Annotated in this window: 51 protein-coding genes, 2 pseudogenes and 1 riboswitch (1 of these 54 running past the window's edge); of the genes and pseudogenes, 23 read left to right on the top strand and 30 right to left on the bottom strand. The window is 55.8% G+C overall.

The features are described 5' to 3' along the window. From IAE27_RS23140 to rhaB, 6 genes are all read right to left on the bottom strand, one after another. Positions 1-919, bottom strand: partial view of an ABC transporter permease gene (locus IAE27_RS23140; RefSeq protein WP_115240104.1) — the 5' portion only. 86 nt of this gene lie to the left of the window's left edge; 919 of the gene's 1,005 nt are visible here — the first part of the coding sequence; its start codon is at positions 917-919; the stop codon falls past the left edge of the window. Continuing rightward, positions 919-2,430, bottom strand: coding sequence for a sugar ABC transporter ATP-binding protein (locus IAE27_RS23135; RefSeq protein ID WP_016809651.1), 1,512 nt, complete (start codon positions 2,428-2,430; stop codon positions 919-921). The genes IAE27_RS23140 and IAE27_RS23135 overlap by 1 nt, the downstream gene beginning before the upstream one ends. 137 nt (positions 2,431-2,567) lie before the next feature. After that, positions 2,568-3,554, bottom strand: a complete 987-nt coding sequence (gene rhaS, locus IAE27_RS23130) for a rhamnose ABC transporter substrate-binding protein (RefSeq protein ID WP_049128778.1) — start codon at positions 3,552-3,554, stop codon at positions 2,568-2,570. A gap of 81 nt (positions 3,555-3,635) precedes the next feature. Further along, on the bottom strand, positions 3,636-4,466 hold the full coding sequence (rhaD, locus tag IAE27_RS23125) for a rhamnulose-1-phosphate aldolase (protein ID WP_004116843.1): 831 nt from the start codon (positions 4,464-4,466) through the stop codon (positions 3,636-3,638). Positions 4,467-4,601: 135 nt separating this feature from the next. Beyond that, positions 4,602-5,861 (bottom strand): L-rhamnose isomerase, encoded by a 1,260-nt coding sequence (rhaA, locus tag IAE27_RS23120; RefSeq protein ID WP_004107479.1) that lies wholly within the window; start codon positions 5,859-5,861, stop codon positions 4,602-4,604. Further along, a complete protein-coding gene (rhaB, locus tag IAE27_RS23115; protein ID WP_200092882.1) occupies positions 5,858-7,324 on the bottom strand; it encodes a rhamnulokinase in 1,467 nt (488 codons plus the stop codon). The genes rhaA and rhaB overlap by 4 nt, the downstream gene beginning before the upstream one ends. 311 nt (positions 7,325-7,635) lie before the next feature. Here rhaB and rhaS (IAE27_RS23110) point away from each other — a divergent pair, with 311 nt between their 5' ends. Together rhaS (IAE27_RS23110) and rhaR are read left to right on the top strand one after the other, a co-directional pair. Further along, positions 7,636-8,472, top strand: a complete 837-nt coding sequence (gene rhaS / locus IAE27_RS23110) for an HTH-type transcriptional activator RhaS (protein ID WP_004107487.1) — start codon at positions 7,636-7,638, stop codon at positions 8,470-8,472. A gap of 73 nt (positions 8,473-8,545) precedes the next feature. Next, a complete protein-coding gene (gene rhaR, locus IAE27_RS23105; protein ID WP_004107490.1) occupies positions 8,546-9,394 on the top strand; it encodes an HTH-type transcriptional activator RhaR in 849 nt (282 codons plus the stop codon). A 5-nt stretch (positions 9,395-9,399) separates the two neighbouring features. Here rhaR and rhaT read toward each other — a convergent pair whose 3' ends face one another. Further along, positions 9,400-10,434, bottom strand: coding sequence for an L-rhamnose/proton symporter RhaT (gene rhaT, locus IAE27_RS23100; protein ID WP_004116853.1), 1,035 nt, complete (start codon positions 10,432-10,434; stop codon positions 9,400-9,402). A 291-nt stretch (positions 10,435-10,725) separates the two neighbouring features. Here rhaT and sodA point away from each other — a divergent pair, with 291 nt between their 5' ends. Then, positions 10,726-11,346, top strand: coding sequence for a superoxide dismutase [Mn] (sodA, locus tag IAE27_RS23095; protein ID WP_004107495.1), 621 nt, complete (start codon positions 10,726-10,728; stop codon positions 11,344-11,346). 71 nt (positions 11,347-11,417) lie between these two features. After that, positions 11,418-12,092, top strand: a complete 675-nt coding sequence (yiiM, locus tag IAE27_RS23090) for a 6-hydroxyaminopurine reductase (protein ID WP_004107502.1) — start codon at positions 11,418-11,420, stop codon at positions 12,090-12,092. 92 nt (positions 12,093-12,184) lie between these two features. On the opposite strand, the gene cpxA is transcribed toward yiiM, so the two are convergent. Continuing rightward, complete coding sequence (gene cpxA / locus IAE27_RS23085; protein WP_004107505.1) at positions 12,185-13,558, bottom strand: envelope stress sensor histidine kinase CpxA; 1,374 nt, start codon at positions 13,556-13,558, stop codon at positions 12,185-12,187. After that, positions 13,555-14,253, bottom strand: a complete 699-nt coding sequence (gene cpxR / locus IAE27_RS23080; protein ID WP_004107514.1) for an envelope stress response regulator transcription factor CpxR — start codon at positions 14,251-14,253, stop codon at positions 13,555-13,557. The genes cpxA and cpxR overlap by 4 nt, the downstream gene beginning before the upstream one ends. A gap of 149 nt (positions 14,254-14,402) precedes the next feature. On the opposite strand from cpxR, the gene cpxP reads away from it, so the two are divergent. The 3 genes from cpxP (at position 14,403) to pfkA (ending at position 17,117) form a co-directional block, all read left to right on the top strand. Next, entirely contained in the window at positions 14,403-14,906 is a 504-nt protein-coding gene (gene cpxP, locus IAE27_RS23075) for a cell-envelope stress modulator CpxP (RefSeq protein WP_004107516.1), read from the top strand. A gap of 149 nt (positions 14,907-15,055) precedes the next feature. Further along, positions 15,056-15,952, top strand: a complete 897-nt coding sequence (gene fieF / locus IAE27_RS23070; RefSeq protein ID WP_004107519.1) for a CDF family cation-efflux transporter FieF — start codon at positions 15,056-15,058, stop codon at positions 15,950-15,952. Positions 15,953-16,154: 202 nt separating this feature from the next. Next, on the top strand, positions 16,155-17,117 hold the full coding sequence (pfkA, locus tag IAE27_RS23065) for a 6-phosphofructokinase (protein ID WP_004107521.1): 963 nt from the start codon (positions 16,155-16,157) through the stop codon (positions 17,115-17,117). 61 nt (positions 17,118-17,178) lie between these two features. Here pfkA and rraA read toward each other — a convergent pair whose 3' ends face one another. The 7 genes from rraA to priA form a co-directional block, all read right to left on the bottom strand. Further along, complete coding sequence (gene rraA / locus IAE27_RS23060) at positions 17,179-17,664, bottom strand: ribonuclease E activity regulator RraA (protein WP_004107523.1); 486 nt, start codon at positions 17,662-17,664, stop codon at positions 17,179-17,181. Between the two features lie 92 nt (positions 17,665-17,756). Then, positions 17,757-18,683 carry a 1,4-dihydroxy-2-naphthoate polyprenyltransferase gene (menA, locus tag IAE27_RS23055; RefSeq protein ID WP_004107525.1) on the bottom strand — a complete coding sequence of 309 codons (927 nt, stop codon included), beginning with the start codon at positions 18,681-18,683 and terminating at the stop codon, positions 17,757-17,759. A 204-nt stretch (positions 18,684-18,887) separates the two neighbouring features. After that, positions 18,888-20,222, bottom strand: a complete 1,335-nt coding sequence (gene hslU, locus IAE27_RS23050) for an HslU--HslV peptidase ATPase subunit (RefSeq protein ID WP_004107529.1) — start codon at positions 20,220-20,222, stop codon at positions 18,888-18,890. Positions 20,223-20,231: 9 nt separating this feature from the next. Beyond that, positions 20,232-20,762: an ATP-dependent protease subunit HslV gene (gene hslV / locus IAE27_RS23045; RefSeq protein WP_004107530.1), complete on the bottom strand. Its 531-nt coding sequence runs from the start codon at positions 20,760-20,762 to the stop codon at positions 20,232-20,234. 91 nt (positions 20,763-20,853) lie between these two features. Next, the gene (ftsN, locus tag IAE27_RS23040; protein WP_071530263.1) at positions 20,854-21,822 is read right to left on the bottom strand and encodes a cell division protein FtsN; all 969 of its coding nucleotides are present in this window, start codon (positions 21,820-21,822) and stop codon (positions 20,854-20,856) included. A 91-nt stretch (positions 21,823-21,913) separates the two neighbouring features. Continuing rightward, positions 21,914-22,942 carry a DNA-binding transcriptional regulator CytR gene (gene cytR, locus IAE27_RS23035; protein WP_004107539.1) on the bottom strand — a complete coding sequence of 343 codons (1,029 nt, stop codon included), beginning with the start codon at positions 22,940-22,942 and terminating at the stop codon, positions 21,914-21,916. 150 nt (positions 22,943-23,092) lie between these two features. Then, positions 23,093-25,288 carry a primosomal protein N' gene (gene priA / locus IAE27_RS23030; RefSeq protein ID WP_004107541.1) on the bottom strand — a complete coding sequence of 732 codons (2,196 nt, stop codon included), beginning with the start codon at positions 25,286-25,288 and terminating at the stop codon, positions 23,093-23,095. Between the two features lie 230 nt (positions 25,289-25,518). Between priA and rpmE the strand changes: the two genes are divergently transcribed. Further along, on the top strand, positions 25,519-25,734 hold the full coding sequence (gene rpmE, locus IAE27_RS23025; RefSeq protein ID WP_004107543.1) for a 50S ribosomal protein L31: 216 nt from the start codon (positions 25,519-25,521) through the stop codon (positions 25,732-25,734). Positions 25,735-25,777: 43 nt separating this feature from the next. On the opposite strand, the gene IAE27_RS23020 is transcribed toward rpmE, so the two are convergent. The 3 genes and pseudogenes from IAE27_RS23020 to metJ form a co-directional block, all read right to left on the bottom strand. Next, positions 25,778-26,443 carry a TIGR02117 family protein gene (locus IAE27_RS23020; protein ID WP_154022743.1) on the bottom strand — a complete coding sequence of 222 codons (666 nt, stop codon included), beginning with the start codon at positions 26,441-26,443 and terminating at the stop codon, positions 25,778-25,780. A 6-nt stretch (positions 26,444-26,449) separates the two neighbouring features. Continuing rightward, a pseudogene (locus tag IAE27_RS23015) lies at positions 26,450-26,838 on the bottom strand (YiiX/YebB-like N1pC/P60 family cysteine hydrolase). A 64-nt stretch (positions 26,839-26,902) separates the two neighbouring features. Continuing rightward, entirely contained in the window at positions 26,903-27,220 is a 318-nt protein-coding gene (metJ, locus tag IAE27_RS23010) for a met regulon transcriptional regulator MetJ (protein ID WP_004107547.1), read from the bottom strand. 265 nt (positions 27,221-27,485) lie between these two features. Here metJ and metB point away from each other — a divergent pair, with 265 nt between their 5' ends. Both metB and IAE27_RS23000 read left to right on the top strand, forming a co-directional pair. After that, the gene (gene metB, locus IAE27_RS23005; RefSeq protein WP_004107548.1) at positions 27,486-28,646 is read left to right on the top strand and encodes a cystathionine gamma-synthase; all 1,161 of its coding nucleotides are present in this window, start codon (positions 27,486-27,488) and stop codon (positions 28,644-28,646) included. 2 nt (positions 28,647-28,648) lie between these two features. Beyond that, entirely contained in the window at positions 28,649-31,081 is a 2,433-nt protein-coding gene (locus tag IAE27_RS23000; RefSeq protein WP_154022744.1) for a bifunctional aspartate kinase/homoserine dehydrogenase II, read from the top strand. Here the strand turns inward: IAE27_RS23000 and IAE27_RS22995 are convergent. Next, positions 31,056-32,192: a hypothetical protein gene (locus IAE27_RS22995; RefSeq protein ID WP_053064499.1), complete on the bottom strand. Its 1,137-nt coding sequence runs from the start codon at positions 32,190-32,192 to the stop codon at positions 31,056-31,058. The two genes, IAE27_RS23000 and IAE27_RS22995, sit on opposite strands and share 26 nt — an antisense overlap. A gap of 22 nt (positions 32,193-32,214) precedes the next feature. On the opposite strand from IAE27_RS22995, the pseudogene IAE27_RS22990 reads away from it, so the two are divergent. Next, positions 32,215-32,751, top strand: a pseudogene (locus tag IAE27_RS22990) (5'-nucleotidase C-terminal domain-containing protein); the annotation flags it as partial. Between the two features lie 5 nt (positions 32,752-32,756). Here the strand turns inward: IAE27_RS22990 and IAE27_RS22985 are convergent. After that, entirely contained in the window at positions 32,757-33,158 is a 402-nt protein-coding gene (locus IAE27_RS22985) for a carboxymuconolactone decarboxylase family protein (RefSeq protein ID WP_004107552.1), read from the bottom strand. 91 nt (positions 33,159-33,249) lie between these two features. Here IAE27_RS22985 and IAE27_RS22980 point away from each other — a divergent pair, with 91 nt between their 5' ends. The 3 genes from IAE27_RS22980 to IAE27_RS22970 all read left to right on the top strand — a co-directional run bounded on the left by IAE27_RS22980 (position 33,250) and on the right by IAE27_RS22970 (position 36,250). Further along, entirely contained in the window at positions 33,250-34,155 is a 906-nt protein-coding gene (locus IAE27_RS22980; protein WP_032729198.1) for a LysR family transcriptional regulator, read from the top strand. Positions 34,156-34,321: 166 nt separating this feature from the next. Continuing rightward, a complete protein-coding gene (metF, locus tag IAE27_RS22975; protein ID WP_017145150.1) occupies positions 34,322-35,209 on the top strand; it encodes a methylenetetrahydrofolate reductase in 888 nt (295 codons plus the stop codon). Positions 35,210-35,353: 144 nt separating this feature from the next. Further along, positions 35,354-36,250: a DMT family transporter gene (locus tag IAE27_RS22970; protein ID WP_004107555.1), complete on the top strand. Its 897-nt coding sequence runs from the start codon at positions 35,354-35,356 to the stop codon at positions 36,248-36,250. A 30-nt stretch (positions 36,251-36,280) separates the two neighbouring features. Here IAE27_RS22970 and IAE27_RS22965 read toward each other — a convergent pair whose 3' ends face one another. From IAE27_RS22965 to IAE27_RS22945, 5 genes are all read right to left on the bottom strand, one after another. Then, positions 36,281-37,048, bottom strand: a complete 768-nt coding sequence (locus IAE27_RS22965) for a DeoR/GlpR family DNA-binding transcription regulator (protein WP_016809662.1) — start codon at positions 37,046-37,048, stop codon at positions 36,281-36,283. 128 nt (positions 37,049-37,176) lie between these two features. Then, the gene (gene gldA, locus IAE27_RS22960) at positions 37,177-38,280 is read right to left on the bottom strand and encodes a bifunctional L-1,2-propanediol dehydrogenase/glycerol dehydrogenase (protein ID WP_004107557.1); all 1,104 of its coding nucleotides are present in this window, start codon (positions 38,278-38,280) and stop codon (positions 37,177-37,179) included. Positions 38,281-38,336: 56 nt separating this feature from the next. Further along, the gene (gene fsa / locus IAE27_RS22955; protein ID WP_004107558.1) at positions 38,337-38,999 is read right to left on the bottom strand and encodes a fructose-6-phosphate aldolase; all 663 of its coding nucleotides are present in this window, start codon (positions 38,997-38,999) and stop codon (positions 38,337-38,339) included. A 204-nt stretch (positions 39,000-39,203) separates the two neighbouring features. Beyond that, positions 39,204-40,067, bottom strand: coding sequence for a helix-turn-helix transcriptional regulator (locus tag IAE27_RS22950; protein ID WP_004107559.1), 864 nt, complete (start codon positions 40,065-40,067; stop codon positions 39,204-39,206). A 302-nt stretch (positions 40,068-40,369) separates the two neighbouring features. Next, a complete protein-coding gene (locus tag IAE27_RS22945) occupies positions 40,370-40,777 on the bottom strand; it encodes a DUF1090 domain-containing protein (protein WP_064344082.1) in 408 nt (135 codons plus the stop codon). Between the two features lie 593 nt (positions 40,778-41,370). Here IAE27_RS22945 and zinT point away from each other — a divergent pair. Then, positions 41,371-42,018 carry a metal-binding protein ZinT gene (gene zinT, locus IAE27_RS22940; protein WP_016809664.1) on the top strand — a complete coding sequence of 216 codons (648 nt, stop codon included), beginning with the start codon at positions 41,371-41,373 and terminating at the stop codon, positions 42,016-42,018. A 97-nt stretch (positions 42,019-42,115) separates the two neighbouring features. Here the strand turns inward: zinT and ppc are convergent, their stop codons facing one another. Beyond that, positions 42,116-44,767, bottom strand: a complete 2,652-nt coding sequence (ppc, locus tag IAE27_RS22935) for a phosphoenolpyruvate carboxylase (RefSeq protein WP_004107564.1) — start codon at positions 44,765-44,767, stop codon at positions 42,116-42,118. Between the two features lie 254 nt (positions 44,768-45,021). Then, complete coding sequence (gene argE, locus IAE27_RS22930) at positions 45,022-46,173, bottom strand: acetylornithine deacetylase (RefSeq protein ID WP_154022746.1); 1,152 nt, start codon at positions 46,171-46,173, stop codon at positions 45,022-45,024. Positions 46,174-46,357: 184 nt separating this feature from the next. Between argE and argC the strand changes: the two genes are divergently transcribed. The 4 genes from argC (at position 46,358) to oxyR (ending at position 50,781) form a co-directional block, all read left to right on the top strand. Further along, the gene (gene argC, locus IAE27_RS22925) at positions 46,358-47,362 is read left to right on the top strand and encodes an N-acetyl-gamma-glutamyl-phosphate reductase (RefSeq protein WP_004116918.1); all 1,005 of its coding nucleotides are present in this window, start codon (positions 46,358-46,360) and stop codon (positions 47,360-47,362) included. Positions 47,363-47,368: 6 nt separating this feature from the next. After that, entirely contained in the window at positions 47,369-48,145 is a 777-nt protein-coding gene (gene argB / locus IAE27_RS22920) for an acetylglutamate kinase (protein ID WP_094298910.1), read from the top strand. A 77-nt stretch (positions 48,146-48,222) separates the two neighbouring features. Beyond that, positions 48,223-49,596 carry an argininosuccinate lyase gene (argH, locus tag IAE27_RS22915; RefSeq protein ID WP_004116920.1) on the top strand — a complete coding sequence of 458 codons (1,374 nt, stop codon included), beginning with the start codon at positions 48,223-48,225 and terminating at the stop codon, positions 49,594-49,596. Between the two features lie 267 nt (positions 49,597-49,863). Then, positions 49,864-50,781: a DNA-binding transcriptional regulator OxyR gene (gene oxyR, locus IAE27_RS22910; RefSeq protein WP_004107578.1), complete on the top strand. Its 918-nt coding sequence runs from the start codon at positions 49,864-49,866 to the stop codon at positions 50,779-50,781. Here oxyR and sthA read toward each other — a convergent pair. Next, positions 50,764-52,164 (bottom strand): Si-specific NAD(P)(+) transhydrogenase, encoded by a 1,401-nt coding sequence (gene sthA, locus IAE27_RS22905; protein WP_004116922.1) that lies wholly within the window; start codon positions 52,162-52,164, stop codon positions 50,764-50,766. The genes oxyR and sthA overlap by 18 nt on opposite strands. A gap of 196 nt (positions 52,165-52,360) precedes the next feature. Between sthA and fabR the strand changes: the two genes are divergently transcribed. Then, a complete protein-coding gene (fabR, locus tag IAE27_RS22900; RefSeq protein ID WP_004107582.1) occupies positions 52,361-52,996 on the top strand; it encodes an HTH-type transcriptional repressor FabR in 636 nt (211 codons plus the stop codon). A gap of 15 nt (positions 52,997-53,011) precedes the next feature. Continuing rightward, positions 53,012-53,371: a YijD family membrane protein gene (locus IAE27_RS22895; RefSeq protein ID WP_004107583.1), complete on the top strand. Its 360-nt coding sequence runs from the start codon at positions 53,012-53,014 to the stop codon at positions 53,369-53,371. Between the two features lie 46 nt (positions 53,372-53,417). Here the strand turns inward: IAE27_RS22895 and trmA are convergent, their stop codons facing one another. Continuing rightward, complete coding sequence (gene trmA, locus IAE27_RS22890; protein WP_154022747.1) at positions 53,418-54,518, bottom strand: tRNA (uridine(54)-C5)-methyltransferase TrmA; 1,101 nt, start codon at positions 54,516-54,518, stop codon at positions 53,418-53,420. Positions 54,519-54,634: 116 nt separating this feature from the next. After that, positions 54,635-54,817: riboswitch (cobalamin riboswitch) on the top strand. Between the two features lie 65 nt (positions 54,818-54,882). On the opposite strand from trmA, the gene btuB reads away from it, so the two are divergent. Beyond that, positions 54,883-56,739 carry a TonB-dependent vitamin B12 receptor BtuB gene (gene btuB, locus IAE27_RS22885; RefSeq protein ID WP_154022748.1) on the top strand — a complete coding sequence of 619 codons (1,857 nt, stop codon included), beginning with the start codon at positions 54,883-54,885 and terminating at the stop codon, positions 56,737-56,739. Next, positions 56,684-57,538 (top strand): glutamate racemase, encoded by an 855-nt coding sequence (murI, locus tag IAE27_RS22880; protein WP_004107591.1) that lies wholly within the window; start codon positions 56,684-56,686, stop codon positions 57,536-57,538. Before btuB ends, murI begins: the two co-directional genes overlap by 56 nt. Positions 57,539-57,671: the final 133 nt, after the last annotated feature.

Genomic DNA, 57,671 nt, shown 5'->3' with positions numbered 1-57,671 from the left:
GCAGCACCGCAATGACGATCACCGCGCCGGAAATGGCCATTTGCCAGAACGGCGAAATACCGATCACCGGTAGCGCGTTATTAATCACTCCAAGGAACAGCGCCCCGCACAGGCAGCCGAGCACGCGACCGGTTCCGCCCATGGTGCTGATGCCGCCGATGACGCAGGCGGCGACCACCTGCAGTTCAAAACCGTTGGCGACATCGACATAGGCGACAGCGAAACGTGAGATCCACAAATAGCCGCAGAACCCGGCCAGCGCGCCGGAGAGGCAGAAGCTGACAAACTGCATCTTCCCGGCGTTAATCCCGGTGTAGTACGCCGCCGTCGCGTTGCCGCCCGCGGTGTACAAGGCCCGGCCGGTGCGGCTGTAGCGCAGGAAATAGCCTACCAGCAGCAGCGCGGCGATGGCGCACCAGCTCAGCAGCGGCATTCCCAGCAGCGAGGCGCGCGGCAGGCCGAGAAAATCGGCGCTCATCTGGTGCGAGTTAACCCAGCTACCCTCGGAAAGCAGAAAGATAATCCCGCGATAAATACTCATGGTGCCCAGCGTGACCACGATGGCCGGAATACCCAGCCGCCAGACCAGCAGGCCGTTAATCATCCCCATCAGCAGACCAAGCAGGGTTGCCAGCGCCAGCAGCGCCGTCACCGGGATACCCGGATAGTGGGCGTTGAGCAGAGCGACGATCATTCCGGTCAGCGCCAGATTGGCGGCCATCGACAGATCGATGCCTTTGGTGAGCAGCACCATCATCTGCCCGAGGGCGAGGATGATCAGAATGGCGGTGTCGTTAAACATCTCCACCAGATTGCCCGGCGAAATGAACGACGGCGCCCGGCTGCCGATAGCGCCGATCATCAAAATGATCACCGCCGCCAGCAGCGCTTCGCGGTGTTTAAGCAGCTGTTTGCCCATTACGCTGCCTCCTGATTCACGCCGCTGGCGGCGCTGACGATGGTTTCCGCCGTCGCTTCACCGGCGCGATACTCGGCCACCATCAGCCCCTCGTGCATCACGATAATCCGGTCGGCCATACCCATTACTTCCGGCAGCTCCGAAGAGACCATAATGACCGCCAACCCCTGGCTGACCAGTTCGGACATAAACTGGTGCACCGCCGCTTTGGAACCGATATCGATGCCTTTGGTCGGTTCGTCGAGGATAATCACCTCGGGATGGGTCGCCAGCCATTTGCCGATCACCACTTTTTGCTGATTGCCGCCGGAAAGGGTTTCCACCGCCTGCCGCCAGCTAAAGGCTTTGACCTGTAAGCGCGAAGCGTACTCATCCGCCAGCCGCCATTCGCGGGCGTCGTTCAGTACGCCGTTGGGGTTGAGTTTGCTGAGCTGCGGCAGGCTGATGTTCTGGGCGATCGGCAGGGCGATAATCGCCCCTTGCTTCTGCCGCTCTTCCGGCACGCAGACGATACCAGCGTTGATGGCGTCGGCCGGCTGGCGAAAGCGCATCGCTTTGCCCTTCAGTACGATGTTGCCGGAGGAGGGGGTCGAGACCCCGGAGAGCGCCTGCATCAGCTCGGTGCGCCCGGCACCCACCAGGCCGTAAAAGCCAAGAATCTCCCCTTTGCGCAGGCTGAAATTGATATGGGCAAACTCGGTGGGGTGACAGAGGTCTTGCACCTCCAGCACCGTTTCCCCTGGGGTACAGTCAACTTTCGGGTAGGTTTGGGTAATCGCGCGGCCCACCATCATCGCCACCATCCGCTCTTCGGTGATGTCGTTTATCGCTCCGGAGCTGACGTAAACGCCGTCGCGCAGAATGGTGTAGTAGTCCGCCAGCTCGAAAATCTCATCAAACTTATGCGAGATAAAAAGAATCGCTTTGCCGTCCTGCTTCAGGCGCTCAACGATTTGATAAAACTCCAGAATTTCATGCTGTGAGAGCGCGGCGGTCGGCTCATCGAGGATCACCACCTGGGCTTCAAAGGAGAGCGCCCGGGCGATGGCCACCATATGGCGCTGGGCGATGCTGAGGGTTTTCAACGTCGCGCGCGGGTCAATCTGCACCTCCAGGCGGGTGAGAATCTCGCTGGCTTTGCGGTACATGGCGGGCCAGTCGAGCCTCTTCAGCAGGCCGCGATGCAGATACTGGCCGACGAAAATATTTTCAGTGACCGACAGCTCGTCGAACAGCACGGTTTCCTGATGAATGGCGGTGATCCCGACCTTGTGCGCTGACTCCGGGGTCGGCAGCTGGATAGGGATCGCTTTATAGAGAATCTCGCCCTCTTCGGGCTGATAAATACCGGTCATCACTTTGACCAGCGTGGATTTGCCCGCGCCGTTTTCGCCGATTAAGGCGGTGACTTTGCCGGGCCAGAGATCGAGCTGTACGTTCTCAAGTGCGCGCACACCGGGGAAAACCTTGGTGATGCCCTTAAGCGACAGCAGTGGGGTGGATGCTGACATGATAGTTCTCCGTAAAATCACCCTAACCCTCTCCCCAAAGGGGCGAGGGAACCGCTCAGGGCTCTCTGCCAACATTGCGCAGAGGGCCTGGCTTTCTCACTCTCCCTTCGGGAGCGGGCCGGGGTGAGGAAGCAGGGTTAGAAAATCTTCGAGAACTTATCGATATTGCTCGCATCGTAGACGAACGGTTCGGCCATCGCGCCGCTACCGTCGGCGTCGAGCTTCACTTTGCCCAGCTTGCCCATATTGGCTTCGGTTTTGGTCGCCGTGCCTTTAACTAAATCGTCGGCCAGATACGTGGCGGCATAGCCAAGGTCGATCGGATTCCAGATAGCAAAGCTTTTGCTGGCGCCGGACTTAATCGCCCCCGCCATTTCCGATGGCAACCCCAGGCCAGTCACGTAGACCTTGCCGATTTTGCCCTGATCTTTCACCGCCTGCGCGGCGGCAACGATCCCCACCGACGAAGGCGAAACAATTACTTTCAGGTCAGGATATGACTTCAGCAGGCCCACCGCTTCGCGGTAGCTTTTATCCGACAGATCGTCACCGTAGGCGACGGTCACCAGATTGACGGACGGATACTGCGGCAGCACCTTTTTCATCTCCTCAATCCAGATGTTCTGGTTGGTGGAGGTTGGGGTAGCGCTTAAAATCGCCACCTCGCCTTTTTCCACGTTCAGCGCCTTCAGCGCATCGGCGGCGAGCTTAACGTTGGTTTCGCCAATCAAGGCGTTATTGGACGGATTAAGATGGATCTGGCGTCCCGCCGGCGCGACGCCGGAGTCCCAGGAGACCACCTTAATGCCGCGCTGCATCGCTTTCTTCAGCACCGGCACCACGGCATCGGGATCGTTAGCGGAAATGGCGATCGCATCCACCCCTTGGGCGATCAAACCATTCAGCACTTCGATCTGTGCTTCGGCGGTGGTGGTGGTCGGGCCGGTATAGATCACTTTGACATCGCCTAACTCTTTGGCCGCTTCCTGCGCGCCGACGTTCGCTGCTTCGAAGAATCCATTTCCCAATGATTTCGCCACGAGGGCGATTTTGACTTCGGCTAAAGCGGAACCGGACAACGCCAGGATGGCGACGGTGAGGATCAAGCTTGTCTTTGTTTTCATTGCTTTTACTCCACAAGAGTCAGTTTGGTAGGGTTTGCAGGTGATGTTTCGCCCCGTCTCGGTGAGCGGGGCGCGATGTTGTTATTGATAAAGGTCTAACGCGGACTGCATCGGTTGAACGTTGAAGCGTTTGCCAAGAGCGACCAGCTCTTCGCGGGTGATGGTTTGTTTCATCCCGCCCATTGAATAGACTTTCACCAGCACCTCAGCGGATTTCTCGGCGGTATCGATCAGGCCGAAGGTTTCATCCAGATTGGGGCCGCTGCCGAAAACGCCGTGGAACGGCCACAGCACCAGCGAGTGTTTCTGCATCGCCTCAGCGGTGGCCTTGCCGATTTCGTCGGTGCCCGGCACCATCCACGGCAGAATGCCGACGCCGTCCGGGAAGACCACCAGGCATTCGGTGCTGCCTTCCCAGAGCTTACGGGTGAACAGATCGCTGTTGTTCTCCAGCACGTAGGTCAGGGCAATCAGGTTAGTGGCGTGGCAGTGCATGATCACCCGGTCTTTGCCGTTGGTCAGGCGGATGCGCTCGCTGTGCGACAGGAAGTGCGCCGGTAGCTCGGATGTCGGTACCGCATCGTTGGTCAGACCCCAAAGAATATGGTATCCCGCGCCGTCGCTGTCGACTTTCACCACGCCGAGGTTAGCCGCCGGGTCGAGCTGGACGTTACGGAAGAATTTACCGGAACCGGTGACGATAAACGGCTGGTTGGCCAGCGTTGGCATCGGCTGGCTCAGGGCGATATAGCGCGGTTTAGCGTGGAAATCCGCCGCGTAGGGTTCAATATCCGCTTCGTCGAGGCGCAGCGTCAGGTTGCCGCCGTTGCGCTCGTCCCAGCCTTTCAGCCAGGCGTCGGAAGTGGCTTTAATCATGCCCTGGACGAACCAGGCGTCGATAATGGTCTGCATAGTCTTGTCTTTCCTGTTGATTCGGCGCGGGGTTGGCCCCTCGCCCTGAATATGTGTGAGCCCCCGGATTGCGCCGTAAATGGCTTATCCGGGCTACCGGTTCGTAGCCCGGCTGCGTCCGGGGAAGTCCAGGCATTACCCGCGCTGGCTCAGAACCGCATTTTCATAAGCGCGTACGTTATCCAGCCACTGGCTGCCTGCCGGCGTATCGTGACGCTGACAGTACATTTCCCAGATGGCCTGCCACGGCAGGCACTTCTGCTCTTCCAGCAGCGCCAGACGGGCGGTGTAATCGCCGTCGAGCTCCAGCTGACGCAGCTGCTCGGTTGGTTCCAGCAGAGCGCGCAGCAGCGCTTTCTTCATATTGCGGGTACCAATCACCCACGCCGCGATGCGGTTGATCGAGGCGTCGAAGAAATCGAGACCGATATGCACGCGGTCGAACAGATCGTGGCGGATGATTTCGCTGGCGATGGCCTGGGTTTCATCATCCAGCAGCACCACGTGGTCGCTGTCCCAGCGTACCGGACGGCTTACGTGCAGCAGCAGACGCGGGATATAGAGCATGGCGGCGGAAATCTTATCGGAGATGACCTCCGTCGGATGGAAGTGGCCAGCATCCAGGCACAGGGCAGTCTGGCGGCTGGTGGCGTAGCCCATATAGAACTCATTGGAACCGACGGTGTAGCTTTCCGCGCCGATACCGAACAGTTTGCTCTCTACGGCGTCAATATGGTGCGCCGGGTCCAGCTTCTCGCTGATCACTTCATCAAGCGCGTTCAGCAGGCGCTGGCGCGGCGCGAAGCGGTCAACGGTAATATCCTTCATGCCGTCCGGGATCCAGATATTCATCACCGACGGCGTGCCCAGCTGTTCGCCGAAGTAAGCGGAAATGCGGCGGCTGGCCTTGCAGTGATCGATCCAGAACTGGCGGATTTCATCGTTGGCGTGCGACAGCGTAAAGCCGTCAGCGCTCAGCGGATGCGAGAAGCAGGAGGGGTTAAAATCCAGCCCCAGCTTGTTGGCTTTCGCCCACTCAACCCAGTTTTTAAAGTGCTCTGGCTTAATTTCATTACGCGCTACCGGCGCGTCGGATTCCAGATAGAGGGCGTGCAGGTTCAGGCGTTTTGGCCCGGGGATCAGGCTCAACGCCTGCTCAAGGTCGGCGCGCAGCTCGCTGGCGTTACGCGCTTTCCCCGGGTAGTTGCCGGTGGCCTGAATACCGCCGGTCAGGCTTCCTTCCGGGTTTTCGAAACCGACGACGTCGTCGCCTTGCCAGCAGTGCATGGAAACGGGCAGGCGGTCCAGCTGGCGCAAGGCCTCCTCGACATCCACGCCGACGCTGGCGTAGCGCTGTTTGGCAATTTCCCAGGCTTGTTCAAGTTGAGTGGTCATGCGCAAAGCTCCTTGGTCTGTTGTGGCTGAAACTGCGCGCTAAAGCGGGCAATTTCACTTTCATGATTGGGGGTAAAGGTGGTGAGGGCGTAGTTTTGCCGCACGACCTGACGGTATTCATCGACGTTGTGCAGCTCGTCCAGGGTCATCAGCTGAATGCCGATATTGCCCAGGGTGGAGGCCTCAACCGGGCCAGCGACCACGGTGATACCGCAGGCGTCGGCGCAAAGCTGATTGAGCAGTTCGTTCTGGCAGCCGCCGCCGACAATATGCAGCTGGCTGAACGGCTGACCGCGCAGCGCCGCCAGTTCGTTAAGCACCCGAGCGTAGAGCAGCGCCAGGCTGTCGAAAATGCAGCGGGCCAGCTCGGCGTCGCCGGCAGGAACCGGCTGCCCGGATTCGCGGCAGGCGGCCTGGATTTCCGCGCTCATGTTGTCCGGGTTGATAAAGCGGTCATCGTTACAGTCGATAACGCAGCGGCAGGCCGGAAGCGCAGCGGTGCGTGCGATCAGCGCCGGCAGGTCGCTGACGTTTTGCTCCTTGAGCACCCGCTGCAGCAGCCAAAGACCCATAATATTTTTCAGTACCCGATAGCGGCCTTCGGCCCCGCCTTCGTTGGTGATATTGGCCTTTAGCGCCGCATCGCTGGTGCAGGGGGTTTTGCTTTCAAAGCCCATCAGCGACCAGGTGCCGGAAGAGAGATACGCGGCGTTTTTGCTGGCCAGCGGCGAGGCGATAACCGCGCTGGCGGTATCGTGACTGGCGACGGCGACCACCGGGATGTTATTGCCCTGCGGACATATCCAGTGGCCGATAACGTTGCCGGGGTGCGTCGGCGTACCGAACCATTCGCGCGGCGCGCCGCTCCAGTTCAGCAGCTCTTCATCCCAGTTATCGCTGTTAATGTTGACCAGCTGCGTGGTGGTGGCGTTGGTGTACTCCCAGTTCATGTTGCCGGTCAGGCGGAAGCTAAAGTAGTCCGGGATCAGCAGCGCATGCGCGGCCTGGCTGACCAGTTCCGGCTGTTGTTCAACCAGCGCGCGGAGCTGGTAAAGGGTGTTAAACGGCAGAAACTGAATGCCGCTGCGGCGGTAGATCTCCGCCCGGCCCAGCTGCTCTTCGGCATGGCGCATCAGCCCCTGGGTACGAGAATCGCGATAGGAAACTGGCAGGCCGACGCGCTGGCCCGCTTTATCCAGCAGGACATAATCCACGCCCCAGGTATCGATGCCGATGCTGTCGATCAGGATGCCCTGTTCGCAGACCTTCTCCAGACCGTGGCGAATTTCCCCTTCCAGGCTATCGAGATCCCAGCAGTCGAAACCATCTACCTTCTGCAGGCTATTGGTAAAACGGTGAATTTCATGCAGCGCCAGCGTTTGCTGCCCGGGTTGATAACCGGCGAGCATCACCCGCCCGCTGGAGGCGCCTAAATCAACGGCGACACAATGACGAAAACTCATGGGAAGATCCTTGTGAAAATCATTGCATGCAGTCTAAAAAAGTCGCCTCAGGCTCACCTTCTTGTTACTGACAGGGAAAATTGGCCGCTGGCAAGAAAGCAAAGGTGACCGTGAGAGAGGTCACAGTTTCGTTTTATCTGCGCTGGATGGAGGGATGTGATGTTGTCCGCAGTTCCCGATCTTTCCCGCCATTTCTTGAAAAAGCGGCAGGCTTTACGAATTTTGCGGTCAAAAATTGAAGGCCGGATCGCCGCCCCTTAATTACTATTTGCTCCACTGATTGATAACTTTTCTCATTTCGAGGAGCGGCTATGACTATGTTGCACAGTGTGGATTTCTTTAAGTCCGGCGTTTCAGCTGTCGCCATTGAGCCGCGGCTCCCGCAATCCGCTTTTCCTGAGCATCATCATGATTTTCATGAGATTGTTATTGTGGAGCACGGCACCGGGATTCACGTTTTCAACGGCCAGCCCTATACCATCAGTGGCGGATCGGTGTGCTTTATCCGCGATCACGATCGTCATCTCTACGAGCACACGGATAATTTATGCCTGACTAATGTGCTCTATCGCGCGCCGGACGCATTTCGCTTTTTGTCCGGCCTGAACGAACTGTTGCCGCAGGAGCAGGAGGGGAACTATCTCTCACACTGGCGGGTGAATCAGAATGCATTGCAGCAGGTGCGGCAGATTGTGGAGCAGATGGAGAACGTTGGCGCGGATGCGGATATGCACGCCATCGCCAGCCGCGAGATTTTATTTATGCAGCTGCTGGTGCACCTGCGTAAAAGCAGCCTCGCTGAAGGTGCAGCCAACAATGACGCGCGGCTCAACCATTTAATGGCCTGGCTGGAAGATCATTTTGCTGAAGATATCTGCTGGGAAGAGGTGGCGGCGCGGTTTTCGCTCTCCTTGCGAACTCTGCATCGTCAGTTAAAACAGCAAACCGGACTGACGCCGCAGCGCTACCTGAATCGGGTGCGGTTGATGAAAGCGCGCCATCTGCTGCGCCACAGCGATGACAGCGTGACCGATATCGCCTATCGCTGCGGATTCGGCGACAGTAACCACTTTTCGACGCTTTTTCGCCGTGAATTTGACTGGTCTCCACGCGATATTCGCCAGGGGCGCGACGCCATTCTTCAGTAACGGGAGAGCAGTCAACGTTTTAGCAGACATAAACGCGAATAATGAAACGTTATTTATGTTCGGAGTTGATGTCGTGGCAGGTCAGCTGATTCTTCGCAAAGATGAATTTTTTGCCTCCCCCGCTCAGGCGGTGGCGGTAGCGGATCGCTATCCGCAAAACGTCTTCGCCGAGCACACCCATGAGTTCTGCGAACTGGTGCTGGTGTGGCGGGGAAACGGCCTGCACGTTCTTAACGATCGCCCGTGGCGCATTACCCGCGGCGATCTGTTCTATATCCGCGCGGAAGATAAGCACTCCTACGCCTCGGTAAACGATCTTGTCCTGCAAAACGTCATTTATTGCCCGGATCGGCTGCGGCTTAACTTTGACTGGGCGGCGCACATTCCGGGTCTGTTCGGCACTCCGTGGGTTCCGCACTGGCGAATTGGCAGCAGCGGCATGGCCCAGGTCAGACAGGTGATTACCCAGCTGGAGCATGAGAGCTGTCGTAGCGATGCGCAGGCCAATAATATGGCCGAACTGCTGTTTGCGCAGCTGGTGCTTATTCTTCAGCGCTATCGCTACGCCACTGATAATCTGGCGGCAACTCAAAGCGAAGCGCTGCTCGATAAGCTGCTCACCGAGCTGGCGGGCAGCCTCAATCGTCCCTTCTTTCTTGACCGTTTTTGCGAGCGGGAAGGGTGCAGCGAGCGCGCGCTGCGCCAGCAGTTTCGTCAGCAGACGGGGATGACTATCAACCACTACCTGCGCCAGCTGCGTATTTGCCACGCGCAGTATCTGCTGCAGCATACCGAACGGCTGATTGGCGAAGTGGCGATGCAGTGCGGGTTTGAAGACAGTAACTACTTTTCGGTGGTGTTTAACCGCGAGATAGGCATGACGCCGGGGCAGTGGCGGCAGCGCAGTCGCGCCGCCGCCTGACGACGCTAGTTCGCCATTCCCAGACCGACGATATTGGCGGCGATGATAATCACCACGCAGCCGAGGCTGAGGACGCCCACCGGACGACGACCGGCGTTGTTCCACTCTTTGAGGATCAGGCCTACCAGCCCGCCGCACAGCACATAGAAGCTCATATGCAGCATCCAGCTCATGTAGTCGTACTGCGCCGGGATGCTGGCGTGGCCCCAGGCGTAGAAGAAGAACTGGAGATACCACATCAGGCCGCCTAACGCGGAAAGCAGGATATTGCTGATGATGAGCGGTTTTGCCAGCGAGAAGTCGGCTTTTATCGACAGATTTTTCACTTTTGCCAGACGGATAAAGCAGAAGCCGAGGTTAACCAGCGCGCCGCCACCCATGATCACCACATAGCTTGGCAGCGCGGTGTAAAGCGGGTCGACGCCGAGCGCGGCGGCGGCTTCGTGCATCGGCTTGGCGGCGTTCATAGCGAACGACATACCTGCGGAGAAGATGCCGCACATCACCGCCAGCAGCAGGCCCTTTTTCAGATTGAAGTCTTCGGCCTTGATGCCCATTTTGCGTTCTTTCAACTGGCCTGCGCGGGTGACGATGCCCACGCCAATCACCGCGACCAGCACGCCGAGCAGCGTCATCTGGCCGCCTTTAGTGTTAATGAGAACATCAAACTGACCATTGAGAATCGGGGTCATGAGCGTACCGACAATCAACGTAATACCAATGGCGATGCCGATCCCCATCGACATGCCGAGATAGCGCATCGTCAGGCCGTAGTTAATATTACCGATGCCCCACATGGCGCCGAACAGGAAAACGGGCAGAAGCGTGGAGGCGTTAAAAGAAGCGTAATAGGCCCAGAAGTCGGGCAGCAGCATGGCGCTGATGGCCCAGGGGAGGATCAGCCAGGAGACGATCCCGCCGATTGACCACATTGTTTCCCAGGACCAATGTTTAACTTTCTTGAACGGGGCATAGAAACAGGCTGCACTGGCTGCACCTATCAAATGCCAAAAAATACCCATCGTAATCGCGTGATTCATTGATTTTATCCTCATCTATTTTTTATCGGATAAATCTTCTTCCGACCCGATGAGTGTAAAAATCGGTCAGTTTTTCCGCCTTTAAGCTGTTGCCACCAGAAGGCGGAACCTGGCAACCAAAAACTTAATTAGTTGTTCTGTATCACAAAACTACATCTATTCCCCCTTGTTATAACCTTATTAAAAATACGGCATTGATAAGCGTTTTCAATATCATTTAATTAACTATAATGAACCAACTGCTTACGCGGCATTAACACTTTCCGCCGCTCGACAATAATGGAGATGATTATGAGTTATACACTGCCTGCCCTGCCGTACGCTTATGACGCCCTGGAACCGCATTTTGACAAGCAGACGATGGAAATCCATCACACTAAACACCACCAGACCTACGTTAATAATGCCAACGCAGCGCTGGAAAGCCTGCCTGAATTCGCGAACCTGTCCGCAGAAGAGCTGATTACCAAACTGGATCAGCTGCCGGCAGACAAAAAAACCGTGCTGCGTAACAACGCCGGCGGCCACGCTAACCACAGCCTGTTCTGGAAAGGCCTGAAAACCGGTACCACCCTGCAGGGCGACCTGAAAGCGGCTATCGAGCGTGATTTCGGTTCCGTTGACAACTTTAAAGCGGAATTTGAAAAAGCGGCTGCTACCCGTTTCGGCTCCGGCTGGGCGTGGCTGGTGCTGAAAGGCGACAAGCTGGCGGTGGTTTCTACCGCTAACCAGGACTCCCCGCTGATGGGCGAAGCAATCTCCGGCGCTTCCGGCTTCCCGATTCTGGGCCTGGACGTATGGGAACACGCTTACTACCTGAAATTCCAGAACCGTCGTCCGGACTACATTAAAGCGTTCTGGGACGTGGTGAACTGGGACGAAGCCGCAGCGCGTTTTGCCGCCAAAAAATAAGGTTGCATTGTGCTGAGCGAGAAGCGAGTCTGATGACTCGCTTTTTTTATATCCGCAGCAAAGGAGCAGCGATGCACTATCCGGTGAATGTCTTTGTGGGCAAGGTGAGGGATTACGACGGCAGCCGTCCAAGCGCCATCGGTAAAATTCAGATCGACGGTGAACTGACCCTCGGCGATTTGGGGCTGGAGGGCGATGAGCAGGCGGAGAAGAAAATTCACGGCGGGCCGGACCGCGCGCTGTGCCACTATCCCCGTGAACACTATGCCCACTGGGCCCGTGAACTTCCGCAGCAGGCGGATCTTTTCTGCGCCCCGGCGTTTGGCGAAAATCTCTCGACCGAAGGGCTGACGGAAAAAAATGTTTATATTGGCGATATCTTCCGCTGGGGAGAGGCGCTGATTCAGGTGACGCAGCCGCGATCGCCGTGCTTCAAGCTTAACTACCATTTTGCCGTCAGCGACATGGCGCAGCTTATGCAGAATAGCGGCAAAACCGGCTGGCTGTATCGGGTAGTGGCGGGCGGACGAGTGTCCGGCGATGCGCCGCTGGCGCTGGTTTCCCGCCTCAGCGACGTTAGCGTTCACGAGGCGGGAGCTATTGCCTGGCAAATGCCGTTCGATGACGAGCAGTATCACCGCCTGCTATCGGCGGCGGGGCTGTCGGTAAGCTGGAGCCGTACCATGCAGAAACGGCGCCTGAGCGGGAAGATCGAAAATAATTCGCGGAGATTGTGGGGGAAATAGCGCTTCCGTGCGCGTTCCCGGATGGCGGCGCGTTGCGCCTTATCCGGGCTACCCGTTTCGAACCCGGCCTGGCGAAGCGCAGGCCGGGAGAATCAGGTACGCTTGTACAACGGCAGCCACAGGGTTAAGCGCAAGCCGCCCAGCGGGCTGTCGTCGGCTTTCACCCAACCGCGATGCTGCTGGATTGCCGCTTCGACAATCGCCAGCCCCAGCCCGGTACCGCCAGACTCGCGATCGCGCGCCTCATCGGTACGGTAGAACGGACGGAAAATCTGCTCGCGATCCTCCGGACTTACGCCCGGGCCGTCATCATCGACGTTAACCGTGATGCCATCTTTATCCACCGAGAAGCTTACCGAAATTTTGGTATGCGAGTAGCGCAGCGCGTTACGCACGATATTCTCCAGCGCGCTTTCCAGCGCATTGGGGTTACCGTACAGCGGCCAGGGCCCCGGCGGATACTCGACGGTGAACGATTTCCCCATCTGTTCGGCTTCAAAGGCGGCGTTATCCAGCACCTCGCCCCACAGCTGGTTGGCTTTCACCGTCTCGCTGACCAGCGCGGTTTTCGCCTGATTGCGCGACATCACCAGCAGGTCGTTGATCATGCTATCCAGCCGGTGCGCTTCCATCTCAATCCGCTCCAGCTCTTTGCTTTCCCCGCTGCGGCGGCGCAGCAATGCGGTGCCTAACTGCAGGCGGGTCAGCGGCGTGCGCAGTTCGTGCGAGATATCGGACAGCAGACGATGCTGGCTGGACATCATGCGCTCCAGCGCGGTCACCATCTGGTTAAAACTGGTCCCGGCGGCTAAAAACTCCTGCGGACCGGCTTCCAGCTCCGGATGCTGACGCAGGTTGCCCTGGGCGACTTCATCGGCGGCATTTTTGAGCTTACGCGCGGGTTTCGCCAGGCTCCACGCCAGCCATAGCAGCAGCGGGGCGCTGACTAACATCGTGACGATGAGCAGCAACAAAGGCCGGTCGAACAGCAGATTGATGAAGTCTGATTGTGAGGTATTAGCAGGGCGAATCAGATAGAGCTGGTAGTTATCTTCTCCATCCCTGACGGAAAAAGGCCCGACCATTTCCAGACGACCATAGCGTTTTTTCTGCGGATGGTCGGCGTTATCCGCCTGGCCGATAAAGTTGCGGATAATCTGCATTTCGTTGCGTTCCGCGCCGATGACGCGACCCTCGCTGGTGACCAGCAGCAAACGCTGGCCCGGCGGAGCCCACTTATCGATAGCGCGAAACAGACGACGCCACCACATCAGGTCGTTCGGCGGATCGTTCGCCAGTTCGGCCTCGACGTGCTGTTCAATCATGATGCCCTGACGTTGCTCGCTCTCCAGCAGCTCGGTCATCTGGCGCGAGTCCAGCTTGGGCAGCATCAGAACCAGCATCAACACCAGCGCCAGCGTGAGCCAGAAAATAGCGAAGATGCGTGCGGTTAAACTTCCAATCATGAAGCCGATACCATCAGATAGCCGCGTCCGCGCAGCGTTTTAAACCACGGATGGCCGTCCTTGCGCTCCGGCAGCTTACGCCGCAGGTTGGAGATGTGCATATCGATTGCGCGGTCGAATGGCGTCAGGCGTTTACCTAATACTTCCTGGCTAAGATGTTCACGCGATACCACCTGGCCAAGATGCTGCGCCAGAAGATAGAGCAGGGTGAACTCGGTGCCGGTCAGTTCCAGGGTCACGCCATCGAAGCTGGCTTCCTGGCGACCGGGGTTAAGGCTTAGCGCATCCACTTCCAGCGTCGGTGAACCGGCTTCGGTTGTCTGCTGCTGCTCGCTCCAGTGCGATCGGCGCAGAATAGCGCGTATACGCGCTACCAGCTCACGATCGTTGAACGGCTTAGGCAGATAATCGTCCGCGCCCAGCTCGAGGCCGAGAACGCGATCCAGCTCGCTCCCGCGGGCCGTTAGCATGATAACCGGGGTCTGGTGCGTCTGACGCAACTCTTTGAGTGTATCGATACCGTTTTTCTTCGGCATCATCACATCAAGCAAAAGTAAATCGATGCTGTCGTCCAGAAGGGCCAGCGCCTGTTCCCCGTCATGGGCTACGAGCACATTAAAACCTTCCATATCGAGCAGCTCTTTTAACAGGGAGGTGAGCTCCCGGTCATCATCTACTAACAGGATTTTATTCATTGTTTAAATACCTCCGAGGCAGAAATTACGTCATCAAGGCTCGCTAATCCATGACTTTACGTTGTTTTACACCCCCTGACGCATGTTTGCAGCCTGCATCGTAAACTCTCTATCGTTGAATCGCGACACAAACGTTTTGGGAGTATGTGATGCGCAATGTTATCGCTGCCGTCATGGCCTCAACGCTGGCGCTAAGTGCATATAGCCAAGCCGCTGAAGTCGTCACCAGCGTTAACTGGCTCCCCGGAGACGAAGGGGTCCAGCGCAGCAGCCAGAGCCATATGTTTGACGGCATAAGTTTAACTGAACACCAACGGCAACAGTTGCGAGATCTTATGCAGCGGGCACGCCACGAAAGGCCACCCGTTAATGTTAGCGAAATGGAGACAATGCATCGCCTTGTCACCGCAGAAAATTTTGATGAAAACGCTGTACGCGCTCAGGCAGATAAGATGGCGCAGGAACAGGTTGCCCGCCAGGTTGAAATGGCAAAAGTTCGCAACCAGATGTACCACCTGTTAACGCCAGAGCAGCAAGCGGTTTTAAACGCTAAGCACCAGCAACGAATGAACCAGTTGCGTGAGGTTGCAAGGATGCAAAAAGGCTCAGCGATGATGCTTTCGAGTAGTAGCAATACCCTGCAACCCCAGTAACAACCCTGTTTTCCTTGCCATAGACACCATCCCTGTCTTCCCCCACATGATGTGGGGGTTTTTTTTGCCTGTTATTCAGCCTCTTCCCGGCTCCCCGTCGCGGTAAATTATCGGGTTATACTAAGCGCATCGCGAAGTAAGGAGCGTTTATGAATCAATCCTATGGGCAGCTGGTGAGTCGCGCGGCGATTGCGGCGACGGTGATGGCCTCTGCGTTACTTTTAATTAAGATTTTTGCGTGGTGGTATACCGGCTCAGTGAGTATTCTGGCGGCGCTGGTTGATTCGCTGGTGGATATCGCCGCCTCGTTAACCAACCTGCTGGTGGTGCGTTATTCGCTACAACCCGCCGATGAAGAACATACCTTTGGTCACGGCAAGGCGGAATCGCTGGCCGCGCTGGCGCAAAGCATGTTTATTTCCGGATCGGCACTGTTTCTGTTCTTGACGGGTATTCAGCATCTCGTGCGGCCTGAGCCGATGAACGCGGCGGGTGTCGGGATGGTAGTGACGCTGGTTGCGCTGATAAGCACGCTGGTGCTGGTGACCTTTCAGCGCTGGGTAGTGAGAAAAACGCAAAGTCAGGCGGTGCGGGCGGATATGCTTCATTATCAGTCTGATGTTATGATGAACGGCGCAATTCTGGTGGCGCTGGCCCTCTCATGGTACGGCTGGCATCGTGCTGATGCGCTGTTTGCATTAGGTATAGGCGTCTATATTTTATATAGCGCGCTGCGCATGGGTTATGACGCCGTTCAGTCGTTATTAGACCGCGCGTTACCTGATGAGGAACGCCAGGAAATTATCAATATCGTGACCGCATGGCCAGGCGTCAGCGGGGCGCACGATCTACGTACGCGGCAGTCAGGGCCGACTCGCTTTATTCAGATTCATTTGGAAATGGAAGATAATCTCCCGCTGGTTCAGGCACATGTGATTGCCGATCAGGTGGAGCAGGCGCTGTTGCTCCGATTCCCGGGTTCCGATGTGATTATCCACCAGGACCCCTGTTCGGTGGTGCCGTTAGCGCAGCAGGGTGTTTTATGATTTTTAAGTTGTTATCTGTAAACTCGATGTAAAAATGTGGGGCGGATCGGCATTATTTGTATAAATTACCGCCATTTGGTCTGACCTGAATCAATTCAGCCAGAAGCGTTTGATATACTATTGCAATTATCGTTGTGCACTCCTGGTGAGGGGCGCTTCAGGCAACAGGATTATTTTTTGCTTCCTAAGTTCAGAGGTAGTCATGATTAAGAAAATCGGTGTGTTGACAAGTGGCGGTGATGCCCCGGGCATGAACGCAGCAATTCGCGGCGTTGTGCGCGCGGCATTAACGGAAGGTCTGGAAGTTTTTGGAATCTATGACGGTTACCTCGGCCTGTATGAAGATCGCATGGTTCAGCTCGACCGCTACAGCGTTTCCGATATGATCAACCGCGGCGGCACCTTCCTGGGTTCGGCGCGTTTTCCAGAATTCCGCGAAGAACATATTCGCGCCGTCGCGATTGAAAATATGAGAAAGCGCGGCCTCGATGCGCTGGTAGTCATCGGCGGTGACGGTTCTTATATGGGCGCCGTACGCCTGACTGAGATGGGCTTCCCTTGCATCGGTCTGCCGGGCACCATCGACAACGATATTAAAGGCACCGACTACACCATCGGTTTCTTTACCGCTCTGAGCACCGTGGTTGAGGCTATTGACCGTCTGCGTGATACTTCTTCCTCTCACCAGCGTATTTCCGTTGTTGAAGTGATGGGCCGTTACTGCGGCGACCTGACCCTGGCGGCAGCCATCTCCGGCGGCTGCGAATTCATCATGGTTCCTGAGGTTGAGTACACTCGCGACGATCTGGTTGCTGAAATCAAGGCGGGTATCGCGAAAGGCAAAAAACACGCGATTGTGGCGATCACCGAGCATATGTGCGACGTCGACGAACTGGCTCACTATATTGAGAAAGAGACCGGCCGTGAAACTCGCGCAACCGTACTGGGCCACATTCAGCGCGGCGGCTCCCCGGTTCCTTATGACCGTATTCTGGCATCCCGCATGGGCGCGTACGCGATTGACCTGCTGCTGCAGGGATTCGGCGGCCGTTGCGTCGGTATTCAGAACGAGAAGCTGGTTCACCACGACATCATCGACGCTATCGAAAACATGAAGCGTCCGTTTAAAAGCGACTGGCTGGATTGCGCTAAGAAGCTGTACTAAGCTCAGACGCAAAACAAAAAGGCCTTCTCAGAGAGAAGGCCTTTTTTATGGGCGGGACACGCTACTCGATATCCAGAGCATCCTCCGAAAGGATGATCCCGGTGTTATCGGCGTAGAGATGGTCGCCGGAAAAGAAGGTGACGCCGCCGAAGTTGACGCGAACGTCGCTTTCGCCGATGCCTTCCCCTGCGGCGCCAACGGGAATGGCGGCCAGCGCCTGGATACCGATATCCAGATCTTCCAGGTCGTCAACCTGACGCACTGCGCCATAGACGACCAGCCCCTCCCACTCGTTTTGTACGGCCAGACGCGCCAGGTCAGCGTCAATCAATGCGCGCCGAACGGAACCACCACCGTCAACTAACAGGACATGGCCACGACCGTTCTGTTCGAGCATATCGTAGAGCAACCCGTTATCCTCGAAACATTTTACCGTGATGATTTGTCCACCAAACGACGAGCGCCCCCCAAAGTTGGAGAACAGAGGTTCCACGACGTTGACATCTTCCTGGTAGATGTCACAAAGCTCGGAAGTATCGTATTTCATAGGCTTAACGTTCAGTTGCTGCGAGAATTTTCAGTATATCTCGTGAATCGTGCTGTTGGCAAAATCATCAATTGTTAATTGATATTTGTCAGTTAAGCCGCGAGTCGGCTGCAAATAATCCCGATAACAAACAGCAGGTTGGTTAACAGGGCGCCTTTTACGGTTCTTTCCAGCATTGGGCGCATGGCGACCGGATCGCGCTCGCGCATGACATAACGCGCCTGCTTAACCAGCAGCGGGGTGGCCAGCAGGAACAGCCAGCCCCACGGATTATGCAGTGAGATCAGATTAAACAGCGCCAGGCATAGCAGCGCGCCAAGCAGCAGGCAGGCATGATAGCGACGAGCGTTAACCGGCCCGAGGCGTACCGCAAGGGTGTTTTTACCGTTTTCACGATCGCTGTCGATATCACGCAGATTGTTAATATTCAGCACCGCCGTCGCCAGCAAACCGCAGGCCGTGGCGGGTAAGAAAATGACCGCTTCCACGCTGTGCGCCTGAAGATACCAGCTTCCCACGACGCTCAGCCAGCCGAAGAAAATCAGCACTGAAATGTCGCCAAGGCCGATGTAGCCGTAAGGACGGGTGCCGACGGTATAGGTAATTGCAGCAACGATTGAGAGTCCGCCAAGCACCATAAAACCGATAAAATCGGCCATGGTTTGCCAGGCCAGGAATAGCAGCGCCAGGCCAGAAAGGCAAATCAGCGCTACGGTGAGTATCAACGCGCGTTTCATCTGCGCCTGGGTAATTGCCCCTTTCTGCATGCCGCGCAGGGGGCCGATACGGTCGGGCTTATCGCTGCCTTTTACCGCGTCGCCATAATCATTGGCCAGATTGGAGAGGATTTGCAGTAAACCGGCGGTAATGATTGCCAGCAGGGCAACCCAGGGATCGAAACTTCCCTGATGCCAGGCCAGAGCGGAGCCGACAATAATGGCGGCAAAGGCCAGAGGCAACGTTTTGGGGCGCAGGCTTTCCAGCCAGGCCTGAGTGCGAGTGATAGCGTGTTCGGTCATAAGTCCCGGCCAATAAAAAATGGGGCTCTACCCTTGATACGTCAAGCTGCAGGTGCGTTGGCTACGCTCATTCAACCCAGCCATGTACTCAGGTACACTGCCGGGAAAAATGAGGGCACTCAGCCAAAGGCCGCCTTGCGACAACTCGAATTATTTAGGGTATCTATAGCCCCATCTATAGTGATGAAAATATATTGAACCGGATTATAAGATAAAACGACTCAGATCTTCATCTGCCACCAGAACATCCAGATGCTTACCGACATATTCCGCATCAATGGTGACGGTTTGGCCATTCATTTCGCTGGCATCGTAGGAGATATCTTCGATCAGACGCTCCAGGACGGTATGCAGGCGACGCGCGCCGATGTTCTCGGTGGTTTCGTTGACCTGCCAGGCAGCCTGCGCGATACGCTTGATGCCGTCATCCGTGAATTCGATATTGACGCCTTCGGTGGCCATCAGCGCTTTATACTGTACGGTGATGGACGCGTTCGGCTCGGTCAGAATACGTTCGAAGTCGTGGGTGGTCAGCGCTTTCAGCTCAACGCGAATCGGCAGACGACCCTGTAGTTCAGGAATCAGGTCGGATGGGCTGGCTACCTGGAACGCGCCGGAGGCGATAAACAGGATGTGATCGGTTTTCACCATGCCGTGCTTGGTGGAAACGGTGCAGCCTTCAACCAGCGGCAGCAGATCGCGCTGTACGCCTTCACGAGAGACATCAGGACCGGACGAGTTGCCGCCGCGCTTACAAATTTTGTCGATCTCATCGATAAACACGATACCGTGCTGTTCAACGGCGTCGATGGCATCCTGCTTCAGCTCTTCCGGATTGACCAGCTTAGCCGCTTCTTCTTCGATCAGCAGCTTCATCGCGTCTTTGATTTTCAGCTTACGCGGCTTTTGCTTCTGTCCGCCCAGGTTCTGGAACATCGACTGCAGCTGGCTGGTCATCTCTTCCATGCCCGGAGGGGACATGATTTCTACGCCCATCGGCGCGGCGGCGAGGTCGATCTCAATCTCTTTGTCGTCGAGCTGCCCTTCGCGCAGTTTTTTACGGAAAGACTGGCGCGCGGCGGAGGGTTCCTGAGGCTGTTCAGCCTGGCCCCAGTTGTTTTTCGCCGGTGGGATCAGCACGTCGAGGATGCGCTCTTCCGCCAGCTCTTCGGCACGGTAGCGGTTTTTATCGATGGACTGCATGCGTACCATTTTGATCGCCGCATCGGTCAGATCGCGGATAATCGAGTCCACTTCCTTACCAACATAGCCCACTTCGGTGAATTTAGTTGCTTCCACCTTGATGAACGGCGCGTTGGCGAGCTTTGCCAGACGACGGGCGATTTCTGTTTTACCGACGCCGGTCGGACCGATCATCAGAATGTTTTTTGGCGTGACTTCGTGACGCAGCTCTTCGTTGAGCTGCATACGACGCCAGCGGTTACGCAGAGCGATGGCGACGGAGCGCTTGGCTGCGTCCTGGCCGATAATGTGTTTGTCCAGTTCGCTGACAATTTCGCGTGGGGTCATTTCAGACATGGGAGATCCTTACGCTTTAGACGGTAATTCTTCGATGGTATGGAAGTGGTTGGTATAAATGCAGATATCACCTGCAATATTCAACGCTTTCTCTGCGATATCGCGTGCGCCCATATCGGTATTTTCCAGCAGGGCGCGAGCCGCGGCCTGGGCGTAAGGACCGCCGGAGCCGATAGCAATCAAATCATTTTCTGGCTGCACCACGTCACCGTTACCGGTGATGATGAGGGATGCGTTTTCGTCAGCCACGGCCAGCAAGGCTTCCAGCTTGCGCAGCATGCGGTCTGTACGCCAGTCTTTCGCCAGCTCAACGGCGGCTTTCACCAGATGGCCCTGATGCATTTCCAGCTTACGTTCAAACAGTTCGAACAGCGTGAAGGCGTCAGCGGTGCCGCCCGCAAAGCCGGCGATCACTTTGTCGTTGTACAGGCGGCGCACTTTTTTCACGTTGCCTTTCATTACGGTGTTGCCCAGCGTAGCCTGGCCATCACCGGCAATAACGACATGGCCATTACGGCGAACACTTACAATTGTAGTCACGAGCAGACCCCTTGGTTGCAAAAGCGGAATAGGGGCCCCGCGGTTTACGCGGGGCAGAATGCAATTATAGATGGGGGGGTTTTTAAGGGTTTCAACCCCTGGCGGCGAGACGAATGCAGTTTGCGTGTCCGGCCATCTTCAGCCGTTCAATCATATTGCTGGCGTTTTCTTTGCCCTTCAGCGGCCCAATCACTACGCGGTTCCAGCCGTTATTGGTGGTGATATGCGAGGCGAAGCCTTCAAACGCCAGCTGCGCGCGAACGGTCTCCGCCTGCTCTGCGCCTTTAAAGGACCCGCACTGGATCATCCAGCTGCGATCGTCTTTTTTCTCCGCGGTAGCGGTTTTAGGCGCTTCTTCAACGCGGGTTACCGGCGCGGCGGCCTGCGTTTTTGGCTGGGCGGTGCTGGTATGCGCCGGCGTTTGCAGCAGATCCTGATACGGCTGCTGATTCGATGCCGTTTGCTTCGGCTGCTGCTGTACCGGTTTGGCCTGCTCGACGGCCCGAGGCTGCGTACGCGGTTGCTGTACCTGCGTCTGGGCCTGCGCTAACTGCTGTTGCTGCACCTGCTGTTGCGCTAAACGCTGACGCTGTAGGGTTTGCTGGCGTTGCGCCGGGGTTTGTTCATTCCACGGCACCTCGGTCAGCTGCGTAGGCTGCTGACGCATATCGGCCTGCATTTGCGCTAACAGCTGGCGCTGCTCGTCCGTCAACTGCTCCGGTTTCATGACTTCACCGCCTGCCGTGGGTTCCGTAGGCGCGCGGACGCCGGGCTGGCGGCTCTCCAGCTCTTTAATATAGCGCCAGCGTTCTTCGGGTTTCGGCGGCAAGCCATTGCCCGCCGCCTGGCGATTCTGCAGCGCTTCAGCTTCTTCTTTCTTGTGGTGCGTGATGAAGTACAGTCCACCGATAAAGGCCACCAGCACCGCCGCGGCGATCGCCACCATAGCAGGTGAAACCGCCGAAAGGCCGCCTTGCTTGTTCCTTGAGCTTCGGGAGTTGCTCTTTTTGCGCCGCGAAGAAGCCGGTTGGCTGCGGCGTACATAATCTCGTTGTGCCACTATCGTTTCGCTGTCTTATTCGTTTTTCAGCCCGCCATGTTACTTAAGCGGCGGGCCTTTGACCAGAAGAGCAGGCCCGAAAGCCTGAAGATTATGTTCGGATTTTGCGCGTACTGCCGCGAACGATAAGCTCGCAGTCGAGCAATCTTGACCCGCTGCTGACGCTGTGGCCGTGCAGTTGATCCAGTAAAAGTAGCATCGCTTCGCGGCCAATATCAAAACGTGGTTGCGAGACCGTCGTCAATGGCGGATCGCAAAATTCAGATAAAGAGATGTTATCAAAACCAATAATAGACAGATCTTCAGGAACTTTCAGGCCGCGACGCTTCGCCAGCGATAATGCGCCTAGCGCCATGATATCGCTATGGCAGAAAATCGCCGTCGGTGGCTCCGGGAGCGTCAGCAACTGCTCCAGGGCGTTGGCGCCGGCTTCATAGGTAAAATTACCGCGGGCGATATAGTGCGGATCGACGGTTATTCCGCTCCGGCGTAGCGCCTGGACATAGCCCTGCAGGCGGTAATGGCATAACGGCATCTCTTCCGGACCGGCGATACAGCCAATGCGGCGATGCCCCAGTTCGTGCAGATAGTTAACGGCGTTGAACGCGGCGGTGAGGTTGTCGATATGCACCGTCGGCAGTTCCAGCTCGGGAGCGAATTCATTGGCCATGACCATCGGCGGCAGGTTGCGCTGTTCTTCTACGCCCGCATCGAAGGGCAGACGAGAGCCCAGCAGCAGCATGCCGTCGATCTGCTTGGTAATAATCAGGTCAATAAAGGTCTTTTCCTGACGATTCTGATGGGCGCAATCGCCAATCAGTACCAGATACTCTTGCTCCGCCGCGGTGACTTCAATGCCGCGAATAATCTCGCTAAAGAAGGGATCGCAGATATCCGGCACTATCACCAGAATGGTGCGCGACTCGTTGCGTTTCATGTTGCGCCCGAGCGATTGCGGTAAATAGCCGACTTCAAGCGCGGCCTGTTCAACCCGGTTGCGCGTGCTCTGCGAAACCTTATCCGGGTTCATTAACGCTCGGGATACGGTTGCCGTGGAGACGTTTGCCTTCTGGGCGACGTCTTTCATGGTGGCGGCAACGATCTGTTTTTTGGGCTTCACCTGTTTTCTCCTCGCTGGCTTGCGCAGACACATCCCTGGCGTTCTGACATCAGCCACATTTTTAACAGATAGTACATCCAGAGAGTTACAGAATTTTCATGAAAAACGTGATGGTGGTTGAATTTTTCGATCCGCCTCGCAACAGAAGCCTTAACCTTCAATAGGATCGACATCCAGAACCCATTTCACTTTTCGCGCTTCCGGCAGCGTGTTGATCAACGCCAGCGTCCCGCTGACGATATGCTGTAGCTGACTACGCGACGGATGCTGCAGGAGTATTTGCCAGCGCCAGCGGCCTCCGCGCTTTGGCGCCAGCGCCGGAACCGGACCGAGCACCCAGAGCTTGTTATCCGCCAGCGGGCTGGCCTGCAGTAAATTCCGCAACTGCTGTAAAAAGAGCGGCGCCTGCTGATTGTTATGGTCTTCGGCGCGAATCAGCACGTGGCTGGTCCACGGCGGCAGCTGCATGCTTTGCCGCTCCGCCAGCGCCTGCTCAGCAAACGCGTCGTATCCTTTATAGAGGAGCGTTTGCAGCAGCGGATGTTCAGGATGATGGGTCTGCAGGATCACCTCGCCCTGTTTGCCGGCACGGCCTGCGCGGCCCGATACCTGGGTATAAAGCTGAGCGAAGCGTTCCGCCGAGCGGAAATCGGCGGAGAACAGCGCACCGTCAACGTCCAGCAGGGAAACCAGGGTGACATCCGGGAAGTGGTGACCCTTCGCCAGCATCTGTGTGCCGATAAGAATGCGCGCGCCGCCGCGATTAACATCGGCAAGATATTGCTCAAGCGCGCCTTTGCGGCTGGTGGTATCTCTGTCGATACGGGAAATCGGGATATCGGGGAACAGCGGTCCCAGCGCCTGCTCAAGCTGCTCAGTGCCCAAACCTACCGGCACCAGATGCGTAGAGCCGCAGGAGGGGCACTGGCGCGGGATCGGACGCTGGCTGTCGCAGTGGTGGCAGCGCAGATGATGCTGAGCCTGATGCAGCGTGTAGTAGCTGTCGCAGCGCGGGCACTCTGCTATCCAGCCGCAGTCGTGGCACAACAGCGCCGGCGCGAATCCGCGGCGGTTCAAAAACAGAATGACCTGGTTATCGGCCTGCAGATGCTGGCGCATGCGGCTAATCAGCGCCGGGGACAGCCCGGCCTGCAGCTGCTGGCCTTTTAAATCCAGGACATGCTGTTGAGCCGGCCGCGCATTTCCCGCGCGCCTGGTCAGCTTGAGCTGGCGATACTTGCCCTGGCGGACGTTATGAAGCGTTTCCAGCGCCGGGGTTGCCGTGCCCAGGATGATCGGGATTTGCTCGCTGTGGGCGCGCCAGACCGCCAGATCGCGCGCATGGTAGCGCCAGCCCTCCTGCTGTTTGTAAGAGCTGTCGTGCTCTTCATCGATCACGATTACCCCGAGGTCTTTAAAAGGGGTAAATAGCGACGAGCGGGTTCCAATCACAATCGCCGCTTCGCCGTTTTTGGCTTTTAGCCACGCGGAGAGGCGCTCGCTGTCGTTCAGCCCGGAGTGCAGGACCTCTACCGGGGCGTTAAAACGGTGGCGGAAACGGGCGATTGTCTGCGGCGTCAGGCCGATTTCCGGCACCATTACCAGCGCCTGGCGCCCCTGCGACAGCACGTTTTCAAGGACGCTCAGATAAACTTCCGTTTTGCCGGAGCCGGTGATCCCGGCCAGCAGCCAGGCGGAAAAACGGTCCGAGGCGCTATGAATCGCGCCAACGGCGGTGGCCTGTTCGGTATTAAGCCGCAGGCGCTCTCCGGGCACCGAGAAGCCTGTTCGCCAGTCGGTGATAGCGGGCGCTTCGCTGGCGAGTTCGGCAAGGCCTTTACCCCGCAGCGCCTGCAGCGCGGCATCGTTAAATTCCAGTTCGGCAACCTGATGGCGCCAGATTTTTCCCTGACGCAGCGCCGCCAGCGCCTGCTGCTGTTTGCGCGAGCGCTTAAGGCTGTTGATATCAACCGCTTGCCCCTGTTCGGTGGCAAACCAGTACCACATTGGCGCCGCGCTGGCGGGTTTCCCCTGGCGCAGCATGATCGGTAGCGCGTGAAACAGAACATCGCCGATGGGATGGTGGTAATAGTCCGCCGCCCACAGCAGCAGCCGCCAGACCGAAGAGGAGAAGACCGGCTCGGCATCAAGAACTTCGGCCACCGGCTTGAGTTCGTCAAGCGGCAGCTCGCTGCGTTCGCTGACTGCCGTCACGATACCTATCCGCTCCTGCTTGCCGAACGGAACGCGCACGCGACAGCCCGCTTTGACCGGCATACCTTCAGGCAGCAAATAGTCAAAAGTGCGGGGCAGCGGAACGGGCAGGGCAACATGAGCGACGGGCATTTAATCTTCCTGACTTGAAATCTGGCGGGTTAGTATACACATTGTGATGAGGGCTCGCGGATCAGTTTGCATATGCTGGTCAAATTCTGTATGATTCGCCGCCTTTGATGTGCTTCGTGCAGCATCAAAATCTATTACCCGGTAGTGTAATCGCTCCGGGAATTATTAACATCGCGTGGTGTCTGGCGTTAGGGCTGGAAGAGCGACGCGGCCTTAACTGAGGTTCTCCCATGAAAAAAGATATTCATCCGAAATACGAAGAAGTTACTGCTTCCTGCTCTTGCGGTAACGTCATGAAAATCCGTTCTACCGTAGGTCACGACCTGAACCTCGACGTGTGCGGTAAATGCCACCCGTTCTACACTGGCAAACAGCGTGATGTTGCTACCGGTGGTCGTGTTGACCGCTTCAACAAGCGTTTCAGCGTACCGGGTACCAGCAAGTAATTTGCTGAAGAAGCCGCCTCAGGGCGGCTTTTTTGTCTCTGCTTTACAGAGGATAGCAGTATCGATTCAGGCAGCCTTTATTCTCTTCTACCGCCTTCATCACGCTTCCCGCCGTCAGTTTTAACGAAGTGTTCATGGTCATTCCCGCGCTTTCCAGTCCCTTTGCCGTCCATTTATTACAGGTATTAAATATCCCGTAGCGGCCGTTTGCTGCGTAAAACTGACTGTCTCCGTAGATGCCTTTTTTCAACGGTATCAGCTCCCCTCGTTCATTACGGGCAAAGCTGCGACCGATGTAGCGCAGCAGGCTGCTATTCTGGCCCGGGGTAAGGCTTAATGCCGTCATTGCGCTTGCGGAAAAATAGCTTTCGGGCGCTCCTGAAAAGGTGACTACGTGCATTACCGCGCCGGATGACCAGAACATAGCCTGCAGCGTAAGTCGGGTGGTTATCTCCTGCGATTGATAAAAACCTTTATCGCCCCAGCCGATTTCATACCACTGTTCCCGCTGAGGAAAGCGTACGTTAAGCTGCGGCAGAATTTTGTTCACGTCATTGGCGGCCAGGATAATCCCGGTGTGCCAGCCGTGATTGACGATATAGATTTCTGGCCCGGACGACGGTTTTTCTGGCATCGGTTTGATGGCCTGAGGATAGGTGGCGCAGCCGTAAAGCAGGAGGACTATCCAGGCAACAAGCAGATTTTTCACGATCAATTACCTCGGGAACAGAGGCCAGTTTTTTCAACGGTTCCCAGCTGCGGCGCGTCAAATAGCGCCTGCGGCGAGATGACGGTTTCGTCCATCGGGATCGCCTGACCGTAACGCTCTCTGAGTCTGGCACGAACGAGCGGCGATCCGAGGTCGAACTCGCTCAGCTTTTGCAGCGGCGTGTAAACCACGGGCCCGATGGCTTCAAAGACGTAAGGTTTTTTATTACGGATCACCACCATACCGGTGTGGCTGTAAGCGGAATGGGTCGCCAGCTGAATGGCTTTGCTTTGCGATGAGCGGGAGATTTGAAAAACGATATCGCCGGTTTGCGGCACCCAGGCGTGCGCCGGAAAGGCCGACGCCAGGCTCAGCGCCAGTACGCAGTATTTCATGGCATAACATCCTTGTTATCCAACTAAAAAGAGCGGCTGGTTTGCCCCGCCGCCCTGAGTGATTTTAGTATTCCCACGTATCCGGGTCGATGCCCAGTTCGCGCATAATCTCTTTTGCCGCTTCCGGGATTTCATCGCTGCGCTCTTTACGCAGGTCTTCATCGTTAGGCAACGGTTGACCGGTAAAGGCATGCAGGAACGCTTCGCACAGCAGTTCGCTGTTAGTCGCGTGACGCAGGTTGTTCACCTGACGACGCGTGCGTTCATCGGTGAGGATTTTTAACACCTTCAGAGGAATGGAAACCGTAATTTTTTTTACTTGTTCACTCTTCTTACCGTGCTCAGCGTATGGGCTGATATATTCGCCGCTCCATTCAGCCATGAGTTACCTTTAATCCTCTATTCATTAGTTAAGGGCCTGAACGTGGGTCCCGGCCATAATTGCGCGTAGTTTACCGTAGAGGGGCGCGTCTGACACCAAACAAGCCGCCACGGATGTGCGCTAATGCATATAATTTTAACGGCTATTTCCGGTTTGCTCAATCTATACGCAAAGAAGTTTAGATGTCCAGATGTATTGACGTCTATTATAACAATGATTACTCTGACACCTGACTTTTCACCGACTCAGCCAGGAACTCCCCAACATGACGCGTAAACAGGCCACCATCGCAGTGCGTAGCGGTTTAAATGACGACGAGCAATACGGTTGCGTTGTCCCGCCCATTCATCTCTCCAGCACCTATAACTTCACCGGATTTAACGAACCGCGCGCCCACGACTACTCTCGTCGCGGTAATCCGACACGTGATGTTGTGCAGCGCGCGCTGGCGGAGCTGGAGGGCGGCGCAGGAGCGGTCCTGACGAATACCGGGATGTCGGCAATTCTGCTGGTGACTACCGTCTTCCTGAAACCGGGCGATCTGCTGGTGGCGCCTCACGACTGCTACGGTGGCAGCTACCGTCTGTTTGATAGCCTGGCGAAGCGTGGCTGCTATCGCGTGCTGTTTGTCGATCAGAATGACGAACAGGCGCTGCGCGCCGCACTGGCGGAAAAACCGAAGCTGGTTCTGGTCGAAAGCCCAAGTAATCCATTGCTGAGAGTTGTGGATATTGCGAAAATCTGCGGTCTGGCGCGTGAGGCTGGAGCGGTCAGCGTGGTTGATAACACCTTCCTGAGCCCGGCTTTGCAGAATCCGCTGGCGCTGGGCGCCGATCTGGTGTTGCATTCATGCACCAAATATTTGAACGGTCATTCTGATGTGGTGGCCGGGGTGGTTATCGCCAAAGATCCGGCGACCGTCACCGAACTGGCATGGTGGGCGAATAATATCGGCGTCACCGGCGGGGCGTTTGATAGCTATTTGCTGCTGCGCGGTTTACGTACGCTTTCTCCGCGTATGGAAGTGGCGCAGCGCAACGCGCTGGCGATTGTCGACTACCTGAAAACCCAGCCGCTGGTGAAAAAACTGTACCATCCGTCCCTGCCGGAAAACCAGGGGCATGAGATTGCGGCGCGTCAGCAAAAAGGCTTTGGGGCGATGTTAAGCTTCGAGCTGGATGGCGATGAGCAGACGCTGCGTCGTTTCCTGAGCGGGTTATCGCTATTTACGCTGGCGGAATCGCTGGGCGGCGTGGAAAGCCTGATTTCTCACGCCGCGACGATGACCCATGCGGGCATGGCGCCTGAAGCGCGTGCGGCCGCCGGGATCTCAGAAACGCTTCTGCGTATTTCGACCGGTATTGAAGATGGTGAAGATTTAATTGCCGACCTGGAAAATGGCTTCCGGGCAGCAAACGAGGAATAAACATGAGTGTGATTGCGCAGGCAGGGGCGAAGGGTCGTCAGCTGCACAAATTTGGTGGGAGTAGTTTAGCGGATGCGAAATGTTACCTGCGCGTCGCGGGTATCATGACGGAGTATTCGCAGGCGGGCGATATGATGGTCGTCTCCGCCGCCGGCAGTACCACCAACCAGTTGATCAGCTGGCTGAAGCTCAGCCAGACCGATCGCCTCTCTGCGCATCAGGTGCAACAATCGCTTCGTCGTTATCAGATGGAGCTGATTTCCGGATTGCTTGCTCCGGACGCTGCCGACGCGCTAATCGCCACGTTTATTCTGGATCTTGAACGCCTTGCCGGGCTGCTTGATGGTGGCGTAACGGACGCGGTCTATGCCGAAGTCGTCGGCCACGGCGAAATCTGGTCGGCCCGCCTGATGGCGGCGGTGTTGAATCACCTGGGCGTAGAAGCCGCCTGGCTGGATGCGCGTAGCTTCTTACGCGCCGAGCGCTCCCCACAGCCGCAGGTGGATGAAGGTTTATCCTATCCGCTTTTGCAGCAGCTGATAGCGCAGCATCCGAATAAACGCCTGGTTGTAACCGGCTTTATCTCGCGTAACAACGCCGGGGAAACCGTACTGCTCGGGCGTAACGGTTCCGACTATTCCGCCACCCAGATCGGCGCGCTGGCCGGGGCGTCCCGCGTCACTATCTGGAGCGACGTGGCCGGGGTCTACAGCGCGGATCCGCGCAAAGTGAAAGATGCCTGCCTGTTACCGCTGCTGCGTCTTGATGAAGCCAGCGAACTGGCCCGTCTGGCGGCTCCGGTACTGCACGCCCGTACGCTGCAGCCGGTTTCCGGCAGCGATATCGATTTACAATTACGCTGTAGCTACACCCCGGATCAGGGCTCTACGCGCATCGAACGCGTACTGGCTTCCGGTACCGGCGCGCGAATCGTTACCAGCCATGATGATGTCTGCCTGATTGAGTTCCAGGTGCCCGGCGGCCAGGATTTCAAACTGGCGCATAAAGAGCTGGACGCGATTTTAAAACGCGCTCAGCTGCGTCCGCTGGCGGTTGGCGTACATGCCGACCGTAAGCTGCTGCAGTTCTGCTACACCTCTGAAGTCGCCGACAGCGCCCTGAAGCTGCTCGACGAAGCGGGGTTGCCGGGCGAGCTGCGCCTGCGTCAGAAGCTGGCGCTGGTGGCGATGGTCGGCGCTGGCGTGACCCGTAACCCGCTGCACTGCCACCGCTTCTGGCAGCAGCTAAAAGGCCAGCCGGTAGAGTTCACCTGGCAATCAGAAGAGGGGATTAGCCTGGTCGCGGTGCTGCGCGCCGGGCCGACAGAAAGCCTTATCCAGGGCCTGCATCAGTCGCTGTTCCGCGCGGAAAAACGCATTGGTCTGATACTGTTTGGTAAAGGCAACATTGGTTCCCGCTGGCTGGAGCTGTTTGCTCGCGAGCAGACCACGCTTTCCGCCCGCACCGGGTTTGAATTCATCCTTGCCGGCGTCGTGGATAGCCGCCGCAGTCTGCTCAATTATGAAGGGCTAGACGCCAGTCGCGCGCTGGCTTTCTTTAATGATGAGGCCGTTGAGCAGGATGAAGAGTTGTTGTTCTTATGGATGCGCGCGCATCCGTATGATGATTTAGTGGTGCTGGATGTAACCGCCAGCGAGCAGCTGGCCGATCAGTACCTCGATTTTGCCAGCCATGGCTTCCACGTTATTAGCGCGAATAAGCTGGCTGGCGCCAGTAGCAGCAGTAAATATCGCCAGATCCACGATGCGTTCGAGAAAACCGGGCGCCACTGGCTGTACAACGCCACCGTCGGCGCCGGTCTGCCGGTCAACCATACGGTGCGCGATTTGATTGATAGCGGCGATACCATTTTGGCGCTGAGCGGTATTTTCTCCGGCACTCTCTCGTGGCTGTTCCTGCAGTTTGACGGCACCGTACCGTTTACTGATCTGGTCGATCAGGCCTGGCAGCAGGGGCTGACGGAACCGGACCCGCGCGTCGATCTTTCCGGGAAAGACGTCATGCGTAAGCTGGTGATCCTGGCACGAGAAGCGGGCTACGACATCGAGCCGGATCAGGTGCGCGTAGAATCGCTGGTGCCCGCCCACTGTGAAGAAGGTTCGGTGGATCACTTCTTCGAGAACGGTGAAGCGCTGAACGACCAGATGCTGCAGCGTCTGGAAGCAGCGCGCGAGATGGGGCTGGTGCTGCGCTACGTGGCGCGTTTTGACGCCAACGGTAAAGCTCGCGTCGGCGTGGAAGCGGTGCGCGAAGAGCACCCGCTGGCGGCGCTGCTGCCGTGTGATAACGTCTTTGCCATTGAGAGCCGCTGGTATCGCGATAACCCGCTGGTGATCCGCGGCCCGGGCGCTGGTCGCGATGTGACCGCCGGGGCGATACAGTCGGATATCAATCGTCTGGCGCAGCTGCTGTAAGCGTCGCGTTATACTCTTGAGCCAATGAGACCAGTATTTGCGTCACCCGCCCTGCTGAAAACAGGGCGCTTTGCGTGAACTCGGGTCTCTTTTCCAGCCAGGTTGTGAAGCGTCGGCTGGCCGCGAGGTCAGGGGGCGAGGCGTTCTCGTCCGGCGTTCCGGCAAGCTGGCAGACCATTTTTCGGTTCTCTCCCTGCGTCCAGAGCTGCCACGGATTTTGCCACCAGCCATGATGCGTTTTGCCCTGCAGCCGCCACGGTGCCGAACTGGCGGGGTTGTTTATCTCTTCCTCCACATACCACAGCTCTCCTTTCCGCTGGCGAAACAGAGGCGCCCAGGCAACGATCGCCGCGCCGCGTAAAAAACATTCATGAGCAATGATGTGCGTTTTTATCGCTGGAAAACGATGGCTGAGCAGCTTGAAATGACCGTGTGCGGCGATGACCGGGCGCAGAATGGCGCCGCGGGAATGACGCTTTGGCGCGGCGCTGCCGTACTGTATCTCATCGAATTGACTGCGCTGTAAAAAGCCCGCTTCGGTCTGAGAGATTCGCTGAACGATATCGCCCGCAATGCCCTGAGGCGCTTCTCTTCCCCGCCAGCGATAGCGTAGTGATGCGCCAACCGGAAAAGGCGTGAAGTTCGACGAAAGATGGAGAACATTGCCGCGTACGGCGTCGAAGCTGAGTAAGAGATAGAGTTTCTGCCCGGCCTCATGACCCTGAAACGGCACAATCAACGGTACGCTGCAGATATGCTGCGGGTACTCCATTACCGGGCTATGGTGATGTTTTGGCGTCCAGACTTTTTCACAGCGGCGGCACTGAAGCCGCTGGGTTCCCTTCGGGTTGTAGCCATAGCGAATTATATCTCGCCGATAACAGGCCGGGCAAAAATAGCCAGAGCGCCGGGCGTTATCCGTCAGATAGGCGGCCAGCCAGGGTCGGAACTCATCATCATTAAACAGCGGTGGATAGCTGCCGCAGGCTGCGCAGTACAGCGCGGGATAACCCAGCCGATAGTCCGGAAAACGGTAGTCGGCCGCAGAGGATAAACCCAGGTTACGGCAACCGTAGGTTTTACAGGCGTTAATGGTAAAAAGAGTCTCCACGAGCGGGCCAGCACCAACGATTGGCGTCTCTTCACCGCTGGGCAACCTTGCCGCGGATGCCTTGATGCAGGCGGCAGGTAAGGAGACGCAGCTGGCGTTAACTAACTCAGGCGGTATTCGTAATGAAATTCCCGCCGGGGCAGTGAGCATGGGAGCCGTTATCAGTACCTTCCCGTTCCCTAACGAGCTGGTCACCATGGATTTAACCGGGAAGCAGCTACGTAGCCTGATGGAGCATGGCGCGGGATTAAGCAACGGCGTGCTGCAGGTCTCCAGAGGCCTGGAAATGAAGTACGACAGCAGTAAACCGGTGGGCCAGCGCGTCGTATCGTTTTTGCTCAATGGTCAGCCGATTGAAGATGCCACGGTTTATCATATTGCCACCAACAGCTTCCTTGCCGATGGCGGCGATGGTTTTGCCGCGTTTACCCAAGGGCAAGCGCGTAATACTTCCGGCGGCTACTACGTTTCAAATGCGGTAGTGGACTACTTCAAAGCCGGAAATAAGGTGACGGACGAGCAGCTTAACGACATGCGTGTCGTCGATGTGAAGAAATAGTCGTTTCAGGCCGGGCGGTTAGTCCGGCCTGCCGATCGCTGCGCTGCGAAAACTTCTTTAGCGGCAAACAGGCCATTCAGGGCCGCCGGGAATCCGGCATAGACCGCCATTTGCATGATAACTTCCGTCATCTCTTCTTGCGTCAGACCGACATTTAATCCGGCGGCGATATGCACTTTTAGCTGCGGCGCGGCGTTGCCGAGAGCCGTAAGCGCCGCGATGGTCGCGATTTCCCGGCTGCGTAAATCGAGCCCTGGCCTGGCATAAATATCGCCGAAGGGAAACTCAATCAGATAGCGGGCGAAATCGGGGGCAATATCCTTCAGGCTATTGACGACGGCATCACCCCCCTTGCCATCCACGCGCTGTAGCATTTCTTGTCCGATAGTAAAACGTTCGCTGGTCATCGCTTTTTCCTCAGTGTGATTGTGCATAGCGATGAAGGTTAGGGAAGTTTACCGGGCTTGAGTAATACCCTTTTCGTGATACCTTTTCAGTATGACAAATTCACGTTTACAGAATCTGGATATTCGCCTGCTGCGCTACTTCGCCGTTGTTGCGGAGGAAAACAACATCAGCCGGGCGGCGCAGCGGCTATTTATTTCGCAGCCGCCGCTGAGCCGTCATATCCGCCATCTCGAGGCGCAGCTGGGGCTGACGTTATTTTTGCGCCATACCAAAGGCCTGATTCTTACCGAAGAGGGAAGGCGAGTGCTGGACATGGTCCGGCCGCTGCTGGCGCTTCAGGAACGCACTCTGGCAGCGCTGAGCCAGCTCTCGGCACACTCGCAGCAGCCTCTTCGTCTGGGCCTGACGACCGCTTTTGAACAAGGAGTTTTCGCCGCCGCAGAAGCTGCTTTGGGCGAACATAACCGCGCTTTGCATATTACCCGTCAGCCCTCGCCGGCGCTGGCTCAGCGGGTGCGCAAGGGTACACTTGATGCGGCGCTGATCGCCCTGCCGCTGAATACCGATGGCCTTCACCTGCGCGCTTTATCGTATTATGAACCGCTCATCGCGGCCCTACCGGCAGCCTGGCCAGAGGCCGGTCAGGCGGATCTGGCGTTAAGCGCGCTCAATCACCGGCCGCTGTTTTGGTTTAAACGCGAGCGTAATCCCGATTTTTTTGACTATACGCGGCGCATTTTTGACCGGGCTGGCTATACGCCCGCCTACGTGGAGGAGCCCGCCGAGCACGATGTTCTGCTGGCGCGGATTGCGCGTGGGGAAGGGATGATTTTACTGCCGGCATCCTTTTCTGCTATTCAGCGTCAGGGTGTGGTTTTCTGTCCTCTTCAGGATGCCAGTCAGCAGCTTCCGCTCAGGCTGGGCGTGGTCACGATGCCGACAAATAAGATGTTGTTGGAAGAGTTGACCGCAGTACTTGAAAAATCATTGCCTTAGTACAGAGGAGATGAATTAATTTCATCCAGGCTGAATATTCCTCACTGTTTACGCTGATTTTTCTATTGACGCCAGTGTCCTTTTCCGTCATTTTTACATCTGGACGTCTAAACGTATAGAAGTTCGCGATACAACAAACAATAAAATGCGATTGATGAGGTAAGGTATGAGCTTTTTTCACGCCAATCAGCGGGAAGCCCTGAATCAGAGCCTGGCGGAAGTACAGGGCCAGATTAACGTCTCCTTTGAATTCTTTCCGCCGCGCACCAGTGAAATGGAGCAAACCCTCTGGAAATCCATCGATCGCCTCAGCATCCTGAAGCCGAAGTTTGTCTCCGTAACCTACGGCGCCAACTCCGGTGAACGTGACCGTACCCATAGCATTATCAAAGGTATTAAGGAGCGTACCGGACTTGAGGCCGCGCCGCATCTGACCTGTATCGACGCCAGCCGTGATGAGCTGCGTACCATTGCCAAAGATTACTGGGATAGCGGGATCCGCCATATTGTTGCGCTGCGCGGCGACTTGCCGCCGGGCAGCGGAAAGCCGGATATGTATGCCGCTGACCTGGTGACTCTGCTGAAAGAGGTCGGGGATTTTGATATTTCCGTCGCGGCTTATCCGGAGGTTCATCCCGAAGCTAAAAGCGCGCAGGCAGACTTGCTCAACCTGAAGCGTAAAGTCGAAGCCGGAGCAAACCGCGCGATTACCCAGTTCTTCTTCGATGTGGAAAGCTACCTGCGTTTCCGCGACCGCTGCGTCTCCGCGGGCATCGATGTCGAAATCATTCCGGGTATTCTGCCGGTCTCTAACTTTAAGCAGGCGAAAAAATTTGCCGACATGACCAACGTGCGTATCCCGACGTGGATGGCGAAAATGTTTGAAGGTCTGGACAATGACCCCGAAACCCGCCAGCTGGTAGGGGCGAATATCGCAATGGATATGGTGAAGATTTTAAGTCGTGAAGGGGTGAAAGATTTCCACTTCTATACCCTGAACCGCGCGGAAATGAGCTACGCGATTTGCCACACGCTGGGCGTGCGTCCGGCGTAAACAAGATTCAGTTTCCTCCCCTTATCTTCCTTCTTTTCTCTGCGGTGCCGAAAACGCATTCGACGCCGCTGCTTTTGGTTTATCGTCCCGCCAGCAAAGCGAGTATAGTGCCCGCAAAATATTCATGATGGTTGGATGATGATTATGGCAGGGAAAAATAGCCCGTTGGCCTTCGGCGGCCTGATTGTGCTGACGCTTATCTGGAGCTACAGCTGGATTGCGATGAAGCAGGTGACGCTCTATATCGGCGCGTTCGATTTTACCGCGCTGCGCTGTATTTTGGGGGCGGCTTTGCTGTTTATCGTTTTGCTGCTGCGCGGTCGCGGAATGCGGCCCACGCCATTTGGCTACACACTGGCGATTGCCCTGCTGCAGACCTGCGGGATGGTTGGGCTTGCCCAGTGGGCGCTGGTCAGCGGCGGGGCCGGGAAGGTTGCGGTTCTAAGCTATACCATGCCGTTTTGGGTGGTCATGATGGCGGCGCTATTTTTAGGCGAACGCATGCGGCGGCTGCAGTATGCCGCGATAGGCGTGGCGGCGCTGGGTTTATTGCTGGTGCTGCAGCCGTGGCAGCTCGATTTTTCGTCGATGAAAAGCGCCCTGCTGGCAATCCTCTCTGGCATAAGCTGGGGGGCCAGCGCGATTGTGGTTAAGCGGATGTATGCCCGCTATCCGCGCGTGGATTTACTGGCCTTGACCAGCTGGCAAATGCTGTATGGCGCGCTGGTGATGAGCGCCGTCGCCTGGCTGGTGCCGCAGCGCAGCATTGACTGGCAGCCTGGGGTTTTTTGGGCGTTGGGATATAGCGCGATTCTGGCCACGGCGCTGGCCTGGTGCCTCTGGTTATTTGTGTTACGTAATTTGCCCGCCAGCGTCGCGGGGCTGAGCACCCTGGCGGTCCCGGTCTGCGGAGTCCTGTTTTCATGGTGGCTCTTAGGGGAAAACCCGGGTCCGGTTGAAGGCGCCGGTATTGTGCTGATTGTCCTCGCGCTGACCCTAATCAGCCTCAAGAAGCGTGACGCTCGGGGGCAGGACGCATAAGTATTATCAACGCAAAACGCTCAATTACCCCTATGCGGACGCCGGGCCATCAGAAGCGATTTCAGCCAGCAGTAGCTGTACGTTTTGCCTGTCCATCAGAGAGAGAATATCGGCGGAAAGACCGGACTGGCAAACGGCGAAGTCAAGGTCTGCCAGACGACCGTAACCCGCAAGAAACGTTTGGCCAAATTTCGTTTTGTCCGCCAGCAGGATTTTCTGTCTTCCGGCCCGCATCAGCGTTTGCTTGACGTGCGCGCCGGCCATGGTTGCTACCGTCAGCTCGCCCTCGTCGTTGATTCCCTGAGTGCCAAGGAAGACCTTGTCGGCATGGATGTTATGAAAGAAGTCGGCGGTACTGAAAGAAATCATTCCCTGAGCCTCCTCGTCATATTCGCCAGGCGCTACGATCAATTTAATATTTTTACGCCCTTTCAGCAGATTAACGACCGGGAAGGAATTGGTTATCACCATGATTCTTTTATCTAAAATAAACTGAGCGAGCGCCAGCGGCGTGGCGCCGCAGTCGATAATAAGGGTATCGCCATCTTCAATCAGTTCGGCGGCTTTCTGGCCTATGAGATGCTTATCATCATCCATTTGAATCGAGTTCAGCAGAAAGCTGTGACCGGCGCTGGCGCCGCTGGTCAAATAGGCTCCGCCGTAGGTCGTTTTAACAATACCTTGTTTTTCAAAGAAGGAGAGGTCGCGACGGATGGTCATTTTAGTGACAGCGAACTTTGCGGCGAGCTCATTGACGACGACTTTTTTGTCCTGCTGCAGAATAGCGTAAATGCTCATTCTTCGATCTGATGACTGCATATCTACGACTCACCCAAAGGAAAATCGCACTATAAAATACATCGTTTTGGCGGGCAATGGCGGGTGAAAAGAAGATACCCGCCTGCTGGCGGGTATGTCGGGAGGGGTTATTCCCACTCTTGCAGGAAGCGTTGACCGTACTGGTCGGCAACCAGAAGCGCGGCATAAACCTGATCCGGCGTTGCGCCGCCGGGCATATTATGGATGGTTTCGCCTTCTGCGCAGGCGGCTTCCGCTACGGTACGCATTTTGCCTGGGATATCGGCTTTAATATCCAGCTGCGCCAGGGTGATAGGCAGCCCGACGCTATGGCACAGCGCCGCTACGGTTTCGATCTCTTCTACCGGCGCGTTTTCCAGTACCAGCTGCGTGAGCGTACCGAAAGCTACTTTTTCACCATGATAGTAGTGGTGAGCATCCGGGATCGCGGTCAGGCCGTTGTGGATAGCGTGCGCAGCCGCCAGGCCGCCGCTTTCAAAGCCGACGCCGCTCAGGTAGGTGTTGGCTTCAATCACCCGCTCCAGCGCTGGCGTCACAACGTGCTGCTCTGCCGCCAGCATCGCTTTTTCACCTTCTTCAATCAGCGTGTTGTAGCACAGTTCAGCCAGCGCCAGCGCTGCCTGAGTACATTTGCCGCCCGCCATAGTGGTGGCGCCGCTGCGGGAGCAGGCACGCGCTTCAAACCAGGTCGCCAGCGCGTCGCCGATACCGGCCGCCAGCAGGCGCGCCGGGGCGCCGGCAACGATTTGCGTATCGACAATGACCATGTTCGGGTTGCGCGGCAGCATCAGGTAGCTATCAAACTCGCCGTCATCGGTATAGATGACAGAGAGCGCGCTGCAGGGGGCATCGGTGGAGGCAATCGTCGGGGCAATCACCACCGGCAGATTCATAAAGTGTGCTAATGCTTTTGCGGTATCCAGCGTCTTGCCGCCGCCGATACCCAGCACGGCTGTGCAGCGGGCGGAACCGGCAATATCACGCAAGCGGTTGATTTCATTGTGTGAGCATTCGCCGCCAAACGGCGCGATTTCGCCAACCAGATCGGCATCCGCCAGGCTTTTACGCAGTTTTTCTTCGGCAAAACCGAGTACAAATTTATCGCCAACGATGAGCCAGCGCTCAGCCAGCGGTTTGAGGTATCCGCCAAGGCGAGAAATTGCGTCCGCGCCCTGAATGTACTTACCGGGTGATTGAATAATGCGATCCATTTCTATTCCTCCTGGATGACCGGGATGCCGCCTCCTGGGGCGGTCCGCCGATCGGGTTACAGGTTCAGAGTTCCAAAAGCGTTATTCCAGTCCTGCTCAAACTTCTCAATGGCTGACTCTACCGCAGGGGTGCCGAGCATTTGTTGCGCTACATCTAACGGCAGGGTAATAGCTTCGCAACCGGCTAACAGGCAATCCAGCGCCTGGCGCGGCGTCTTAAAGCTGGCGGCCAGCACTTTGCTTTCCGGCGCATGCAGCTCCAGCAGAGATTGCAGCTCCTGGACCATGCGGATGCCGTCGCCGCCCTGGGCGTCGACGCGGTTTACATAAGGTGCAACGTATTTTGCCCCGGCCAGCGCAGCCAGCAGGCCCTGAGATGCGCTATAGACCGCCGTACCAAGCGTGGGGATACCTTCTTTTTTCAACAGTTTGATCGCAGCGAGGCCTTCGGCAGTCACCGGAATTTTTACCACGATACCGGGAACGGCGTTGCTCAGGCGCTTGGCTTCTTCCACCATGCCCTGCGCGTCGCGGCTCATGGTCTGGGCGAACAAAATACCTTCCGGGCCGACGGCTTTTTGCAGGCGCGGCAGAACATCCCAAACCGGCGTTTTGCCTGCGGCGATAATGCTCGGGTTAGTGGTCACGCCTGCCAGCGGGTAAATACGGGCCAGGCGTTCAACTTCTGCTACGTTTGCGGTGTCCAGATAGAGTTCCATATTGCTTTCCTCAGTGCTTAATTCGTGGTGTCGTTGAGGTAAGAATACGGCTTTCACTCGAAGGGTCGCCAGATGACAAATTTGCCAAAAACTGGATAAATGTACGCATTACGACTAAGGGTGATTTAGATCACATTTATCTCGAGAGCAGGATCAACAGTGGGATAAAACTACGTACAAAAGTCAGGTTTAACACACAAAAATCTAGTTTTCCGGCGAAGCGGTTTTTTCCGTCAACTGGCTATGATACTGACGGCGATACTCTGACGGCGAGCGTTCGGTGTTTTTGCGGAACAGGCGGCAGAAGTAGTTGCTGTCGGCAAAACCGCAGGCATGAGCGATATCTTTCACTTTCATATCGTGGCCTTTTAACAGCATTCTGGCCTGTTCCAGGCGAATATGATTCAGGTATTCGTTAAACCCCATTGGCCCGCATTTCTGGAACAGATGGGAAAGATAGTTAGGCGAGAGATAAAACGCTTGCGCCACCGACTCCCGGGTTAACGGGTCGGCAAAGTGGGCATCAATATGCTTACGAATCGCTTCAAACAGCGCCTGGCTGCGCGATGACGTTTGCACCTGACTGCCCAGCAGATCGGCGCAGTGGCTGAGCAGGCTGGTGACGATACAGCGGGCCGTGTGCTGTTCCTGCGGCTGCATCTGCATTTCATTTAGCGCCTGCAGAAGAAAAGAGCCGACCCGGGGGCCGCGGCGCGGAACCTGCTGTTTATCCAGCACGCTAAGCGCGCCGCCGTCCCAGCGGCGCAGGGCGAATTCCAGCTGTTGTTTACCAAACAGGATGGTTAACAGCGTGGAGGGCACCAGCCATTGAGGAGCGTTCCATCCACCAGCCGGAATATAGAGCACATCGTGCGGCATGAGCCGGGCGCAATCGGCTTTAATCGCCGGATCCTGAAGCTGACCCTCAAGCATGATTTCGAGGCGCGGAAAATCGACGCATAGCGCTTTTTCAGAAGCCGGTCTGGACTCTGTGGAAAAATGGACTTTGCCGATTACCGCCTGACCTTTAATAAAAGAATCAATAACCTGATTGATGCCGTTATCCATTATCGCTCCGCAAAACATGCTTTATCTGCATCATACCGAACATCGTGGAAAAGGCAGAATACCAGAGGGTGGCATAAGATACTCCATCGAAGCAGGATTATTCTTCGGCTCTGTCTGTTTTTATATTTTTGCAATCATGTGCTTACAAGTTATTTCTGCGTACGGCGGATTGCTTCTGGCGGCATCACATATCAGGATTTTTCATTACTTAACATGGGAGTGAGCGAGGGGAATATCTTGTCGACAATCAGCTTACGGAAAGAGAGCTGGCTTAACCAGGATGTTAGTCCAGTCTCTTTTCTTTATTGCCTGGTCAGTGACTGATTGAGGCCAGATTGTACTTCCATAAGCTCATTTTTGGCTTCTTGTAGCTTCTTCTCTTTTTTTCTGATTTTTTCTGGATCGCCTGAAGCCTGGGCGTGGCGTAGTTCTTCCATGCGCTCGCGGACCTTACTCTCCTTGTCTGCAACCTTCTCTTGCCACTCAGAAGTAAGTTTACCGTCTGTGCAGTAGCGTTGTACTTTTGTCAGCGCGCTTTCCAGCCCCCTGATTCTATGTATATTTCCGTAAGCTTTGGCATACTCCAGCTGTTTTTGAATTTGATATTCTTTTTCCGCACAACCAGACCATTTATCGGATGCAGTGGCTGCGGCAGAAACAAAAGGGCTAAGTAATATAAAACAGGTAAGTGATTTAATTATAAACTTCATGATAAGTCCTTTATCAATTTAAACAGTAAGGGCGAGAGTTTGTAGTTATTTAATATTGAATGTTATTTGAGAAAAGAGACCCGGTCAATAACCATTGACCAGGATTTCTCTTATAATTATATGATGTAAGGTTAATTGTTAACTTTGTGATTTATAATCAAAAATATGAAATACAACAATCCCGTTGAGTTGCGTGTGAGTACCTCGCTGGTAAAATATAAAGTAAAAGGTGCGCGGACATTCAGATGATGGTTTTTTAATAAATCACTCACTTTATTTTTTTAGAAATATTGATATCTATGAGGTTTATTTGTTTGTCGATGTTTTGCCCTTTTGCAAGAAAATGCACAACCACTATTGATGGATAAATCAGGCCATAGGTTTTTTCATGATATCTGCTGTTTTTTTATCTGGCCACTGAAAACCCATCTGCTAAAACAGATCTCAGGGATTATTTTCTGACCAAAGCGGCTGCTTTTCGGCGCAATGGGTATCCCGAAAAGGGGAAGTCAGGGTATGAAAGTGTGTTGCATAATATTAATGTTATGTTATACCGTAACATATTATTGCTAACCTAAACTCAGGAGAGAGTGATGACCCGAAAGATTTCCGCGCTTATGCTTGGTATGAGCCTGGTCCTGGCGAGCAGCCAGGCTGTTGCCCACGGCCACCATAGTCATGGCCCGGCGCTGACCGAAGCAGAGCAAAAGGCGAGTGAAGGCATTTTTGCCGACCAGGATGTAAAGGACAGGGCGCTGAGCGACTGGGACGGTATCTGGCAGTCGGTAAATCCCTATCTGCTGAACGGCGATTTAGATGCCGTGCTGGAGCAGAAGGCCAAAAAAGCCGGTAAAAGCGTGGCGGAATATCGGGAATACTATAAGAAGGGCTATGCCACCGATGTGGACCAGATTGGTATCGAAGATAACGTCATGGAGTTTCACATTGGAAAAACCGTGAATACCTGTAAGTACGCCTATTCCGGTTACAAAATCCTGACCTACGCATCCGGTAAAAAAGGCGTGCGCTACCTCTTTGAATGCCAGCAGGCGGATTCAAAAGCGCCAAAGTTCGTCCAGTTTAGCGATCACACCATTGCGCCGCGCAAATCCCAACATTTCCATATCTTTATGGGCAATGAGTCGCAGGAAGCGCTGCTGAAAGAGATGGATAACTGGCCGACCTACTACCCTTACGCGCTGCATAAAGAGCAGATTGTCGACGAAATGCTGCATCACTAAAAAAAAGCCCCGGTAAACGCGATGCTTACCGGGGCTGAGGTTTTTACCCGGCTCGCGCTACGCACGCTTAGCCGGGCTACAGGTTTCTCAAGGCGAACTAGCCGGTGTTACGCATACCAGCCGCAACGCCTGCGATGGTGACCATCAGCGCTTGTTCAACGCGCGGATCCGGTTTTTCACCTTTCTCTTCCGCCAGGCGTGAACGATGCAGCAGTTCGGCCTGAAGTACGTTCAGCGGGTCGGTATAGATATTACGCAGCTGGATGGACTCCGCGATCCACGGCAGGTCGGCCATCAGGTGGGAATCGTTGGCGATGGCCAGCACCACGTTGATGTCAGCAGACAGCAGTTCGCGCAGCTCTTCGCCCAGCTTCCACAGTTCGGGTTTCACCAGACGCTGATCGTAATATTCCGCCAGCCACAGATCGGCTTTTGAATAGACCATCTCCAGCATGCCGAGACGAGTAGAGAAGAACGGCCAGTCGCGGCACATGCTCTCCAGCTCGCTCTGCTTGCCGCCTTCGACGACTTTTTGCAGCGCAGCGCCGGCACCCAGCCAGGCTGGCAGCATCAGGCGGTTTTGCGTCCATGCGAAGATCCACGGAATGGCGCGCAGCGACTCGACGCCGCCGGTCGGGCGACGTTTGGCCGGGCGCGAGCCCAGCGGCAGTTTACCCAGCTCCTGCTCCGGCGTAGCGGAACGGAAGTAAGGAACGAAATCTTTATTTTCACGCACGTAGCCGCGGTACATCTCGCAGGAGACGTCGGACAGCTCGGCCATGATGTCGCGCCATTGCGCTTTTGGCTCTGGCGGCGGCAGCAGGTTGGCTTCCAGAATCGCGCTGGTGTAGAGCGACAGGCTGCTGATGGTGACTTCCGGCAGACCGTATTTAAAGCGGATCATCTCGCCCTGTTCGGTGACGCGCAGGCCGCCTTTCAGGCTTCCCGGAGGCTGAGAGAGCAGGGCCGCGTGCGCCGGCGCGCCGCCGCGACCGATAGAACCACCGCGGCCGTGGAACAGCGTCAGCTCAATGCCGGCCTTTTCACAGGTTTTAATTAACGCGTCCTGCGCCTGGTACTGCGCCCAGGAGGCGGCCATTACGCCCGCATCTTTCGCCGAGTCGGAATAGCCGATCATGACCATCTGCTTGCCCTGGATAAAGCCGCGATACCAGTCGATATTCAGCAGTTGGGTCATAACGTCGTCGGCGTTATTCAGGTCGTCCAGGGTTTCGAACAGCGGAGCGACCGGCAGCGCAAAGCCGATACCGGCTTCTTTCAGCAGCAGATGTACTGCCAGGACGTCTGACGGCGTTTTGGCCATCGAAATCACATAGGCTGCAATAGAGCCGCGCGGCGCTTCGGAGATGACTTTGCAGGTCTCAAGCACTTCGCGGGTTTCTTCGCTCGGCTCCCACTGACGCGGCAGCAGAGGACGTTTGGAATTCAGTTCGCGGATCAGGAAGGCCTGTTTGTCAGCTTCTGACCAGCTTTCATAGTCGCCGATGCCGAGGTAGCGGGTCATCTCGCCCAGCGCTTCGGTGTGACGGGTGCTTTCCTGACGGATATCGATACGCACCAGCGGTACGCCAAAGGCTTTTACGCGGCGCAGGGTATCGAGCAGCTCGCCGTTGGCGATAATTCCCATACCGCAGGCCTGGAGCGACTGGTAACAGGCGTAGAGCGGTTCCCATAGCTGCTCGTTTTGCGTGATAAGGCCCGCCGGTTTCGGCAGCTTCTGCCCCTTCAGGCGCGCTTCCAGCCAGGCCTGCGTCTCCATCAGCTGCGTGCGCAGTTTTTTCATCAGGTAACGATAGGGTTCCTGCGCGCCTTCCGCGCCTGCCAGTTCACGAAGCTCGTCGGTACACTCGACCATTGACAGCTCGGAAATCAGCAGCTGCACGTCTTTCAGGAACAGATCGGTGGCTTTCCAGCGGCTGAGCAGCAGGACGTGGCGGGTAATGTCGGCGGTTACGTTCGGGTTGCCGTCGCGGTCACCGCCCATCCACGAGGTAAAGCGGACCGGGACAAAATCCACCGGCAGCCGATAGTTCAGGTTATCTTCCAGCTGCTCATTCAGCTCACGCAGGTAGTTTGGTACGCCTTCCCACAGGCTATTTTCGACAACCGCGAAGCCCCATTTGGCTTCATCCACCGGGGTAGGGCGATGCTTACGGATTTCATCGGTATGCCAGGACTGGGCAATCAGCTGGCGAAGACGGCGCATGACCTGGTGGCGCTCATAGTCAGCAATATCGTTATTATCGAGCAGCTTCAGGCAGTTGTTGATCTCGCCCATCTTGTGGATCAGCGTACGACGCGTGATTTCTGTCGGGTGCGCGGTCAGCACCAGTTCCAGCGACAGGGATTCAACGGCTTGTTTAATAATCGTTTCGTTGAGATTCGGTTGCTCTTTGAGCTTTCTCAGGGTGCGGGCAATCACTTCAGGATTACTGGCCGCTTCGCCTTTTGGCGAAATGCTGTGGTATTGCTCAGCGGTATTGGCCAGGTTCAGAAACTGGCTAAAGGCGCGCGCCACTGGCAGCAGCTCGTCGTTGGACAAGTTTTGCAGCGTGGTGAGCAGCTCCTGGCGGTTGGCTTCATTGCCAGCGCGAGAAGATTTGGACAACTTACGGATAGTTTCGACACGATCAAGAATGTTTTCTCCTAGCGCATCCTTGATGGTGTCGCCCAGCACCTTACCGAGCATACTGACATTACTACGCAAAGCGGAATATTGTTCGTTCATGTTACCCCAGACACCCCATCTCATTTTATTTTGTTATATCCGGCGCTCGAAAATTTGAGCAGTGGATAAGCAACCGTCTTTTATAAAGCCACGTAAAACCCCCCGCGTCAATTGTTGCGAAATCGCTTCAGCAAACGAATAAATAGCGGCAATTTGCGAAATTTAACTCAGAGGTCGCTTGATAAGTGTTGCTTATGAAAACGTGATAATTGTCACCCTCTCGTGCGGAAAAAAATCACCAGAGGGCGCGCGTTTTAATGCCAGCAGAAATGGTGGACCACCTGGGTAATGAGCTCGCGGGTTGGCTTAATAAAGCGCGTTTCCAGATACTCATCCGGCTGGTGGGCCTGGTTAATCGAGCCCGGGCCTAATACCAGCGTCGGACAGAGGGTCTGAATAAACGGCGCTTCGGTGCAGTAGTTGACCACGTCGGTCTGCGCGCCGAGCAGTTTTTCGATTACCTCAACCAGCTTATGGTCCGGTGGGCATTCGTAGCCAGGGATCGGCGGATGCAGTTCAGCAACGGTCAGGCGACCAGGCCAACGCTCACTCACCGGTGCCAGCGCCTCGTTCAGCAGCCCGTTAAGATCGTTGAGGGTCATTCCGGGCAGCGGGCGAATATCCATATGCAGTTCGCAACAGGCGCAAATGCGGTTGGAGGCATCGCCGCCGTGAATGGCCCCAAGGTTAAGTGTGGGATACGGGACGGTAAATGCGGCGTAGTGATAACGCTCTTTCAGGTCATCGCGCAGCTGCATGATGCGGCCGATGGCATCGTGCATTAGCTCAATGGCGTTGACGCCGCGTGCCGGGTCGCTGGAGTGGCCAGACTGCCCCTGAACGCGAACGGCAGTAGAGATATGGCCTTTGTGCGCGCGTACCGGCTGCAGCGAAGTCGGTTCGCCGATAATGGCGCAGTCCGGCCGCAGTTGGGTCGTTTCGGCGAAATAGCGCGCGCCGGCCATGCTGGTCTCTTCATCGGCCGTTGCCAGAATATAGAGCGGCTTTTTCAGTTTAGCCACATCGACGTCGCGCAGGGCATCGAGAATAAAGGCGAAGAAGCCTTTCATATCCGCAGTGCCCAGGCCGTATAGCTTATTGTCGTGCTCGGTCAGGGTAAAAGGATCGCGAGTCCAGCGGCCATCATCAAACGGGACGGTATCGGTGTGCCCGGCAAGCAGCAGGCCGCCTGCGCCGTGGCCGGTACTCGCCAGCAGGTTGAATTTATTACGCGTATCCGGCACCGGCTGAACTTCAACATTAAAGCCGATATCACGGAACCAGCCCGCCAGTAAATTGATTAAAGACTCATTGCTTTGATCCAGCGCCTCTTCGGTTGCGCTGATGGAAGGTGTGGCGATCAGCGCGCGGTAAATCTCGATAAAGGGCGGTAAATTGTTTTTCATTGTTGACACACCTCGGGTCGTGATAGTATCAATATTCATGCATTATTTGTGAATAAAAATACATTATCGTTGAGCGTAAGGAAACCCATCGAACGTAAGGATGATGCGCTTACGGCTCAACAGGGTGGGGAAGGCAACGGTCTTCCAGGGCAAATATACGTAAGCAAGAAGGTGAAGAGCCCCAATGTTGAACACGCTGATTGTGGGCGCCAGCGGTTATGCCGGCGCAGAGCTAGTGGCCTATGTAAATCGCCATCCTCATATGACCATAACCGCTTTGACGGTCTCCGCGCAAAGCAATGATGCGGGAAAATTAGTTTCCGATTTGCATCCGCAACTGAAAGGCATTGTCGATCTGCCGCTGCAGCCGATGTCTGATATCAGCGAGTTTAGCGCCGGAGTCGATGTCGTTTTTCTGGCTACCGCCCATGAAGTGAGCCACGATCTGGCGCCGCAGTTTCTCGCGGCGGGCTGCGTGGTGTTCGATCTCTCCGGGGCGTTCCGCGTGAATGACGGCGCCTTCTATGAAAAATATTATGGTTTCACTCATCAGCACCCTGAACTGCTTGAACAGGCGGTTTACGGCCTGGCCGAGTGGAGCGTCGAAAAGCTAAAAGAGGCAAATCTGATTGCCGTACCCGGCTGCTACCCGACGGCGGCTCAGCTATCGTTAAAACCGCTGATCGATGCGGGACTGCTGGATCTTAACCAGTGGCCGGTGATCAACGCGACCAGCGGGGTCAGCGGCGCCGGGCGTAAAGCCTCTCTCGGTAACAGCTTCTGCGAAGTCAGCCTGCAACCCTACGGCGTTTTCAATCACCGCCATCACCCGGAAATCTCCACCCACCTGGGCGCGGACGTTATTTTTACCCCGCATCTGGGCAATTTTAAGCGTGGGATTCTGGAAACCATTACCTGCCGTCTGAAGCCCGGCGTCAGTAAAGAACAGGTCGCGGCGGTGTTCCAGCAGGCCTATGCGGATAAACCGTTGGTACGTTTATACGATCGCGGGGTCCCTGCATTGAAAAATGTCGTGGGTCTGCCATTCTGTGATATCGGTTTTGCAGTCCAGGATGAACATATCATCGTGGTGGCGGCGGAAGATAACCTGCTGAAAGGTGCGGCCGCGCAGGCCGTACAGTGCGCTAATATTCGTTTCGGCTTCGCTGAGACGCAGTCTCTTATTTAAGGTGTGATGATGAATCCTTTAATTATCAAACTCGGCGGCGTCCTGCTGGACAGCGAAGAAGCGCTGGAGCGCCTGTTTACTGCCCTGGTGAACTACCGTGAATCACACCAGCGCCCGCTAATTATTGTGCACGGCGGCGGCTGCGTGGTGGATGAACTGATGAAGCAGCTCAATCTGCCGGTGAACAAGAAAAATGGTCTGCGGGTTACCCCGGCGGATCAGATCGACATTATTACCGGCGCGCTGGCGGGAACCGCCAATAAAACGCTGCTGGCGTGGGCGAAGAAACACGGCCTGGCTTCCGTTGGGCTATTCCTCGGCGATGGCGATAGCGTCAAAGTGACGCAGCTTGATGAAGAGCTTGGCCATGTCGGATTTGCTCAGCCGGGGTCTCCGGCGCTGATTAACACGCTGCTGGCGGGCGGTTATCTGCCGGTTGTCAGCTCCATCGGCGTTACCGATGACGGTAAGTTAATGAACGTCAACGCCGACCAGGCGGCGACCGCGCTGGCGGCAACGCTTGGCGCAGACCTGATTCTGCTGTCAGACGTGAGCGGCATTCTCGATGGCAAAGGTCAGCGTATTGCTGAAATGACCGCCGGGAAAGCTGAACAACTGATCGAGCAGGGCATTATCACCGACGGAATGATCGTCAAAGTGAATGCGGCTCTGGACGCGGCGCGGACATTAGGCCGCCCGGTCGATATCGCCTCCTGGCGGCACGCAGAGCAGCTCCCTGCACTGTTTAACGGTACGCCGATCGGCACGCGTATTCTGGCATAATCAATTTATCATTTTGTCGGCCCGGTAAGCGCAGCGCCGCCGGGCAATAAAATTCAAAGATATTAAGGAAGCATGTTATGGCACTTTGGGGTGGGCGTTTTACTCAGGCAGCGGATCAGCGGTTCAAACAGTTCAACGACTCTTTGCGCTTTGACTATCGCCTGGCGGAGCAGGATATCGTTGGCTCTGTTGCCTGGTCCAAAGCGCTGGTGACGGTGGGCGTACTGACCGCTGATGAACAGCAGAAGTTGGAAGAGGCGCTGAACATTCTGCTGGAAGAAGTACGGGCTAATCCGCAGCAGATCCTCGAAAGCGATGCGGAAGATATTCATAGCTGGGTAGAAGGTAAACTGATCGACAAGGTTGGCCAACTGGGCAAAAAGCTGCACACCGGGCGCAGCCGTAATGACCAGGTCGCAACGGACCTGAAGCTGTGGTGCAAAGATACCGTGGTGGAGCTGCTGTCGGCGAATCGTCAGCTGCAAAGCGCGCTGGTTGAGACGGCGGAGGCTAATCAGGACGCGGTCATGCCGGGCTATACTCACCTGCAGCGCGCGCAGCCGGTGACGTTCGCTCACTGGTGTCTGGCCTATGTCGAAATGCTGGCGCGTGATGAAAGCCGCCTGCAGGATGCGCTGAAGCGTCTGGACGTCAGCCCTCTGGGCTGCGGCGCGCTGGCGGGGACCGCCTATGAAATCGATCGCGAACAGCTTGCCGGCTGGCTGGGTTTCGCAACGGCGACCCGCAATAGCCTGGACAGCGTGTCCGATCGCGATCACGTCCTGGAACTGCTGTCCGATGCCTCAATCGGCATGGTCCACCTGTCGCGTTTTGCCGAAGATCTGATCTTCTTTAATACCGGCGAAGCGGGCTTTGTGGAGCTTTCTGACCGCGTGACGTCGGGTTCATCCCTGATGCCGCAGAAGAAAAACCCGGATGCGCTGGAGCTGATCCGCGGTAAATGCGGCCGCGTGCAGGGTGCCCTGACCGGCATGATGATGACCCTTAAAGGGCTGCCGCTGGCCTACAACAAAGATATGCAGGAAGATAAAGAAGGCCTGTTTGACGCGCTTGATACCTGGCTCGACTGCCTGCATATGGCGGCGCTGGTGCTTGACGGTATTCAGGTGAAACGCCCGCGCTGTGAAGAAGCCGCGCAGCAGGGATACGCGAATGCCACCGAGCTGGCGGACTATCTGGTAGCTAAAGGTGTACCGTTCCGTGAGGCGCACCATATTGTGGGTGAAGCGGTAGTAGAAGCCATTGCCCAGGGCAAACCGCTGGAAGATCTCCCTCTGGCCGATTTACAAAAATTTAGCGGCGTTATTGCTGATGACGTCTATCCGATTCTTTCGCTGCAGTCGTGTCTGGATAAGCGAGCGGCTAAAGGCGGCGTTTCTCCGCAGCAGGTTGCTCAGGCGATTGCCGACGCTAAATCGCGCCTGGTTTGAGCTATCTGTTCGCTGCCTGAAAGGCATTAAATAAAGGAAGCTCGGGTAACTCCGGGCTTTTTTATGCAAAAAAAAAGCGGACACAAGGTCCGCAAAAGTTCACGTTGGCTTTAGTTATCCGGGTAGAGAACTGATGAGGAAGCTCAATGATTTTCTGCAGTTTTCCTCATTTATGGGTTTATTATTGAACAGAAACCTTGATAGGGATAATCGTTCGTTGCTATTCTATCTATCGCCATGGACTATCGTGGCGATGGAGGATGAATAATGAATATTCGCGATCTTGAATATCTGGTAGCGCTAGCTGAACACCGCCACTTCCGCCGTGCGGCGGATTCTTGCCACGTCAGTCAACCTACGCTTAGCGGGCAGATCCGTAAGCTGGAGGATGAACTCGGCGTGATGTTGCTGGAGCGCACCAGCCGTAAGGTTCTGTTCACCCAAGCAGGGCTGCTGCTGGTGGATCAAGCGCGTACCGTGCTACGCGAAGTCAAAGTGCTTAAAGAAATGGCGAGCCAGCAGGGAGAGACCATGTCCGGGCCATTGCATATCGGACTGATCCCGACCATTGGCCCTTATCTGCTGCCGCTGATTATCCCCATGCTGCACCAGACCTTTCCGAAGCTGGAAATGTATCTGCATGAAGCGCAAACCCATCAGCTGCTGGCCCAGCTTGATAGCGGTAAGCTCGACTGCGCAATTCTGGCGCTGGTCAAAGAGAGCGAAGCTTTTATTGAGGTGCCGCTGTTTGATGAGCCAATGATGCTGGCTATCTATGAAGATCATCCGTGGGCAAACCGCGAGTGCGTGCCGATGTCGGATCTGGCCGGTGAAAAACTGCTGATGCTGGAAGATGGCCACTGCCTGCGCGATCAAGCGATGGGCTTTTGCTTTGAAGCCGGCGCCGATGAAGACACCCACTTCCGCGCGACCAGTCTCGAAACGCTGCGTAACATGGTGGCTGCCGGTAGCGGCATCACCCTCTTGCCCGCCTTAGCCGTGCCGCAGGAGAGAAAGCGCGATGGTGTGGTCTATGTGCCTTGCATTAAGCCGGAACCGAGACGTACCGTTGGGCTGGTTTATCGCCCGGGTTCTCCGCTGCGTAGCCGTTATGAACATCTGGCGGAGGCCATCCGCAGTAAAATGGATGGCCATTTCGACGCGGCGTTAAAACAGGCGGTTTAAGCCATTCAACGCGGCTACCCGATAGGCTTCCGCCATTGTCGGGTAGTTAAAGGTGGTGTTAACGAAGTACTCAATGGTGTTACCGCCGCCTTTCTGCTCCATTATCGCCTGGCCGATGTGAATAATTTCGGCCGCGCGCTCACCGAAACAATGAATGCCGAGGATCTCTTTCGTTTCGCGATGAAACAGGATCTTCAACGTACCGACGCTCATACCGACAATCTGCGCTCGCGCCAGGTGCTTGAACTGCGCGCGCCCGACCTCATAAGGCACCTTCATTGCCGTCAGCTGCTGCTCGGTTTTGCCGACCGAGCTGATTTCCGGAATGGTGTAAATCCCGGTAGGGATATCCTCAATCAGATGCGCAGATGCTTCGCCTTTCACCAGCGCCTGGGCCGCAATGCGCCCCTGATCGTACGCGGCGGAGGCCAGGCTCGGATAGCCAATCACATCGCCGACAGCATAGATGTGCGGCAGGGCGGTCTGGTACATGCTGTTGACCTTTAGCTGACCGCGGCTATCGGTCTGCAGACCGATATTTTCCAGCGCCAGAGAGTCGGTATTCCCGGTACGGCCGTTGGCGTAGAGCAGGCAGTCCGCCTTGAGCTTTTTGCCGGATTTCAGATGCATGATGACGCCGTCATCAACGCCTTCAATCTTTTCGTACTCTTCGTTGTGACGAATCACCACGCCGCTGTTCCAGAAGTGATAGGAGAGCGAATCAGACATCTCCTGATCGAGAAACGCCAGCAGACGATCGCGGGTGTTGATCAGATCCACTTTGACCTCCATCCCGCGGAAGATCGACGCATATTCGCAGCCGATCACCCCGGCGCCATAAATGATCACATGGCGCGGTTCGTGATGCAGGCTGAGGATCGAGTCGCTGTCATAAATGCGCGGATGATGAAAGTCGACGTCTGCCGGGTGATAGGGGCGTGAACCGCAGGCAATGACGAACTTTTCCGCCGTCACCGTCTCCACGGTACCGTCGTGGCATTCCAGCGCGATAGTGTGTTCATCGACAAAATGGGCGTTGCCCTGCAGGATTTCACAGTGGTTGCGCTCATAGAAACCCTGACGCATATGGGTTTGCTGGTTAATGACGCTGTCGGCATGGTTCAGGATGTCGGCGAAGGAAGAACGAAGAAGACGGGAATGGTCGCTGTAGAGGGGGTTTTGGTTAAACTCGATAATACGGCTGACGGCATGGCGGAGGGCTTTTGACGGGATGGTACCCCAGTGGGTACAACCGCCGCCGACGTTATGGTAGCGCTCGATGACGGCAACGCGTGCTCCCTGTTTCACCAGCCCCATGGCGGCACCTTCTCCGCCCGGACCGGAACCAATCACAATTGCATCATAATCCCAAGAGTGTGACATGGCATTACTCACCTGTTTTATACATAAAATAAACACGATGATAACATTCGCCGCGCTTTAACCCAATTATCGTTGTGCTTTTTTGCGGCATAAAAGCAGAAACAGCTCGTAAACAATCATTCACAATCCAGTGTAAACCGATTAGTTCTAATCTCTGGTATAGTGCCGGAAGGGCTTATGGAAGGATTCAGACAACGTGATGGGCGTAAGAGCGCAACAAAAAGAAAAAACCCGGCGTTCGCTGGTGGAAGCAGCATTTAGCCAGCTAAGTGCTGAACGAAGTTTTGCCAGCTTGAGCCTGCGCGAAGTGGCGCGGGAAGCCGGGATCGCCCCAACGTCCTTCTATCGCCATTTCCGCGATGTCGATGAGCTGGGTTTGACCATGGTGGATGAAAGCGGGCTGATGCTGCGTCAGCTGATGCGTCAGGCGCGGCAGCGTATCGCCAAAGGGGGTAGCGTCATTCGTACCTCTGTTTCCACCTTTATGGAATTCATCGGTAACAACCCGAATGCCTTCCGTCTGCTGCTGCGTGAACGCTCCGGTACATCCGCGGCGTTTCGTGCCGCCGTGGCGCGTGAAATTCAGCATTTCATCGCGGAACTTGCCGACTATTTAGAAATCGAAAACCATATGCCGCGCGCCTTTACCGAAGCGCAGGCTGAAGCTATGGTCACCATCGTATTTAGCGCCGGCGCCGAGGCCCTGGATGTAGGTCCGGAGCAGCGTCGGCAGCTGGAAGAGCGCCTGGTGCTGCAGCTCAGAATGATCTCGAAAGGCGCGTATTATTGGTATCGCCGTGAACAAGAAAAAATTTCAAATCATTCCGAATAACGTGAAGGACGAGCAATGAAACACTCAGTACAAGATAGAGGCACGCTGCTGCTGGCGCTGATCGCAGGTTTATCCATTAATGGAACCTTCGCTGCGCTATTCAGTTCAATTGTCCCTTTTTCCATTTTCCCTGTTTTGTCGCTGGTGCTGACGGTTTACTGTCTGCATCAGCGCTATCAAAATCGTAGTATGCCCGTGGGTCTGCCGGGGCTTGCCGCCGCCTGTTTTATTCTCGGCGTGCTGGTTTATAGCACCGTTGTGCGCGCGGAATATCCGGACATCGGCTCTAACTTCTTCCCGGCGGTTCTGTCGGTGATTATGGTGTTCTGGATTGGCTACAAAGTGCGCAACCGCAAGAGCGCGATCGCTGAATAAACTATCGCCCGGCAACAGCGCTGTTGCCGGGTTTCCTGCCGCAGCTTTACTTCTTCGTTAACAGTACGCCGCATTCCATATGGTGGGTATACGGGAACTGGTCGAACAGCGCCAGGCGCGTGACCTCGTGGGTATCACTGAGCGTTTCCAGGTTCTGGCATAGGGTCTCCGGATTGCAGGAGATATACAGAATACGCGGATACGCCTGCACCATTTTCTCCGTTTCGCTATCCAGCCCGCTGCGCGGCGGATCGACGAAAATCGTCTCGCACTGATAGCTCTTCAGATCGATGCCCTGCAGGCGATTAAACTCCCGCACGCCATTCATCGCTTGAGTAAACTCTTCCGCCGACATGCGGATAATCTGCACATTATCAATGTGGTTCGCGGCAATGTTGTATTGCGCTGCTGCGACGGATGGTTTAGCAATCTCTGTTGCCAGCACGCGATCGAAATTACGCGCCAGCGCCAGCGAAAAGTTGCCGTTGCCGCAATACAGCTCAAGCAGGTCGCCGGTTGCGCCTTTCGTGGTATCAATAGCCCACTCCAGCATCTGGATGTTCATCGCTGCGTTCGGCTGGGTGAAGCTATTCTCTACCTGGCGATAGACCATTTCACGCCCGCCAACCGGTAAGCGTTCATCAATATGATCCTGATCCAGCTCGATTTTCGTCTTCGTTGCGCGGCCAATCAGATGCACATTCAGGTTTTGCGCCCGCAGCGCATCGCGCAAACGCTCCGCCTGCTGGCGCCACTCGTCGTCGAGCTTTTTATGATACAGCAGCGATATCACCGCCTGGTTGCTTAGGGTGGTCAGATAATCCACCTGAAACAGTTTATGGCGCAGTACCGGGTTATCGCGTACGCCGGCAATCACGGCAGTCATCAATTGATTAATGAGTTCACTGGCGGCCGGGAAGGTATCGACGCGAATACGGGATTTGGTCTGCTGATCAAACATAATGTGGTACAGGTCATCGCCATCGTGCCACAGGCGGAACTCTGCGCGCATGCGATAGTGGCTGACCGGCGAACGAAACACTTCCGGAACCGGGGCGCTGAAAGGCGCCATCATTTTCTGCAAACGGACGACTTTCTCTGCCAGCTGCGCTTCATATTGTTCGGTAGGAAGGTGTTCGGGGGTCATGATGTATCCTGAATAAAATAAGTACGCGGGGATTGTAGGGAAAGCGCTGGGGATGTCCAGCCCTGATGATATCAGGAAATATCACCGTAGAAGTCTGGACATCTATATGTTTCTAATTATAGCATCGTGTTACCGGTCCTATGAGTTAATAGGGAATCCAGTGCAAATCTGGAGCTGACGCGCAGCGGTAAGGAAAAGTGGGATGAGCGCATAGTGCAGACACTGCGGTTATTTAGCGGGAAGTCCTCATCCATTAAACACCCCAAGCCCGAAGACCTGCCGGAATACGTCGCATTTGGTTTCTATCATCGCGTGCTATTGATAGAGCCGGCGGCATCCTTTGCATATTACGGATGCTTTTAAAATGATTAAAAAAGCTTCGCTGATGACGGCGCTCTCCGTCACGGCTTTTTCCGGCTGGGCGCAGGACAGCAATTCAGATACGTTAGTGGTGACAGCAAATCGTTTTCAACAACCGGTCAATACCGTACTGGCTCCTACCGACGTCGTCACGCATGAGGATATTCAGCGCTGGCAGTCAAAAGATCTCAATGATGTTATGCGTCGTTTGCCGGGCGTGGATATCGCGCAAAATGGCGGGATGGGTAACAGCTCTTCACTTTATGTGCGTGGGACAGAAGGCCGTCATGTTCTGGTGCTGATTGATGGTGTGCCGATGGCGCGTGCGGGGATCTCCAACGGTATCGATTTGGGGCAGATCCCGGTGTCGCTGGTGCAACGCGTGGAATATATTCGTGGGCCGCGCTCCGCAGTGTATGGTTCAGGTGCGATTGGCGGCGTGGTTAACATTATCACGATGACCGACCAGGATCGTTCACAGATCAATGCGGGCATGGGTAGCAATGGCTATCAGACGTATGACGGCACGATAAACAAACGCTTTGGCGACACGGTAGTGACCGCAGCGGGCGCTTACCAGACTACCAAAGGCTTTAACATCCAGCCTGATTCCACCTATAGCGGCGACAGCGATCGCGATGGCTACCGCAATAAGCTGTTCTGGGGCGGTGTGCAGCACAAGTTTGATGATAACTTCTCGGGTTTCTTCCGTGGCTATGGCTACACTGCGAACAGCGATTACGATCAGGGCGGGTATGGTTATGCCGGCGGTAACGACGAAGCCCAGAACTACAATCAATCGTGGGATATCGGGCTGCGCTTTAACTCGGGTATTTACTCTTCTCAACTGATCGCAAACTATCAGCATCTTAAAAGCTACAACTACAGCAATGACCTGGGACGCTATGCCGGTGATGCGACGCTGGATAATATGGAACAGCGTTACATTCAATGGGGTAACAACGTTGAGGTGGGGCATGGCGCGGTAAGCGGCGGTGTTGACTGGAAACAGGAAAAGCTGACCTCAAGCAGTACCACGTTGTCGGATTCCTACAAGCGTGACACCACCGGGCTTTATCTGACTGGACAGCAGCAGCTCGATAGCGTGACCCTGGAAGCATCTGGCCGTGAAGATCACGATGAGCAGTTCGGCTGGCACGGTACCTGGCAGACGGCGGCGGGCTGGGAGTTTGTTGAAGGCTATCGGGCAACGCTTTCCTACGGCACCGGATTCCTTGCGCCATCGCTCGGCCAGCAATATGGCGCGACGCGTTTTGCCTCCTCTTACGGGCCAGGTATTGCTGCTAACCCGGATCTGAAACCGGAAGAGTCTAAACAATGGGAAGCGGGTATTGAGGGTTTGACGGGGCCGCTAGACTGGCGTCTGTCGGCGTACCATTATGAAATTCAAAACCTCATCGACTACAGCAATAATCAGTATATCAACGTCAAGTCTGCCATCATTAAAGGGCTGGAGTGGACCGGCAACCTCAGTACCGGCCCGGTGGACCATCATCTGACGCTTCAGTATGTTGACCCACGTGATGACCAAACGGATAAAGTTCTGTATCGCCGTGCTAAGCAGCAGGTGAAATACGAACTGACGGGACAGGTCTTCGATCTCGGCTGGAACGTGATGTATCAGTATATCGGACAGCGCTACGATAATGATTACGACAACAACCGTGATGTAAAACTTGGCGGCGTGAGCCTGTGGGATATCGGATTGTCATATCCAATCACCTCACACCTGACAGTTCGTGGTAAAATAGCTAACCTGTTCGATAAAGATTACGAGACAGTTTATGGCTACCAAACTGCAGGACGGGAATACACCTTGTCTGGCAGCTACACCTTCTGATCCACGTCCCACCGTGCTGGTGTTTGATTCCGGCGTCGGTGGGCTGTCGGTTTACAATGAGATTCGGCAGCTTTTGCCGAATCTGCATTATATCTACGCTTTCGACAACGTTGCTTTCCCCTACGGCGAGAAAAGCGAAGAGTTTATTGTTGAACGCGTTCTGGAGATTGTCACTGCGGTTCAGCAGCGTTACCCCCTGGCGCTGGCCGTCATTGCCTGTAATACCGCAAGTACCGTTTCCCTCCCCGCCTTGCGCGACAAATTTGCGTTTCCGGTTGTCGGCGTGGTTCCTGCGATAAAACCCGCGGCAAGATTAACGGCGAATGGCGTTGTTGGTCTGCTGGCGACGCGCGGGACGGTAAAACGTCCTTATACGCGCGAACTGATTGCTCGTTTTGCGAATGAATGCAAAATCGAAATGCTGGGATCGGCAGAGCTGGTTGAGCTGGCAGAAGCCAAGCTGCACGGCGAGCCGGTTCCGCTGGATGAGCTGCGACGTATTCTGCGTCCCTGGCTGCGAATGCAGGAGCCGCCTGATACGGTTGTGTTGGGCTGTACGCATTTCCCTCTATTACAAGAGGAGCTGCAGCAGGTTCTGCCGGAAGGGACAAGAATGATCGACTCCGGGGCGGCGATTGCGCGTCGAACCGCCTGGCTATTAGAGCATGAAGCGCCTGATGCAAAATCGGGTGATGCCAATATTGCGTACTGTATGGCGTTAACGGCTGAAACTGAACAGCTTTTGAGCGTTTTGCAGCGTTACGGCTTCGAATCGCTGGAAAAACTACCGCTTTCATAGCGTTTTGCACAAAAAAGAGACGGTTGAAAGATTTTTTGCAAACAGGGCTTGTCAACGTCTCAGAACTCCCTATAATGCGCCTCCACTGACACGGAACAACGGCTTACAGCCCGCCGGGTCAGCGGGATTCAGC

Source organism: Klebsiella sp. S69, assembly GCF_016516145.1.
GTDB lineage: Bacteria > Pseudomonadota > Gammaproteobacteria > Enterobacterales > Enterobacteriaceae > Klebsiella > Klebsiella oxytoca.
The sequence above is the reverse complement of the archived record's forward strand: the minus strand, read 5'-3'. Positions and strand labels throughout refer to the sequence as shown.

Bases quoted from the DNA above. Each gene is read 5' to 3' on its own strand.
- gldA (WP_004107557.1), bottom strand. From the start codon at position 38,280: ATGGATCGCATTATTCAATCACCCGGTAAGTACATTCAGGGCGCGGAC.
- cpxA (WP_004107505.1), bottom strand. From the start codon at position 13,558: ATGATTGGAAGTTTAACCGCACGCATCTTCGCTATTTTCTGGCTCACG.
- argB (WP_094298910.1), top strand. From the start codon at position 47,369: ATGATGAATCCTTTAATTATCAAACTCGGCGGCGTCCTGCTGGACAGC.
- fieF (WP_004107519.1), top strand. From the start codon at position 15,056: ATGAATCAATCCTATGGGCAGCTGGTGAGTCGCGCGGCGATTGCGGCG.
- yiiM (WP_004107502.1), top strand. From the start codon at position 11,418: ATGCACTATCCGGTGAATGTCTTTGTGGGCAAGGTGAGGGATTACGAC.
- hslU (WP_004107529.1), bottom strand. From the start codon at position 20,222: ATGTCTGAAATGACCCCACGCGAAATTGTCAGCGAACTGGACAAACAC.
- sthA (WP_004116922.1), bottom strand. From the start codon at position 52,164: ATGTCACACTCTTGGGATTATGATGCAATTGTGATTGGTTCCGGTCCG.
- IAE27_RS23135 (WP_016809651.1), bottom strand. From the start codon at position 2,430: ATGTCAGCATCCACCCCACTGCTGTCGCTTAAGGGCATCACCAAGGTT.
- rraA (WP_004107523.1), bottom strand. From the start codon at position 17,664: ATGAAATACGATACTTCCGAGCTTTGTGACATCTACCAGGAAGATGTC.
- pfkA (WP_004107521.1), top strand. From the start codon at position 16,155: ATGATTAAGAAAATCGGTGTGTTGACAAGTGGCGGTGATGCCCCGGGC.
- sodA (WP_004107495.1), top strand. From the start codon at position 10,726: ATGAGTTATACACTGCCTGCCCTGCCGTACGCTTATGACGCCCTGGAA.
- rhaT (WP_004116853.1), bottom strand. From the start codon at position 10,434: ATGAATCACGCGATTACGATGGGTATTTTTTGGCATTTGATAGGTGCA.
- rhaB (WP_200092882.1), bottom strand. From the start codon at position 7,324: ATGAGTTTTCGTCATTGTGTCGCCGTTGATTTAGGCGCCTCCAGCGGG.
- cpxR (WP_004107514.1), bottom strand. From the start codon at position 14,253: ATGAATAAAATCCTGTTAGTAGATGATGACCGGGAGCTCACCTCCCTG.
- rhaS (WP_049128778.1), bottom strand. From the start codon at position 3,554: ATGAAAACAAAGACAAGCTTGATCCTCACCGTCGCCATCCTGGCGTTG.
- fsa (WP_004107558.1), bottom strand. From the start codon at position 38,999: ATGGAACTCTATCTGGACACCGCAAACGTAGCAGAAGTTGAACGCCTG.
- cpxP (WP_004107516.1), top strand. From the start codon at position 14,403: ATGCGCAATGTTATCGCTGCCGTCATGGCCTCAACGCTGGCGCTAAGT.
- rpmE (WP_004107543.1), top strand. From the start codon at position 25,519: ATGAAAAAAGATATTCATCCGAAATACGAAGAAGTTACTGCTTCCTGC.
- rhaS (WP_004107487.1), top strand. From the start codon at position 7,636: ATGACTATGTTGCACAGTGTGGATTTCTTTAAGTCCGGCGTTTCAGCT.
- metF (WP_017145150.1), top strand. From the start codon at position 34,322: ATGAGCTTTTTTCACGCCAATCAGCGGGAAGCCCTGAATCAGAGCCTG.
- argC (WP_004116918.1), top strand. From the start codon at position 46,358: ATGTTGAACACGCTGATTGTGGGCGCCAGCGGTTATGCCGGCGCAGAG.
- argH (WP_004116920.1), top strand. From the start codon at position 48,223: ATGGCACTTTGGGGTGGGCGTTTTACTCAGGCAGCGGATCAGCGGTTC.
- IAE27_RS22985 (WP_004107552.1), bottom strand. From the start codon at position 33,158: ATGACCAGCGAACGTTTTACTATCGGACAAGAAATGCTACAGCGCGTG.
- murI (WP_004107591.1), top strand. From the start codon at position 56,684: ATGGCTACCAAACTGCAGGACGGGAATACACCTTGTCTGGCAGCTACA.
- btuB (WP_154022748.1), top strand. From the start codon at position 54,883: ATGATTAAAAAAGCTTCGCTGATGACGGCGCTCTCCGTCACGGCTTTT.
- ppc (WP_004107564.1), bottom strand. From the start codon at position 44,767: ATGAACGAACAATATTCCGCTTTGCGTAGTAATGTCAGTATGCTCGGT.
- rhaD (WP_004116843.1), bottom strand. From the start codon at position 4,466: ATGCAGACCATTATCGACGCCTGGTTCGTCCAGGGCATGATTAAAGCC.
- IAE27_RS22970 (WP_004107555.1), top strand. From the start codon at position 35,354: ATGGCAGGGAAAAATAGCCCGTTGGCCTTCGGCGGCCTGATTGTGCTG.
- priA (WP_004107541.1), bottom strand. From the start codon at position 25,288: ATGCCCGTCGCTCATGTTGCCCTGCCCGTTCCGCTGCCCCGCACTTTT.
- metB (WP_004107548.1), top strand. From the start codon at position 27,486: ATGACGCGTAAACAGGCCACCATCGCAGTGCGTAGCGGTTTAAATGAC.
- argE (WP_154022746.1), bottom strand. From the start codon at position 46,173: ATGAAAAACAATTTACCGCCCTTTATCGAGATTTACCGCGCGCTGATC.
- oxyR (WP_004107578.1), top strand. From the start codon at position 49,864: ATGAATATTCGCGATCTTGAATATCTGGTAGCGCTAGCTGAACACCGC.
- IAE27_RS22945 (WP_064344082.1), bottom strand. From the start codon at position 40,777: ATGAAGTTTATAATTAAATCACTTACCTGTTTTATATTACTTAGCCCT.
- menA (WP_004107525.1), bottom strand. From the start codon at position 18,683: ATGACCGAACACGCTATCACTCGCACTCAGGCCTGGCTGGAAAGCCTG.
- trmA (WP_154022747.1), bottom strand. From the start codon at position 54,518: ATGACCCCCGAACACCTTCCTACCGAACAATATGAAGCGCAGCTGGCA.
- rhaA (WP_004107479.1), bottom strand. From the start codon at position 5,861: ATGACCACTCAACTTGAACAAGCCTGGGAAATTGCCAAACAGCGCTAC.
- metJ (WP_004107547.1), bottom strand. From the start codon at position 27,220: ATGGCTGAATGGAGCGGCGAATATATCAGCCCATACGCTGAGCACGGT.
- IAE27_RS22950 (WP_004107559.1), bottom strand. From the start codon at position 40,067: ATGGATAACGGCATCAATCAGGTTATTGATTCTTTTATTAAAGGTCAG.
- IAE27_RS22965 (WP_016809662.1), bottom strand. From the start codon at position 37,048: ATGAGCATTTACGCTATTCTGCAGCAGGACAAAAAAGTCGTCGTCAAT.
- IAE27_RS22980 (WP_032729198.1), top strand. From the start codon at position 33,250: ATGACAAATTCACGTTTACAGAATCTGGATATTCGCCTGCTGCGCTAC.
- IAE27_RS23000 (WP_154022744.1), top strand. From the start codon at position 28,649: ATGAGTGTGATTGCGCAGGCAGGGGCGAAGGGTCGTCAGCTGCACAAA.
- zinT (WP_016809664.1), top strand. From the start codon at position 41,371: ATGACCCGAAAGATTTCCGCGCTTATGCTTGGTATGAGCCTGGTCCTG.
- IAE27_RS22895 (WP_004107583.1), top strand. From the start codon at position 53,012: ATGAAACACTCAGTACAAGATAGAGGCACGCTGCTGCTGGCGCTGATC.